Annotated in this window: 56 protein-coding genes (2 of these 56 only partly in view); 33 read left to right on the forward strand and 23 right to left on the reverse strand. The window is 58.6% G+C overall.

All coding sequences use genetic code 11. The features are described from left to right. Window positions 1-92, forward strand: the 3' portion of a protein-coding gene (locus BFV97_RS02645; RefSeq protein WP_069299048.1) for an Lrp/AsnC family transcriptional regulator. It extends 367 nt beyond the left edge of the window; the window shows 92 of its 459 coding nt (coding positions 368-459); its start codon lies beyond the left edge, outside the window; its stop codon occupies window positions 90-92. On the opposite strand, the gene BFV97_RS02650 is transcribed toward BFV97_RS02645, so the two are convergent. Next, window positions 89-418: an AzlD domain-containing protein gene (locus BFV97_RS02650; protein ID WP_069298749.1), complete on the reverse strand. Its 330-nt coding sequence runs from the start codon at window positions 416-418 to the stop codon at window positions 89-91. The two genes, BFV97_RS02645 and BFV97_RS02650, sit on opposite strands and share 4 nt — an antisense overlap. Then, window positions 415-1,131: an AzlC family ABC transporter permease gene (locus BFV97_RS02655; RefSeq protein ID WP_069298750.1), complete on the reverse strand. Its 717-nt coding sequence runs from the start codon at window positions 1,129-1,131 to the stop codon at window positions 415-417. Before BFV97_RS02655 ends, BFV97_RS02650 begins: the two co-directional genes overlap by 4 nt. 51 nt (window positions 1,132-1,182) lie before the next feature. Between BFV97_RS02655 and BFV97_RS02660 the strand changes: the two genes are divergently transcribed. The 4 genes from BFV97_RS02660 to BFV97_RS02675 are packed head-to-tail and all read left to right on the forward strand — an operon-like array spanning window position 1,183 to window position 4,406. Beyond that, the gene (locus BFV97_RS02660; RefSeq protein ID WP_069298751.1) at window positions 1,183-2,055 is read left to right on the forward strand and encodes a formate dehydrogenase accessory sulfurtransferase FdhD; all 873 of its coding nucleotides are present in this window, start codon (window positions 1,183-1,185) and stop codon (window positions 2,053-2,055) included. Continuing rightward, the gene (mobA, locus tag BFV97_RS02665) at window positions 2,048-2,659 is read left to right on the forward strand and encodes a molybdenum cofactor guanylyltransferase MobA (protein ID WP_069298752.1); all 612 of its coding nucleotides are present in this window, start codon (window positions 2,048-2,050) and stop codon (window positions 2,657-2,659) included. Before BFV97_RS02660 ends, mobA begins: the two co-directional genes overlap by 8 nt. Further along, window positions 2,656-3,147, forward strand: coding sequence for a molybdopterin-guanine dinucleotide biosynthesis protein B (gene mobB, locus BFV97_RS02670; protein WP_069298753.1), 492 nt, complete (start codon window positions 2,656-2,658; stop codon window positions 3,145-3,147). The genes mobA and mobB overlap by 4 nt, the downstream gene beginning before the upstream one ends. Further along, window positions 3,147-4,406 carry a molybdopterin-binding protein gene (locus BFV97_RS02675; RefSeq protein WP_069298754.1) on the forward strand — a complete coding sequence of 420 codons (1,260 nt, stop codon included), beginning with the start codon at window positions 3,147-3,149 and terminating at the stop codon, window positions 4,404-4,406. The genes mobB and BFV97_RS02675 overlap by 1 nt, the downstream gene beginning before the upstream one ends. Window positions 4,407-4,422: 16 nt before the next feature. Here BFV97_RS02675 and BFV97_RS02680 read toward each other — a convergent pair whose 3' ends face one another. Both BFV97_RS02680 and greA read right to left on the reverse strand, forming a co-directional pair. Beyond that, a complete protein-coding gene (locus BFV97_RS02680) occupies window positions 4,423-5,439 on the reverse strand; it encodes a hypothetical protein (RefSeq protein WP_069298755.1) in 1,017 nt (338 codons plus the stop codon). Between the two features lie 18 nt (window positions 5,440-5,457). Beyond that, complete coding sequence (gene greA / locus BFV97_RS02685) at window positions 5,458-5,928, reverse strand: transcription elongation factor GreA (protein ID WP_069298756.1); 471 nt, start codon at window positions 5,926-5,928, stop codon at window positions 5,458-5,460. A 241-nt stretch (window positions 5,929-6,169) separates the two neighbouring features. Between greA and BFV97_RS02690 the strand changes: the two genes are divergently transcribed. From BFV97_RS02690 to BFV97_RS02700, 3 genes are all read left to right on the forward strand, one after another. Beyond that, complete coding sequence (locus BFV97_RS02690) at window positions 6,170-7,825, forward strand: electron transfer flavoprotein-ubiquinone oxidoreductase (protein WP_069298757.1); 1,656 nt, start codon at window positions 6,170-6,172, stop codon at window positions 7,823-7,825. Between the two features lie 202 nt (window positions 7,826-8,027). Further along, window positions 8,028-9,722, forward strand: coding sequence for a tetratricopeptide repeat protein (locus tag BFV97_RS02695; protein WP_069298758.1), 1,695 nt, complete (start codon window positions 8,028-8,030; stop codon window positions 9,720-9,722). Beyond that, window positions 9,712-10,539 (forward strand): 4-(cytidine 5'-diphospho)-2-C-methyl-D-erythritol kinase, encoded by an 828-nt coding sequence (locus BFV97_RS02700; protein WP_069298759.1) that lies wholly within the window; start codon window positions 9,712-9,714, stop codon window positions 10,537-10,539. Before BFV97_RS02695 ends, BFV97_RS02700 begins: the two co-directional genes overlap by 11 nt. Here the strand turns inward: BFV97_RS02700 and BFV97_RS02705 are convergent. Further along, entirely contained in the window at window positions 10,515-11,453 is a 939-nt protein-coding gene (locus BFV97_RS02705; RefSeq protein WP_083225495.1) for a polyprenyl synthetase family protein, read from the reverse strand. The genes BFV97_RS02700 and BFV97_RS02705 overlap by 25 nt on opposite strands. A 117-nt stretch (window positions 11,454-11,570) precedes the next feature. On the opposite strand from BFV97_RS02705, the gene BFV97_RS02710 reads away from it, so the two are divergent. The 3 genes from BFV97_RS02710 to BFV97_RS02720 all read left to right on the forward strand — a co-directional run bounded on the left by BFV97_RS02710 (window position 11,571) and on the right by BFV97_RS02720 (window position 12,974). Further along, complete coding sequence (locus tag BFV97_RS02710; RefSeq protein WP_069298761.1) at window positions 11,571-11,792, forward strand: putative signal transducing protein; 222 nt, start codon at window positions 11,571-11,573, stop codon at window positions 11,790-11,792. Continuing rightward, entirely contained in the window at window positions 11,789-12,550 is a 762-nt protein-coding gene (locus BFV97_RS02715; protein ID WP_069298762.1) for a tRNA1(Val) (adenine(37)-N6)-methyltransferase, read from the forward strand. Before BFV97_RS02710 ends, BFV97_RS02715 begins: the two co-directional genes overlap by 4 nt. Before the next feature lie 259 nt (window positions 12,551-12,809). Further along, window positions 12,810-12,974 carry a YdcH family protein gene (locus BFV97_RS02720; RefSeq protein WP_069298763.1) on the forward strand — a complete coding sequence of 55 codons (165 nt, stop codon included), beginning with the start codon at window positions 12,810-12,812 and terminating at the stop codon, window positions 12,972-12,974. A gap of 60 nt (window positions 12,975-13,034) precedes the next feature. Here BFV97_RS02720 and phbB read toward each other — a convergent pair whose 3' ends face one another. The 3 genes from phbB to BFV97_RS02735 form a co-directional block, all read right to left on the reverse strand. Then, window positions 13,035-13,757 carry an acetoacetyl-CoA reductase gene (phbB, locus tag BFV97_RS02725; RefSeq protein ID WP_069298764.1) on the reverse strand — a complete coding sequence of 241 codons (723 nt, stop codon included), beginning with the start codon at window positions 13,755-13,757 and terminating at the stop codon, window positions 13,035-13,037. A 53-nt stretch (window positions 13,758-13,810) separates the two neighbouring features. Continuing rightward, window positions 13,811-14,986: an acetyl-CoA C-acetyltransferase gene (locus tag BFV97_RS02730; protein ID WP_069298765.1), complete on the reverse strand. Its 1,176-nt coding sequence runs from the start codon at window positions 14,984-14,986 to the stop codon at window positions 13,811-13,813. 242 nt (window positions 14,987-15,228) lie between these two features. Then, complete coding sequence (locus BFV97_RS02735; RefSeq protein ID WP_083225496.1) at window positions 15,229-15,984, reverse strand: EAL domain-containing protein; 756 nt, start codon at window positions 15,982-15,984, stop codon at window positions 15,229-15,231. A gap of 220 nt (window positions 15,985-16,204) precedes the next feature. Between BFV97_RS02735 and BFV97_RS02740 the strand changes: the two genes are divergently transcribed. The 3 genes from BFV97_RS02740 to BFV97_RS02750 all read left to right on the forward strand — a co-directional run bounded on the left by BFV97_RS02740 (window position 16,205) and on the right by BFV97_RS02750 (window position 18,595). After that, window positions 16,205-16,780, forward strand: a complete 576-nt coding sequence (locus tag BFV97_RS02740) for a DNA-3-methyladenine glycosylase I (RefSeq protein WP_069298766.1) — start codon at window positions 16,205-16,207, stop codon at window positions 16,778-16,780. Between the two features lie 136 nt (window positions 16,781-16,916). Further along, window positions 16,917-18,047: a sensor histidine kinase gene (locus BFV97_RS02745; RefSeq protein ID WP_069298767.1), complete on the forward strand. Its 1,131-nt coding sequence runs from the start codon at window positions 16,917-16,919 to the stop codon at window positions 18,045-18,047. 74 nt (window positions 18,048-18,121) lie between these two features. Beyond that, entirely contained in the window at window positions 18,122-18,595 is a 474-nt protein-coding gene (locus BFV97_RS02750) for a response regulator (RefSeq protein WP_245667533.1), read from the forward strand. 106 nt (window positions 18,596-18,701) lie between these two features. On the opposite strand, the gene BFV97_RS02755 is transcribed toward BFV97_RS02750, so the two are convergent. Continuing rightward, complete coding sequence (locus BFV97_RS02755) at window positions 18,702-19,283, reverse strand: TlpA family protein disulfide reductase (RefSeq protein ID WP_069298768.1); 582 nt, start codon at window positions 19,281-19,283, stop codon at window positions 18,702-18,704. Between the two features lie 42 nt (window positions 19,284-19,325). Here BFV97_RS02755 and argH point away from each other — a divergent pair, with 42 nt between their 5' ends. The 4 genes from argH (at window position 19,326) to BFV97_RS02775 (ending at window position 25,170) form a co-directional block, all read left to right on the forward strand. Further along, window positions 19,326-20,735 carry an argininosuccinate lyase gene (gene argH / locus BFV97_RS02760; protein WP_069298769.1) on the forward strand — a complete coding sequence of 470 codons (1,410 nt, stop codon included), beginning with the start codon at window positions 19,326-19,328 and terminating at the stop codon, window positions 20,733-20,735. 111 nt (window positions 20,736-20,846) lie between these two features. Further along, the gene (locus tag BFV97_RS02765) at window positions 20,847-21,167 is read left to right on the forward strand and encodes a DUF2834 domain-containing protein (protein WP_069298770.1); all 321 of its coding nucleotides are present in this window, start codon (window positions 20,847-20,849) and stop codon (window positions 21,165-21,167) included. Between the two features lie 83 nt (window positions 21,168-21,250). After that, on the forward strand, window positions 21,251-22,522 hold the full coding sequence (lysA, locus tag BFV97_RS02770) for a diaminopimelate decarboxylase (protein WP_069298771.1): 1,272 nt from the start codon (window positions 21,251-21,253) through the stop codon (window positions 22,520-22,522). Between the two features lie 41 nt (window positions 22,523-22,563). After that, a complete protein-coding gene (locus tag BFV97_RS02775; protein WP_083225469.1) occupies window positions 22,564-25,170 on the forward strand; it encodes a TIGR02302 family protein in 2,607 nt (868 codons plus the stop codon). A gap of 60 nt (window positions 25,171-25,230) precedes the next feature. On the opposite strand, the gene BFV97_RS02780 is transcribed toward BFV97_RS02775, so the two are convergent. Continuing rightward, window positions 25,231-27,057 (reverse strand): zinc-ribbon domain-containing protein, encoded by a 1,827-nt coding sequence (locus BFV97_RS02780; protein ID WP_083225497.1) that lies wholly within the window; start codon window positions 27,055-27,057, stop codon window positions 25,231-25,233. A 176-nt stretch (window positions 27,058-27,233) separates the two neighbouring features. Here BFV97_RS02780 and BFV97_RS02785 point away from each other — a divergent pair, with 176 nt between their 5' ends. From BFV97_RS02785 to BFV97_RS02795, 3 genes are read left to right on the forward strand one after another with little or no spacing between them, the layout of a single operon-like run. After that, window positions 27,234-27,911 carry a cell division ATP-binding protein FtsE gene (locus tag BFV97_RS02785; protein ID WP_069298773.1) on the forward strand — a complete coding sequence of 226 codons (678 nt, stop codon included), beginning with the start codon at window positions 27,234-27,236 and terminating at the stop codon, window positions 27,909-27,911. After that, on the forward strand, window positions 27,911-28,813 hold the full coding sequence (locus BFV97_RS02790) for a cell division protein FtsX (protein WP_108721614.1): 903 nt from the start codon (window positions 27,911-27,913) through the stop codon (window positions 28,811-28,813). Before BFV97_RS02785 ends, BFV97_RS02790 begins: the two co-directional genes overlap by 1 nt. Next, a complete protein-coding gene (locus BFV97_RS02795) occupies window positions 28,810-29,583 on the forward strand; it encodes a lysophospholipid acyltransferase family protein (RefSeq protein WP_069299051.1) in 774 nt (257 codons plus the stop codon). Before BFV97_RS02790 ends, BFV97_RS02795 begins: the two co-directional genes overlap by 4 nt. 123 nt (window positions 29,584-29,706) lie before the next feature. On the opposite strand, the gene gap is transcribed toward BFV97_RS02795, so the two are convergent. From gap to BFV97_RS02815, 4 genes are all read right to left on the reverse strand, one after another. Continuing rightward, on the reverse strand, window positions 29,707-30,705 hold the full coding sequence (gene gap / locus BFV97_RS02800; RefSeq protein ID WP_069298775.1) for a type I glyceraldehyde-3-phosphate dehydrogenase: 999 nt from the start codon (window positions 30,703-30,705) through the stop codon (window positions 29,707-29,709). 108 nt (window positions 30,706-30,813) lie between these two features. Then, a complete protein-coding gene (cbiB, locus tag BFV97_RS02805; protein ID WP_069298776.1) occupies window positions 30,814-31,761 on the reverse strand; it encodes an adenosylcobinamide-phosphate synthase CbiB in 948 nt (315 codons plus the stop codon). Between the two features lie 4 nt (window positions 31,762-31,765). Next, window positions 31,766-32,728, reverse strand: coding sequence for a threonine-phosphate decarboxylase (locus BFV97_RS02810; protein WP_069298777.1), 963 nt, complete (start codon window positions 32,726-32,728; stop codon window positions 31,766-31,768). Beyond that, window positions 32,725-33,099: a DUF1636 family protein gene (locus tag BFV97_RS02815; protein ID WP_069298778.1), complete on the reverse strand. Its 375-nt coding sequence runs from the start codon at window positions 33,097-33,099 to the stop codon at window positions 32,725-32,727. Before BFV97_RS02815 ends, BFV97_RS02810 begins: the two co-directional genes overlap by 4 nt. 138 nt (window positions 33,100-33,237) lie before the next feature. Between BFV97_RS02815 and BFV97_RS02820 the strand changes: the two genes are divergently transcribed. Then, complete coding sequence (locus tag BFV97_RS02820; protein WP_069298779.1) at window positions 33,238-33,612, forward strand: response regulator; 375 nt, start codon at window positions 33,238-33,240, stop codon at window positions 33,610-33,612. Between the two features lie 22 nt (window positions 33,613-33,634). Here the strand turns inward: BFV97_RS02820 and BFV97_RS02825 are convergent, their stop codons facing one another. Together BFV97_RS02825 and BFV97_RS02830 are read right to left on the reverse strand one after the other, a co-directional pair. Then, window positions 33,635-34,483: a trypsin-like serine peptidase gene (locus BFV97_RS02825; RefSeq protein WP_069298780.1), complete on the reverse strand. Its 849-nt coding sequence runs from the start codon at window positions 34,481-34,483 to the stop codon at window positions 33,635-33,637. 51 nt (window positions 34,484-34,534) lie between these two features. Next, window positions 34,535-35,512, reverse strand: a complete 978-nt coding sequence (locus BFV97_RS02830) for a glutathione S-transferase family protein (RefSeq protein ID WP_069298781.1) — start codon at window positions 35,510-35,512, stop codon at window positions 34,535-34,537. Window positions 35,513-35,679: 167 nt separating this feature from the next. Between BFV97_RS02830 and BFV97_RS02835 the strand changes: the two genes are divergently transcribed. From BFV97_RS02835 to cobM, 8 genes are all read left to right on the forward strand, one after another. Continuing rightward, on the forward strand, window positions 35,680-36,450 hold the full coding sequence (locus BFV97_RS02835) for an MBL fold metallo-hydrolase (protein WP_069298782.1): 771 nt from the start codon (window positions 35,680-35,682) through the stop codon (window positions 36,448-36,450). A gap of 286 nt (window positions 36,451-36,736) precedes the next feature. Continuing rightward, window positions 36,737-36,958 carry a DUF6732 family protein gene (locus BFV97_RS02840; protein WP_069298783.1) on the forward strand — a complete coding sequence of 74 codons (222 nt, stop codon included), beginning with the start codon at window positions 36,737-36,739 and terminating at the stop codon, window positions 36,956-36,958. Between the two features lie 4 nt (window positions 36,959-36,962). After that, a complete protein-coding gene (locus BFV97_RS02845) occupies window positions 36,963-38,240 on the forward strand; it encodes a sirohydrochlorin chelatase (RefSeq protein ID WP_069298784.1) in 1,278 nt (425 codons plus the stop codon). Further along, on the forward strand, window positions 38,237-38,902 hold the full coding sequence (locus BFV97_RS02850) for a precorrin-8X methylmutase (protein WP_069298785.1): 666 nt from the start codon (window positions 38,237-38,239) through the stop codon (window positions 38,900-38,902). Before BFV97_RS02845 ends, BFV97_RS02850 begins: the two co-directional genes overlap by 4 nt. Beyond that, a complete protein-coding gene (locus tag BFV97_RS02855; protein WP_069298786.1) occupies window positions 38,899-40,110 on the forward strand; it encodes a bifunctional cobalt-precorrin-7 (C(5))-methyltransferase/cobalt-precorrin-6B (C(15))-methyltransferase in 1,212 nt (403 codons plus the stop codon). Before BFV97_RS02850 ends, BFV97_RS02855 begins: the two co-directional genes overlap by 4 nt. Continuing rightward, window positions 40,107-40,808, forward strand: a complete 702-nt coding sequence (cobI, locus tag BFV97_RS02860) for a precorrin-2 C(20)-methyltransferase (protein WP_069299052.1) — start codon at window positions 40,107-40,109, stop codon at window positions 40,806-40,808. Before BFV97_RS02855 ends, cobI begins: the two co-directional genes overlap by 4 nt. 44 nt (window positions 40,809-40,852) lie before the next feature. Next, the gene (gene cobJ, locus BFV97_RS02865; protein ID WP_069298787.1) at window positions 40,853-42,655 is read left to right on the forward strand and encodes a precorrin-3B C(17)-methyltransferase; all 1,803 of its coding nucleotides are present in this window, start codon (window positions 40,853-40,855) and stop codon (window positions 42,653-42,655) included. Between the two features lie 22 nt (window positions 42,656-42,677). Beyond that, window positions 42,678-43,469: a precorrin-4 C(11)-methyltransferase gene (gene cobM, locus BFV97_RS02870; protein WP_069298788.1), complete on the forward strand. Its 792-nt coding sequence runs from the start codon at window positions 42,678-42,680 to the stop codon at window positions 43,467-43,469. 84 nt (window positions 43,470-43,553) lie between these two features. Here the strand turns inward: cobM and BFV97_RS02875 are convergent, their stop codons facing one another. Then, entirely contained in the window at window positions 43,554-45,413 is a 1,860-nt protein-coding gene (locus BFV97_RS02875; RefSeq protein ID WP_069298789.1) for a DEAD/DEAH box helicase, read from the reverse strand. A 210-nt stretch (window positions 45,414-45,623) separates the two neighbouring features. On the opposite strand from BFV97_RS02875, the gene BFV97_RS02880 reads away from it, so the two are divergent. Continuing rightward, a complete protein-coding gene (locus BFV97_RS02880; RefSeq protein WP_069298790.1) occupies window positions 45,624-45,977 on the forward strand; it encodes a hypothetical protein in 354 nt (117 codons plus the stop codon). Window positions 45,978-46,000: 23 nt separating this feature from the next. On the opposite strand, the gene BFV97_RS02885 is transcribed toward BFV97_RS02880, so the two are convergent. From BFV97_RS02885 to trpS, 3 genes are all read right to left on the reverse strand, one after another. Next, window positions 46,001-46,555: a GDYXXLXY domain-containing protein gene (locus BFV97_RS02885; RefSeq protein ID WP_069298791.1), complete on the reverse strand. Its 555-nt coding sequence runs from the start codon at window positions 46,553-46,555 to the stop codon at window positions 46,001-46,003. Next, window positions 46,552-47,835, reverse strand: coding sequence for a DUF2157 domain-containing protein (locus BFV97_RS02890; RefSeq protein ID WP_069298792.1), 1,284 nt, complete (start codon window positions 47,833-47,835; stop codon window positions 46,552-46,554). Before BFV97_RS02890 ends, BFV97_RS02885 begins: the two co-directional genes overlap by 4 nt. Window positions 47,836-47,906: 71 nt before the next feature. Continuing rightward, window positions 47,907-48,929, reverse strand: coding sequence for a tryptophan--tRNA ligase (gene trpS / locus BFV97_RS02895; RefSeq protein ID WP_069298793.1), 1,023 nt, complete (start codon window positions 48,927-48,929; stop codon window positions 47,907-47,909). 76 nt (window positions 48,930-49,005) lie between these two features. Between trpS and BFV97_RS02900 the strand changes: the two genes are divergently transcribed. Then, window positions 49,006-49,716: a rhomboid family intramembrane serine protease gene (locus tag BFV97_RS02900; protein WP_069298794.1), complete on the forward strand. Its 711-nt coding sequence runs from the start codon at window positions 49,006-49,008 to the stop codon at window positions 49,714-49,716. 28 nt (window positions 49,717-49,744) lie between these two features. Here the strand turns inward: BFV97_RS02900 and murJ are convergent, their stop codons facing one another. The 3 genes from murJ to BFV97_RS02915 are packed head-to-tail and all read right to left on the reverse strand — an operon-like array spanning window position 49,745 to window position 55,159. Beyond that, the gene (gene murJ, locus BFV97_RS02905) at window positions 49,745-51,301 is read right to left on the reverse strand and encodes a murein biosynthesis integral membrane protein MurJ (RefSeq protein WP_425412253.1); all 1,557 of its coding nucleotides are present in this window, start codon (window positions 51,299-51,301) and stop codon (window positions 49,745-49,747) included. Continuing rightward, entirely contained in the window at window positions 51,298-54,111 is a 2,814-nt protein-coding gene (locus BFV97_RS02910) for a [protein-PII] uridylyltransferase (protein ID WP_245667536.1), read from the reverse strand. The genes murJ and BFV97_RS02910 overlap by 4 nt, the downstream gene beginning before the upstream one ends. Next, window positions 54,095-55,159: an ABC transporter substrate-binding protein gene (locus tag BFV97_RS02915; RefSeq protein ID WP_245667538.1), complete on the reverse strand. Its 1,065-nt coding sequence runs from the start codon at window positions 55,157-55,159 to the stop codon at window positions 54,095-54,097. Before BFV97_RS02915 ends, BFV97_RS02910 begins: the two co-directional genes overlap by 17 nt. A 220-nt stretch (window positions 55,160-55,379) precedes the next feature. On the opposite strand from BFV97_RS02915, the gene rsmI reads away from it, so the two are divergent. Continuing rightward, window positions 55,380-55,490 carry the beginning of a 16S rRNA (cytidine(1402)-2'-O)-methyltransferase gene (rsmI, locus tag BFV97_RS02920; RefSeq protein ID WP_069298796.1) on the forward strand. The gene runs 747 nt beyond the window's last position, so 111 of the gene's 858 nt are visible here — the first part of the coding sequence; the start codon lies at window positions 55,380-55,382; the stop codon falls past the right edge of the window.

Consider the following 55,490-nt stretch of genomic DNA (forward strand, 5'->3'; position numbering starts at 1 on the left):
GTCAGCATCTGGCCCGCCTGCCCGGTGTGGCGCAGTTGCAGTCCAGCTTTGCCCTGCGCACAGTTTTCAAAACCACGGCCCTGCCGCTTTAACCCAGCAGATATTGAACGGCGTAAAGGGTGGTCAGTCCGCTGAAAATTGCCCAAAGCGCGGATTTGCGCCACATGCCCATGCCAAAGGCCACAAGAGCTGCCAGCAACCGTGCAGGATCAGGTTCCCCCCCCGTCGCAGACGGCCACAGGATCAGCGGTGCAATCAGGCCGGGCAAGATGGCAACGGCGGTATAGCGCAGGTGACGCAGCGCCCATTGCGGCAGTTCGCGATCCCCAAGCAAGCCGAGAAACGACCAGCGGATGAAGAACGTGCCAAAGGCCATGCCCGCGATCACGATCCAGATTTGTGTTTGATCAAGGGTCATCTCTTGCGCCGCTCCAGCCAGAGTTCCGCCTGTGCACCCACCAACATGGCAATAGCCGCTGCAATTAGCAGTCCAAGGGAAAAGGGTATCCAGCTTAGCGTCAGTGCCGCGACCACCGACGTCACGGCCGCCAGCACATGGGGCAGGGTGCGCAAGGCAGGGGCGATAATCGCGATGAAACAGATCGGCATGGCAAAATCGAGCGAGAATTCCGGCGGAATTGCCGCGCCAAAGGCCGCGCCCAGATAGGTGAATAAAATCCAGAAGGGGGTGATCGCCAGACCGCCGCCGATGAAATAAGCCGAGCGTTGTGCCACAGTCCACTGCATCTCAAGGGGCAGGCGGACGCTGGCCACCCCGAAGGTCTGATCCACGTTGAAATAGGCCAGCAACAGCTTTGTGCGCCCCCGCGCCTTGCCCAGATAGGGCACAAGGGCTGCGGAATACATTGCCATACGCAGGTTCACCGCCAGTGCGGTGGCCAGAATGATCAGGGTGGGTGCATGTTCTTCCAGCAGGATCAGCGCGGTGAACTGCGCAGCCCCGGCAATTACCAGAACGGTCATCGTCATGGTCTGGATCAGCGACAGGCCGAGTTCGGTTGCAGCCACGCCGAACATAAGCCCGAAGGGTGCGGCCACCAAAATAAACGGGGCGCAGTCGCGATAGCCTTCCCAGAAGGCGGTTTTGGTTGTGGTCTGTTCTGAAGTCATGATGTTACTGTGCAACGAGTATGTGAGTTTTTTCCAAGTGGCAAATGCTAGATGATTGAAAACAGTTCAAATTATGTGATCCCGCCCAACAGCACGGGTGATGGATTGACCCGTGTGGTCTCTGGCCGCGACCATAGGGGCGCGGTGCAGGAGATACCAGTGGTAGAAGAGCGCCCGTTGACGATTTTCCTGAATGGTCAGGAAATCGTAACGGCGATGACCATCGGGGACTATCCGGCCTATCTCGCGCTCGGGTTTCTGCGCAATCAGGGGATGCTTGCGGCCGGAGAGTCTGTGCTTGGCGTGGATTACGACGAAGAGCTGGAAACCGTGGTTGTGCGCACCGATGGCAGTACCATCTATGAGGAAAAGCTGAAGAAAAAGACTCGCACCAGCGGTTGCGCGGTGGGAACCGTCTTTGGCGATATGATGGAAGGGCTTGATCAGGTGGAACTGCCAAAGGCGGAGCTGCGGACAAGCTGGCTCTATACACTGGCGCGGCAGATCAACCAGACGCCGAGCCTCTACCTCGCGGCGGGGGCGATCCACGGGTCGGTGCTGTGTCAGGAAGACCGCCCGCTGGTCTATATGGAGGACGTGGGGCGGCACAATGCGGTGGATAAAATCGCCGGATGGATGTTGTCCGAACAGGTCGAAGGCGGCGACAAGATCATGTACACTACAGGGCGGTTGACCTCGGAAATGGTGATCAAATGTGCTTTGATGGGCATACCTGTTCTGGTGTCCCGCTCGGGTTTTACCGCTTGGGGTGTGGAAATTGCGCAGCAGGTTGGCTTGACGTTGATCGGACGGATGCGCGGCAAACGTTTCATGTGCCTGAGCGGGGCAGACCGGATGATCTGGGATGCCGATCCCGACCATGTGGCAGAAGACAAAGGCAAGCGGAGGTCTGGCCATGAATGATCCGGTCGGGGTGATATTGGCAGGTGGTCTGGCGACCCGTATGGGCGGCGGTGACAAGGGGCTGATTGCGCTGGATGGCGTGTCCCTGTTGGGCCGCGTGCGGGTGCGGCTGCAACGCCAGCTTGATACGGTGATTTTGAATGCGAACGGTGATCCCGAGCGTTTTGAAGGTTTGGGGCTTCCGGTGCAGCCGGACACGGTGGCAGGTTATGCCGGACCGTTGGCCGGTGTGCTGGCGGGGATGGATTGGGCGGCTGGACAGGGCGCCAGCCATATTGTGACTGTCGCGGCAGACACGCCGTTTTTCCCGCGCGATCTGGTTGTGCGTCTGCAAGGGGCGGGCAATGATCTGGCAATGGCGGTGACACCGGATCCCGAAAGGGGCTTGGCGCGGCATCCAACGTTCGGGCTTTGGCCTGTGGCGGCGCGGGAAGACCTGCGGGCTGCATTGAACGACGGGTTGCGCAAGGTGGTGCAATGGACCGCACCGCGCGGCTGTGCGCAGGTAGAGTTCGCCGCGACACCTTATGATCCGTTCTTCAACGTCAACACGCCCGAGGACCTGAAACGGGCCGAAGCCATGATCGCGGAGTTTGATCTGTGAAAGTCTTTGGAATTACCGGCTGGAAAAATACCGGCAAGACCAGCCTTGTGGAGCGGCTCGTCGCCAATTTCACCGCACGGGGGCTGGTGGTGTCCACGGTGAAGCATGCGCATCACAATTTTGACGTGGATCAGGAAGGGCGGGACAGTTACCGGCACCGCGAATCCGGGGCGCGGGAGGTTCTGTTGTGTTCGGGCACCCGCTGGGCCTTGATGCACGAATTGCGCGATACGCCAGAACCGCCGCTGCGTGAACTGCTGACCAAACTGTCGCCGGTGGATCTGGTGCTTGTGGAGGGGTTCAAGACCGAAGATCACGCCAAGCTGGAATGCCACCGGCAGGAGACCGGAAAGACGCTGCTGGCGCCGAATGATCCGACAATCGTGGCGGTGGCAAGTGATGCGGCACCGGATGTTTCCTGTCCGCTGCTTGATCTGGATGACACCGACAAAATTGCAGATTTCATACTTGGAAAGGTGGGTTTGTGATGCAGCCTCCGCCGCTGAAAGACGATTGTTTTGCCATGCCACCCGGTGTGGACTGGACGCCGGTGGACAGGGCGCTGGCGCAGTTGCGCGAGCGGCTTCACGCGGTAACGCCTGTGGAAACAGTGGCGCTGGCTGCGGCGGGCGGGCGTATTCTGGCAGAGGATGTCAACGCGCGTCGATCCAGCCCGCCCTATGCCAATTCAGCCGTGGATGGTTACGGGCTGGCCCATGCCGGTTTGCCCGAAGGCGAGATTTGCACACTGCCGCTGGTGCAGGGACGCGCTGCGGCGGGGGGGCCTTTTGACGGGGTTCTGCCTGCGGGACAGGCGCTGCGCATCCTGACGGGGGCGCGGTTGCCGGATGGTGTGGACACGGTGGTGCTGGAAGAGGATTGCAGCGTTGAATCCGATCGCATCGCCTTTCGCAGCGGTCTGCGCCGCGGCGCGAACACCCGCAAGGCCGGAGAGGACGTGACAGCCGGTGCGGATGTTCTGGCTGCCGGACGCCGTCTTTTGCCGCAGGAGCTTGCCCTGCTGGCATCGGTGGGCGTGGCAGAGGTGCCGGTGCGCCGCCGCCTTCGGGTTGCAGTTCTTTCAACGGGGGATGAGGTTCTGGACATTGCCGCCGGCCCTGCGCGGGACGCGCAGATTTATGACGCAAACCGTCCGATGCTGCTGCATCTGCTACAGTGTTGGGGCTGTGATCCGGTAGACCTTGGCCATGTGCGGGATGATCCTGAAACGGTCTGCGCGGCCTTTGATAAAGGCGCTGCACGTGCGGATGCGATCATTACCAGCGGCGGTGCATCGGCAGGGGATGAAGACCATGTCTCGGCGGTGTTAAAGGCAAAAGGCGGGTTGCAGAGCTGGCGTATCGCGATGAAGCCGGGCCGTCCGCTGGCACTGGCGCTTTGGGACGGGGTGCCTGTTTTTGGCCTGCCCGGAAATCCTGTGGCGGCACTGGTCTGCACTCTGATCTTTGCCCGTCCCGCGCTTGGGGTGCTGGCGGGGGCTGGATGGCTTGCGCCGCAGGGGTTTTTGGTTCCGGCTGCGTTTGCAAAATCCAAGAAGGCAGGGCGGCGCGAATATTTGCGGGCGCGAATGCGCGAGGGTCGCGCCGAGGTTTATCACTCCGAAGGGTCGGGGCGGATTTCAGGGCTAAGCTGGGCCGAGGGGCTGGTGGAACTGGGCGACGAGGCCCGCGACATTGTGCAGGGAGATCTCGTCACATTTTACCCGTTCGGGGCATTCGGTCTGTAAAGGACCGCCATGAAGTCTAGTCGAATGACCCTGCCACACGACCCAACAGCATGAACGCGCGGGCAGTGCGGGTCTGGGACATTTCCAGCAGTTCGTGATCTTCAGCGGTTTGTTCAAATTCGATCAGGATCTGGTCGAACTTGCGCAAAAAGTGATGGGCCGCATCCCGAAACACCGGATCGTTTTTCAACCGCGTTTTTGCAAGGGTCAGGGCGGAGCGATCCCGAATGCCGCCAAGGGCCGAAACGGTCAGACCACGCTGGCCGCTGGCAAACCGACGCCAGACAGCGGGCAGCGGTTTGTCGGGGATCAGGTCGTCCATATAAATGCCGTCTTGGGACAGCAGGGTCAGCACATCCTGCGAGGCTTGCAGCAGTTTGCCCAGTTCCCGTTCTTCAAAGGCACGGCGCAATACGCGAAAGCCTTCCTTGTCCTCGGCATTGTCCGGAAAGTTCAGCGCCTTGATGAATTCCGACACGGTGATCGGCATCCGCTCGGGGCCGGAGGGTGTTTGCAGCGGCAGGGAGGTCTGGCTGAAATCGTTATCCTCTTGCTGCTTTTCCGCCAGTGCCGCCGCATCGGTGCGCGGACCCGCCGGTTCTGGCGGATTGATCAGGGCGGTTGTCGTCAGATCGTTCAGCCGCTTGTCAGTCTGCTGTGTCAGGGCCGCAATTTCGTTCAACTGCTCCTGCATCTTGATGCTGCGGGTGTCGTCCTCGGCGGGGCGGTCTGCCAGCACGGTTCTGATCTGGTCCATCGAAGACCGCAGCACGTTGGTTTCCGCCCGCATGCCGCGCAAGGCGTTGGACACATAGGCCACGGTCCAGATCACGATCACCGGAAAAAACATCGCGATGAAAGCAATCATCAGCGTCAGGATATTGGTGGTGATTTGCGTCAGCGCACCGGGCACGCCGAATACGTACAGCGCACAGGCCAGCAGCCAGAACATGGTCAGGGCAAGCGCGATCCGTGTTTCCGCGCCGCTGTTTTCAGGCGAAGCAGGGGCGGTCTGGGTATTGGTGTTGGACATGGCGCTGGCCTTCGTGACCTAAATGAACTTCACGCTCACCACTTCGTAGTTTTTGGTACCACCCGGGGTGCGCACCTCAACACTGTCACCTTCCTCTTTACCGATCAAGGCCCGCGCAATCGGGGACTTTATGTTGAGCAGGTTATTGTCGATGTCGGCTTCGCTCTCGCCCACGATCTGGTAGGTTTTCTCCTGTTCGGTGTCTTCGTCGAACAGTTCAACCGTCGCGCCGAATTTAATAGTACCCGAGAGTTTGGACACGTCGATCACATCCGCAAGTCCGATCAGGCCTTCAAGTTCCTTGATCCGGCCCTCAATGTGGCTCTGCTGTTCACGGGCCGCGTGGTATTCCGCGTTCTCTGACAGATCGCCATGCTCGCGCGCCTCGGCAATAGCCTTGATGACGGCGGGGCGTTCCACAGACTTCAGCTGTTTCAGTTCCACTTGGGCGGCATTGTAACCGCGGGGTGTCATCGGGATTTTTTCCATTTGGCCTGTCCACTCAACTTTTCCGAAAACAGACCTTAGAATTGGAAGCCTTGCACTGCAAGGGGCCATTCGCGCGATAAGGCGGCTGTTTTTGGGGCAAAAGCAGGTGTTCGCCGGTCCGCTGCGACGTTTTATTGCTTTGAACGTGTAGTAAAGCTTTCAATATTGCTCATGCGCTGCAATGTCTTTAGAAGGGCGCAGATATTTTTTGCCCAAGGGCGCGAAAACGGGAGACCTAAATATGTCCGAGATTGAACGCGAGTCGATGCCATATGATGTCGTGATCGTCGGGGCGGGGCCGGCTGGCCTGTCCGCTGCGATCCGCATCAAACAACTGGATCCTGATCTGGACGTGGTTGTGCTGGAAAAGGGCTCTGAGGTAGGCGCACATATCCTGTCGGGCGCGGTTCTGGACCCTTGCGGGCTGGATGCGCTGATCCCTGACTGGAAGGAAAAGGGCGCACCGTTGAATGTGCCGGTCAAGAAAGACAACTTCCTTGTGCTGGGTGAGGCTGGAAGCATGCGGATTCCGAACTTCCCGATGCCGCCGCTGCTGAACAACCACGGCAACTATATTGTTTCTATGGGCAATGTTTGTCGCTGGATGGCAGAACAGGCCGAAGAACTGGGCGTCGAGGTGTTTCCCGGCATGGCCTGTTCGCAGGTGGTTTACGGCGATAACGGCGAGGTCAAAGGTGTGGTCGCCGGTGAATTCGGTCTGAACCCGGATGGCACCCAAGGCCCGAGCTACGAACCCGGCATGGAACTGCACGGCAAGTACGTGCTGTTCTCTGAAGGGGTGCGTGGTTCCCTGTCCAAAGAGCTGATCGCGAAATACGATCTGGCCAAAGATTCAGAGCCGCAGAAATACGGTCTCGGCATGAAGGAAATCTGGGAGATTGATCCTGCGAAACACTCTGAAGGCACTGTAACCCATACAATGGGCTGGCCGCTCGGTGGTAATGCAGGTGGCGGGTCTTTCCTGTATCATGCAGAGAACAACCAGATATTTATCGGTTTCGTGGTTCACCTGAACTACAAGAACCCGCATCTGTTCCCCTACATGGAGTTCCAGCGCTTTAAACAGCACCCTGAAATCAAGGCGTTGCTGGAAGGTGGCAAACGTGTGGCCTATGGCGCGCGGGCGATCACCGAAGGCGGTTGGCAATCCCTGCCCAAGCTGGTCTTCCCGGGCGGCGCGCTGCTCGGCTGTTCTGCAGGTATGGTGAACGTGCCGCGCATCAAAGGCAACCACAACGCGATGCTGTCGGGTAAAGCCGCCGCCGAAGCTGCGGTTGCTGCGATCAAAGCAGGCCGCGCGAGTGATGAACTGAGCGAATATGAAAACGATGTGCGCACAGGTCCGATTGCGACAGACCTTAAGAAAGTGCGCAACGTCAAGCCGATGTGGTCCAAATACGGTCTGGTCGCTTCACTGGCGCTGGGCGGGATTGACATGTGGGCCGCAAGCCTGATGAACATCAACCCGTTTGGCACATGGAAGCACGGTAAATCTGATGCCGAAGCGACCGAGAAAGCCGACAAGCACAAGCCGATCGACTATCCCAAACCGGACGGCAAGATCAGTTTTGACCGGCTGACCAACCTCAGCTTCTCGGCCACCAACCACGCCGAAGAGCAGCCCTGTCATCTAAAGCTGCTGGACCCGAGCATTCCGATCGACGTGAACCTGCCGCTTTATGCGGAACCGGCGCAGCGCTACTGCCCTGCCGGTGTGTATGAGGTCCTGCGCGATGATGACGGCTCTAATCCGCGCTTTCAAATCAATGCGCAGAACTGCGTGCATTGTAAGACATGCGATATCAAGGACCCGAGCCAGAATATCAAATGGGTCACACCCCAAGGGGGCGAAGGGCCGAATTACCCGAATATGTAACACTGAAAACCCCGGCCAATGCGCCGGGGTTTATGGTTTCAGGCTTCGGGATGTGCATTTTCGCGGGGAAACCGGCTGAAATCCGCGAAGAAGTGATGACAATCCACCGGAGTTTCATTGTCAAGCCGCGGCTCTGGGGCTAGGTTTTGGGAAACAGGCAGAGGTTGGATCAGACGTGGCAGGGAAAAGCAGAAGTATCGCGATGGCAATCGGCTTTGTGGTGGCGCTCGGGGCGTCAGCGTTAACGCCGGATAAACCGCAGGCCCAAGGGCTGGCAGGGGCCTATCTCGCTGGCAATCAGGCGAATCGGGATAACAACTACGAACAGGCCGCGCGATTTTATTCCAAGGCTCTGGCCCGTGATCCCAGCAACCCTTACCTGCTGCAAAACGCGCTTTTGTCCTATGTGGCAAAGGGCGACGTAGACCGTTCCGTCGCAATCGCACGCAAGATCCAGTCCGGCCAATTCGCCAGCCAGCTTGCCGATCTGGTGGTTCTGGCACAGTCGGTCCGCGAAGGGGATTTTTCCGAAGCCGAAGCAATTCTGGATGACAGTGCCGAGATTTTCAGCCCGTTGCTGACAGGGTTGCTTTCGGGTTGGGTCGCGCTTGGCGATGGACAGATGAAGGTCGCGGTAAAGCGGTTTGACGCTATGCGAAACCCGCCCGCGATGCGGTTGTTCGGCCAGTACCACAAGGCGCTGGCGCTGGCAGCAGTGGGGGATTTCGCGACAGCGGATAAAATCCTGACGGGCGACAAGGACGGCAACCTGCGTTTGAACCGCGGCAGTCTGATCGCCCATGCGCAGATCATGACTCAACTTGACCGCAAGGACGAAGCGCTGGCCCTGCTGGACGGGGCGCTGCGCGGCACGTCGGATCAGGGGGTTTCGGACCTGCGGGACCGGATCGCAGAAAAGGGCATTGTCGATTACACCTTCATTACCGAAGCGTCCCAAGGGGCGGCAGAGGTGTTTCTGACACTGGCCAGTGTGCTGGAACGGGAACAGGACGAACGCTATGCGCTGGTCTATGCCCGTTTGGCGGAATATCTGCGGCCGGGCTACACCGAGGCGATCCTGCTGACGGCGGAAATCCTGCAGGATCAGGACCAGTTCGATCTGGCGTCCAAGACCTATGCCCGCGTGTCGCAGGACGATCCCATGTTCCTCAACGCAGAGCTGGGCCGTGCAGATGCGCTGGTGGATGCCGGTAAAGCAGACGCCGCGATTGAAGTGTTGCGGAACATGACGCGGAGCTTTGGTGATGTGCCGCGGGTGCATATTTCGCTGGGGGATGTGCTGCGCGGTCAGGAAGACTATGCTGCGGCGGCCAAAGCCTATGATACCGCCGTCGACATGATTCCCGATCCGGCACCAAACCACTGGTTCCTGTTCTACGCCCGTGGCATTTCCTATGAGCGGGAAGGCCAATGGGAGCAAGCCGAGGCCGATTTCCGCCGCGCATTGGAGCTCAGCCCCGATCAGCCGCTGGTGCTGAACTATCTGGGTTATTCGCTGGTGGAGGCGAACCTGAAGCTGGACGAAGCGCAGGATATGATTGAACGTGCGGTCAAGGCGCGCCCGGATGACGGTTACATAACGGACAGTCTGGGCTGGGTGTTGTATCGCATCGGCAAATACGAAGAAGCCGTTGGCCCGATGGAACGGGCGGTGGAGCTGGTATCCAACGATCCGATCATTAACGACCATCTCGGGGACGTGTACTGGAAGGTGAACCGCAAGCGCGAAGCGGAATTCCAGTGGCGCCGTGCGCTTTCTCTCAAGCCGGAAGAAAAAGACGCGCCGCGCATTCGCCGCAAGCTGGAAATCGGGCTTGATGCGGTTTTGGAAGAAGAAAACACCGTGGCAAAGACAGCTTCCGGCGATGGAAATTAGGCGGGTTGCGCGGGCAAAGATCAATCTCTGCCTGCATGTGACCGGACAGCGGCAAGACGGGTATCATCTGCTCGACAGTGTGGTTGCGTTCGCGGATTACGGCGATGTGTTGACGTTTGCGCCGGCGGACCATGTTTCGCTCAGCATCAGCGGTCCCTTTGCAGACGGGTTGCGCGGTGCCGATGACAATCTGATCCTGAAGGCAGCACGCTGTTTTGACCGCAGATCAGGGCAGGGGGCGTCCATCCACCTTGAGAAGAACCTGCCTGTAGCCTCTGGTATCGGCGGCGGCTCTGCGGATGCGGCTGCGGCGCTTTCGGGGCTGGCAGAGCTGTGGAACCTGCCGCTGCCCGCCCTTGACAAGCAACTGTCTCTTGGCGCGGATGTGCCCATCTGTGTCACTGGCCAGCCGTTGCATATGCGTGGCATCGGGGACCAGATAGAACCACTGGAACTGGATCAGGAACATGCGATGGTGCTGGTGAACCCGAATGTGTCAGTGTCAACGCCCGTCGTGTTCAAGGGGCTGGCAGGCAAGAACAATTCTGCCATTTCCGGCAGGCCGGATACGGGTTGGATCAACTGGTTGAGAAAGCAGCGCAATGATCTGGAAGCCCCAGCCATCGCCCACACGCCTTTGATTGCGGACGTGTTGGACGCGCTGACGCGCAGCAAACCTGAACTAAGCCGGATGTCCGGTTCGGGGGCCACCTGCTTTGGTCTTTATCAAAATCCGGAGGCCGCGCAGGACGCAGCAGCAAAGCTAACGTCGCAGCACCCGGACTGGTGGGTTCAAACCACGCGGCTGACCACGTAATCTGACAGGTCCATCAACAGGTTCCGCAGGTCACTCTCGGGCAAAGCCTCCAGCGCGGTGCGGGCCTGTTTTGCCCAATACAGCGCATCCTGACGGGTCTCTTCCATCGTGTTGTGCTTTTCCAGAAGCGCCATCGCCTGTTCCAGATCACCGTCCCGCTGGTCGCCCTTTTCGATGGTCCGTTTCCAGAAATCCCGCTCTTGCGCATCGGCCTTGGCGACCGCTTTGATCACCGGAAGGGTCAGTTTCCGCTCTCGGAAATCATCGCCGGTGTTCTTGCCCAGACTGGCCGCCGCCCCGCCGTAATCCAGCAGGTCATCCACAATCTGAAAGCTGATCCCAAGCGCATCGCCATAATCATATAGCGCCTGCGTCACGGTTTCATCCGCCTGTGCAATCACGCCGCCCACCTGTGTTGCAGCAGAAAACAGCGCGGCGGTTTTACCACGAACCACCTGTAGATAGACGGATTCATCTGTCGCCAGATTGCTTGCCGCGGTCAGTTGCAGAACCTCGCCCTCGGCAATGGTGGCAGAAGCGTTGGCCAGAATGTCCAGAACCCGCAGGTTGCCGGTTTCAACCATCAACTGGAACGAACGGGAAAACAGGTAATCCCCCACAAGAACCGAAGATTTATTGTCCCATAACAGGTTTGCGGTCGGACGCCCGCGCCGTTTGGCGCTTTCGTCTACGACATCGTCATGCAGCAGGGTCGCCGTGTGAATGAACTCCACCGTTGCGGCCAGATGCACGTGATAGGGGCCGTCATAACCGCACAGCAGCGCCGCCGCGAGTGTGAGCATCGGGCGCAAACGCTTGCCGCCGGCCTCGACCAGATGGGCGGTCACTTCGGGGATGCGCGGCGCATGCTTGGAGGCCATGCGGGTGCGGATCTGGTCATTCACCAGCGCCATATCGTCGGCCAGCACAGCCGCAAGTTGCTCATGTGGTTTAAGGGGGCTTACGTTGTTCACCGTTTATTCATTCCCTTTGGCTCGACATCCCATAGCGAAAGGCCGTATGCCATTGCCATGAAAGAATTGTTGCGCACGAACGACCCGACCATTGTGGCCTTTACCCACGCATTGTTGCGTGCCGAGGATATAGAGTGCTTTGATCTCGACGTCCATATGAGCATATTAGAAGGCTCCATCGGCGTGATGCCAAGGCGTGTTATGGTCGCGGATGAAGACTATTTCCGGGCGCGTGCCATCCTGACGGATAATGAAATCGAACTGCCGGACCGGATATGACCGATGCCGCGCCTGATGTGACTGTTGACGGCTTTCTGGGCGGGAGGTTGCAGATCCGCCAGCCGCGAAACGGATACCGCGCAGCGACCGATCCGGTGTTTCTGGCAGCCTGGGTTCCTGCCAAAAGCGGGGAAAGTGTGTTGGAGCTTGGCTGTGGTGTTGGCGTGGCGAGCCTGTGTCTCGGGGCGCGGGTTGCGGGGCTGACGCAAACCGGATTGGAGCTGCAAGCGGCCTATGCCGCACTGGCCCGCCAAAACGCCGAAAGCAACGGGATTCCACTAGAGGTTGTGCAGGGGGATCTGACGAATATGCCTGCTGATCTGAAAGGCAAGAGCTTTGATCATGTGCTGGCCAATCCGCCGTTTTTTCCCGAAGGCCGTGTCAGTAAACCCCAAAATGATGGTAAATCGCTGGCCTTTGTGACCGGAGACAGCACAGGTGTCTGGATTGATGCAGGGTTGCGGCGGCTGCGTGCGGGGGGCGTATTTACCATGATCCACCTGAGCGAACATCTCGGAGAAATCCTGGCCGGTTTTACTGGACGGGCCGGAAATATAGAGATTCTGCCCATTTCCGCCCGGCAGGATAAACCGGCAAAACGGGTACTTGTGCGCGCAACCAAGTCCGCACGCGGACCGTTGCGGCTGTTGTCACCCTTTGTGGTGCATTCCGGTGCCGCCCACGTACAGGGCCAACCGGATTATAGCGCCGAAGCGGAGGGGCTCCTGCGTCACGGTCAAGGGCTCGACAGGGCGTGATTCGCGGGGGAAGGGACGGGTTTGCATCGAATGGCTGAAACCCGCCGACTTGGATCACAGCGAGGACTCCGGGCCTGCTAAGGGGGATTTCAGAGGCTATCTCAGCCGAAACATTGATCTTTTCGCCTCAACTATAGGTGGTTGCATCAGCGGTTCCGATAGCGGGGATTTGCTATATTCAAATCCTACGAAACAATTTGATGACAGACGGCAGAACTTGTGCTGCTATGGGGGTGCTAAACCAAAACGGAGGTGTACCATGAGCATGAGTTCCCATATTTCCGAACTCAAACGAAAGCACGAAGAACTCTCCCAAAGAGTCGAAACGTTTCAACGGCGACCCGGAATGGATGATCTGGAGATCGCGAGCCTCAAAAAAGAAAAGCTCCGTCTAAAAGAAGAAATTAACCGCCTGTCAAACTAGGCGAAAGAAAGGGCCGCTTGATCAAGCGGCCCTTTTTTTGTGCGTCCATTAAAACGGGCGTCAGGTCATATACTGGCCGCCATTGGCGGTAAGTGTGGAACCAGTCACAAAACCCGCATCGTCAGAGGCAAGGAAGGCTACGCAACGGGCGATGTCCTCAGGCTCTCCAAGGCGCCCTACGGGGATAGTGGCAATGATACTGTCACGTACTTTTTCCGGCACAGCCATCACCATATCTGTGGCCACATAGCCCGGACAGATCACGTTAACCGTAATCCCCGCCCGTGCACCTTCCTGTGCCAGTGCCTTGGTAAAACCGATGTCTCCGGCCTTGGCAGCGGAATAGTTGGCTTGGGCAAACTGGCCTTTTTGCCCGTTGATGGAAGAAATATTAATGATGCGGCCGAATTTGCGTTCACGCATGCCGTTCCACAGCGGATGGGTCATATTAAAGACGCCGGACAGGTTGGTGTCCATCACCTCGGACCACTGTTCGCGGGTCATTTTATGGAAAGGCGCATCCCGCGTGATGCCGGCGTTGTTCACCAGAACCTCGATTGGTCCCAGATCGGCCTCCACTTTGGCAATGCCTTCGACGCATTCGTCATAATCCGCGACAGACCATTTATAGGCCGGAATGCCGGTTTCCTCAGTGAAAGCGGCCGCAGCCTCTTCATTTCCTGCAAAACTCGCCGCGACGGAATAACCTTCCGCTTTGAGATGTTTCGCAATCGCCGCGCCAATCCCGCGCGACCCCCCAGTGACCAGTGCAACTCTTGCCATTAATTCATTCTCCCTGAATGTATTAGGCCCCGCAACAGTGCGGGGCCGTTAAATTATGAACGTTCCACACACATGGCGACGCCCATACCACCACCGATGCAAAGGGTCGCCAGTCCCCGCTTCGCATCGCGTCGTTTCATTTCAAACAGCAGCGTGTTCAACACACGGCATCCCGATGCGCCAATCGGGTGGCCGATCGCGATTGCGCCGCCGTTCACATTAACGATTGCCGGATCCCAGCCCATGTCCTTGTTCACGGCACAAGCCTGCGCGGCAAAGGCTTCGTTGGCTTCCACCAGATCCAGATCGGAAACGCTCCAACCGGCCTTGTCCAACGCCTTGCGAGAGGCATAGACCGGACCCACACCCATGATCGCCGGATCAAGACCGGCGGTTGCATAAGAGACGATTCGCGCCAGGGGCTCGATCCCGCGCCGTTCAGCCTCATCCGCGGACATCAGCAGCGTGGCCGCTGCGCCGTCATTCAAACCGGAGGCATTGGCAGCCGTGACTGTGCCGTCGCGGTCAAATGCGGGGCGCAGTTTTTGCATTGCGTCCATTGTCGCGCCGTGACGAATGTATTCATCGGAATCGACAGTGGTTTCCCCCTTGCGGGTTTTCACCACGAAAGGGGTGATTTCGTCTTCGAATTTGCCCGCTTTCTGGGCGGCCTCGGCCTTGTTCTGAGAGGCGACTGCAAATTCATCCTGCATATCGCGGCTGATTTGCCATTGGTTTGCAACGTTTTCAGCCGTGTTTCCCATATGATAGCCGTTAAAGGCATCCCAAAGACCGTCTTTGATCATGGAGTCGATAAATTTCATATCGCCCATTTTTTGACCGGCCCGCAGGTTCGCAACATGGGGTGACAGAGACATGCTTTCCTGTCCGCCGGCAACCACGATGCCCGCATCGCCAAGTTGGATATGTTGCGCGGCGAGGGCGACAGCGCGCAGGCCGGAACCGCAGACCTGATTAATGCCCCAAGCTGCAGATTCCTGTGGCAGACCGGCATTGATATGGGCCTGACGTGCCGGATTTTGGCCCTGACCCGCTGTCAGAACCTGCCCGAGAATGGTTTCGGATACATCAGCCGCATCAACGCCGGCGCGATCGAGCACGGCTTTGATAACCGTCGCGCCAAGATCATGGGCAGGGGTATTGGCAAAACTTCCCAGAAAGGAGCCGACTGCTGTGCGGGCGGCGGATGCAATTACAACATTGGTCATTGGTTTTCCTCTTATAAAACGCTCGGCCACAGGTCGCGCAGCCGGTTTCATCGGTGGTGATACAGGCTTTTGCCCCTGATGTGTTAATCAATTGGTAGGAACCGCTGATCGTTCACGCAAGAGGAAACATGTCGCATCACGACTGCGGGGCTGCGGCATGGTTTTCTGGGAATCGCAAAACGCAACGGGGGTTTCACCACGCGTTACGTTTCAGTGTCGAAATCTTAGGCAGGGTAGTCCGCTTAGATATAGCCCTCAAGCGGGGTTTCGTCCTCTTTCCAGACAGGCACGGTTTCGGGGCGACCCAGAAGATAGCCCTGCAAACAATCAATCCCGGCTTCTTGCAGATACGCGAGTTCTTCTTTTTTCTCTACGCATTCAGCGACTGTAAACATGTCAAACTGATGAGCGATTGCAATTAGAGCCGCCGTCAGCACCTGATTGTCGACATCCTTGTGAATGTCGCGAATGAACTGCCCGTCGATTTTCACAATATCAAACTGGAAATCGCGGAAGAAACGAAAGGCGGTGTATCCGGCGCCGAAATCATCAAGCGCGAAGGAAATACCCCGCCGGTGCAGATCCCCCATGAATACATTCACAATGTCAGGCATTAACATTGCAGAGCTTTCCGTTACTTCCAAAATCAGACGTTCTGCAATGGTCTTATCCATGGCGAGCCCCCGATTCAGGGTTTCCATCCAGTGGGGATAACCGATGGACCGGGCCGACATGTTTATCGCCAGTCGCAGGGTCGGTTCCTCTGCAAGGGCGACGAGTCCAAGTTCGAGAGACAGACAGTCAAGAATGCGTCCGATTTCCATGGTTTCCACGGCACCGATAAAATTTTGCGCAGGAATGATCCGCCGTTTTGCATCCAGAACACGGATCAAACCTTCGTAATATGCAGGGCGTGTGGGATTTTTACTGTGCACAATCGGCTGGTAGGCCAGCATAACGTTCCTGCTTTTTATAGCTTCCCGCACCATTTCGATCATGGCACCGAGTTCGGTCCGGGCGTCACCTGCCCCGCCATGGCAGTGGGGTTCGTTCAAATCCGGCCCGTATATATGTGTCACGCGGCAATCCTCCGATTTCAGTAAATCTTGAACCCAGTATTGACGGTAAAATTCTAAGATGAAGTTAAGGTTCCCATTTTGTTCTAAATTGTGTTAACTTTTCGCTAAATGCGCAAGCGTTTGGGAGGTAAGGGAAAATATGACTGAAACCCGATGTGACTGGTGTGGATCTTTACCAATTTACATAAATTATCACGATGAAGAATGGGGCGTTCCTGAATATGACAGCCGTGCGCTTTGGGAAAAACTGGTGCTCGACGGGTTTCAGGCAGGGCTAAGTTGGTTAACGATTCTCAAAAAGCGGGATGCGTTCCGCGCAGCCTTTGCCAATTTTGATCCCGAAAAGGTCGCCCGTTTCGATGAAGCCGATATACAGCGTCTTCTCGGGGATGCGGGGATTGTCCGGCATCGGGGTAAGATCGAGGCTGCAATAACCGGTGCGCAGGCCTGGCTGAAACTGCAAGATGGGCCGGGTTTTGCCCCAATGATGTGGGGCTATGTGGACGGTCAACCGTTGGTGAACAGGTTCCAAACGATGGCGGAGGTTCCAGCGTCCTCGGACCTTTCCCTAAAAATTTCAAAAGATTTGAAGAAACTTGGTTTCAAATTCTGCGGCCCCACAATTGTTTATGCCTGGATGGAGGCAACGGGCCTGATCAACGACCATCTTGTAACCTGCCACCGTCATGAGGCAGTTAAAACGCTGGCGCGTTAAGCAAAGAGAGAAATTCGTCAAATTTTAACCAACAGCTATTTTCCGGCATTTTGGAAACCTTTTTTTAAGGGGTGATCTGACATTCTTTAGGCAAGCGGCCCGATCCTTGGCAGGGCCAGACAAATTGCAGGTAAGAATGGCGGAACACTACTTAAAAACCGAACTTGACCACCAGATGAGCACGAATCCCGAAATGTGGAGCTTTGTGCAGCAGGCGTCACTGGATGGGGTGTGGTATTGGGATCTGGAACGGCCGGATCAGGAATGGATGAGTCCCGAATTCTGGCGTCTTTTCGGGATCGATCCCGAAACCAAGACCCATGATCCGGCGGAGTGGCAGGATATTATCAATCCCGACGACCTGAAGATCGCTTTGGTTAATTTCGAACTCCATTGCGCAGATCCGGCCCATCCCTACGATCAATTGGTGCGCTACAAACATACGGACGGCTCAACCATCTGGGTGCGATGTCGGGGGCGGGCAATTCGCGACGATGCAGGCAAGGCCATTCGCATGTTTGGCGTTCATAATGAAATCACGGCGGTGCGGCGCCGTCACGAAACCGGACGGGAATTGGACGCGGCGAACAGCGAATTGCGGGATTTCGCCTATGCGGTCAGTCATGATCTGAAATCACCGGTGAATACTGTTGGAATGCTGCTTGACGAATTGCAGGAGAGCGAGAGTGAACGCCTGTCCCAAGACGGGCTGCACCTGTTGTCTTTGGCTGGCGAATCAATCGGGCGGATGCAAATCCTGATTGACGAGCTGCTCCGGTATACCAGCATTATCGGTGAAGTTGTTGAGTTTGTGCCGGTCTCCCTTACCGAACTTGCCAAGGGGATTTTACGCGAACTGGAGGCAGAGCTTGGTGTAGCCAACGTCGTCGTCGATCTGCAACCGCTGCCGCAGGTTATTGCCCATAAGGAACAGATGCGGTTGCTGCTTTCCAACTTACTGACAAATGCGATCAAATTTTCGCGCCCGGATTGTGAAAACCGGATCAGTATCACTGGCGAGATTGCGGGTGATAATCGGGTCGTAATCAGCATTGCGGATCAAGGAGTCGGCATCGGTCCGGAAGATTTTGAGAAGATATTTACTATTTTTACCCGCTTGCACCGCCCGGAACAAATTGCTGGCACCGGCTTGGGTCTCGCTCTGTGCCGGCGCATCGTGATGAACCACGGTGGAAGCATCACGCTTACATCGGATCCCGGGGTTGGCTCCTGCTTTACGGTTGGGCTGCCGCAATCCCAGACATGACGTTAAAGCCGAAGGGTATTGCCAAAGGCGGCTGCGCTTGTCGGATGCGGGAATGCAGATTTGAGGAGAGAATAATGACTTATGAGATGCACAGGTTCATACCGGATGACGACAAGCCGGCGATCAGGAACCTTTTGGTGGTCGATGATAACAAGGTGGATCAGTTGATCTATCGCAGGATCATCAAAAGATCAGGACTGGTGGGGCAGGTGCTGCAGTTCCTGTCCGCCGAGGAAGCACTGGTGTATCTGCGGCGCAGCGACCGGACTTTGGTTGATGCCATTTTGCTCGATATTAATATGCCACGCATGGATGGGTTTGAATTTCTTGCCGCAGCAACGGAAGAGTTGGGCGACAGCTTTACGCGCATGTTGATTGTCATGCTCACAACGTCACTGGACCCCAGCGATGAGGAGCGGGCCTCGCAATTTTCTGTGGTGAAGGAATACCTTAACAAACCGCTGTTGCAGAAACATCTTCTTTTGATTGCAGAATACCTGGCCCGAAACTCCCCCATTGCCGCACCCGTGGCGTCCCCGCAATGCTGAAGACCATTATGCTTGCCACGGGCCGCACACGCTTGCCGGTTGGGGCGGCGGCATGGCTACCGGTTCCGCCACGGCCGCGCCCTACTTTGGTTAAAGCGGTTTCTGATTATGCCCCGTTTGCTGCGATCAGAGCTTTGATAATTTCCTGCGCTTCTGTGCTGAACCAGTCCGCATCCCCGCGCAGGCGGGCGATTTCCTCCCCTGCGGGGTTAAGGATCATCGTCATTGGTAGCCCGAATACTGTCATCTCACGGGCCAGCCTTTGTTTGGGGTCGCGGTAGATGGCGATGTTGGTCACGCCTGCCTCTTCAAAGAAGCTGTGGATGGCGGGCAGGGGATTATGGCCGGTGGCAATGGTGACAACTTCGAAATCATCCCCGCCAAAAGCTTCCTGCAAGGCGTCAAGGGTTGGCATTTCATGCCGGCAGGGGGCACACCATGTGGCCCAGAAATTCACCAGAAGGTATTTGCCTTCAAAATCCTTGAAGGTGACAGCTTCGCCTTCCTCATTTTGAAAAGGAGTATCAACACGTTTCACCGGAGCCTCCGAGAAGGCAAGTTTCTTCATGTCACCGCCGCGCATTTCGCTCAGGGCTGCGATATCAGGGCGGTCGGCCAAGACAGGATTTGCGATTGTCGCCCCGGCGGCGTATAGCACTGCGGCAGCGAGAGCTTTTTTCAGGGTCATGTCAGGCCTCTTCCTATCGTGTTAACTTCGGGCGCATTCATCATGTCAGACAAAAAATCATCCTCCACGAAAACTTCCAATGCCATGTGGGGCGGGCGTTTTGCCAGTGGTCCCGATGCCATCATGGAAGCGATAAACGCTTCCATCGGTTTTGACAAACGGATGGCGCGGCAGGACATTGAAGGATCCCGCGCCCATGCGGCAATGCTCGCCCGACAGGGCATCATCACTGATAGTGATGCGAGTGCGATCAGGGAAGGCCTGCTCACGGTCTTGTCAGAAATTGAAGGCGGAACCTTTGAGTATTCCGCAGCCCTTGAGGATATTCACATGAACGTGGAATCCCGCCTGAAGGAGATCATCGGTGAACCGGCCGGACGCCTGCACACGGGGCGCAGCCGGAACGATCAGGTGGCGACGGATTTTAAACTCTGGGTGCGGGACCAGTTTGATGCGGCGATCTCGGGACTGGATGCGCTGATCGCGGCGCTTCTGGATCAGGCAGAGGCCGGCGCGGACATGGTGATGCCCGGCTTTACCCATTTGCAGGTGGCCCAGCCCGTCACTTGGGGGCATCACATGATGGCCTATGTGGAAATGTTTGCGCGGGACAAAAGCCGCATGATCGACGCGCGGGCGCGGATGAATGAATCGCCGCTGGGCGCGGCGGCGCTGGCGGGCACGTCCTTTCCGATTGACCGCCATGCCACGGCGCAGGCGCTTGGCTTTGACCGTCCCAGCGCGAACAGTCTGGATGCGGTCAGCGATCGGGATTTCGCGCTGGAGTTTCTGTCTTCCGCGTCGATCTGTGCCACGCATCTTAGTCGCTTTGCCGAAGAACTGGTGATCTGGTCCTCTGCACAATTCCGTTTTGTCGTACTGTCGGACCGGTTTTCGACAGGTTCCAGCATTATGCCACAGAAGAAAAACCCAGACGCGGCGGAACTGATCCGCGCCAAGGTCGGGCGGATCAATGGCAGCCTGATCGGTCTGCTGACCGTGATGAAGGGGCTGCCGCTGGCCTATTCCAAGGACATGCAGGAAGATAAGGAACAGGTGTTTGATGCGGCAGACAGCCTGATGCTGGCGCTGGCGGCGATGTCGGGGATGGTGGCGGATATGCGTCCCAATGCAGACAGTCTTGAGGTTGCCGCGGCCAGCGGGTTTTCCACCGCGACCGATCTGGCGGACTGGCTGGTGCGTGCGCTTGGCATGCCGTTCCGTGATGCCCATCATGTTACGGGCGCCTTGGTTAAAATGGCCGAAGATCGCGGTTGCGACCTGCCGGACCTGTCGCTGGAAGACATGCAATCGGTGCACGACAAGATTACACAGGATGTGTTCGGCGTGCTCGGCGTGCAGAATTCTGTGGCAAGTCGTGTCAGTTTCGGCGGCACAGCACCGGAGCAGGTGCGAAAGCAGATCGCAGCCTGGCGCGAAAGGATCAAATGATGCGGGTTTTAATCCTCTGCCTGATCGCTGGACTTGGCCTGACGGCCTGCGGAATTAAGGATGATCCGGTGCCCATCAGCGCAACGGAATCTTAGCCTGAAGGGGTTATACATGTCGGGCTTGCGAATGGTCTATCTGGCTCTGGCTGTGGCGGGCACCATCCTGCCAATGCGGTATTTCCTGCAGTGGTTCGGGGAAAACGGGTTTGACATCATGGGAATGGTGGACGCCTGGCATGTGAACGCTGCGGCCTCCGGGCTGGTTTGGGATTTGACGGTATCGGCGGCGGCACTGGTGGTCTGGATGTGTGCCGAGGTCTACCAGCGCAAGGATTACTGGGTGCTCGCGGTTTGTTTGCCCGCTACCTTTGGCATTGGTGTCAGCTGCGGCCTGCCGCTCTACCTGTTTTTGCGGGCGCGTTCTGTGACCTGACCTTTCAGGCCGCGCTTAAAACAAGGGTGGTTTGACCTGCCGTTTCGGTTTAAGCGGGGCGGGCTTGAAGTAAGGACTGCACCATGGACCATTTTTTGTATCGCAACGGGGTTTTGCACGCGGAAGACGTGCCGCTGACAGAAATCGCGGCTTCTGTCGGGACGCCGTTTTATGTCTATTCCAGCGCGACGCTGGCACGGCATTACACGGTGTTTGACGAAGCGCTCGCCGGGATGCCACATCTGGTGTGTTACGCGATGAAGGCGAATTCCAATCTGGCGGTTCTCAAGCTGCTGGGCGATATGGGCGCTGGTATGGATGTGGTGTCGGTGGGGGAATACCTGCGGGCCAAAGCTGTTGGCATCCCGGGAGAGCGGATTGTCTTTTCCGGTGTTGGCAAGACACGGTTTGAGATGGAAACCGTGCTGGCTGGCGGCATTCGCCAGTTCAATGTGGAAAGCGAACCGGAACTGCATCTATTGTCCAAAGTGGCCACTGAAATGGGCGTTGAGGTTCCAATCACCGTACGGGTGAACCCGGATGTGGATGCGAAAACCCACCCGAAAATTGCAACAGGCATGTCCGACAATAAATTCGGCATTCCAATCGCCCGCGCCCGCGACGTTTATAAACTGGCTGCTAGTTTGCCCGGTGTAAAAGTTGTCGGGATTGACGTGCACATCGGCAGCCAGCTTGTGGATCTTGCGCCTTATCGCGATGCGTTCCAGAAGGTTGCGCAGCTGACAGAGGTGCTGCGCGCCGACGGGCACGAAATATCCCGTCTCGATCTGGGCGGCGGTCTGGGGATACCTTATGAGCGTTCCAATGCCGCGCCGCCTTTGCCGATGGAATACGGCGATGTTGTGCGTGAAACGGTCGGACATCTGGGCTGTGAGATTGAGATCGAACCGGGCCGTCTGATCGCCGGAAACGCGGGCCTGATGGTGTCCTCTGTGATCTTCCGCAAAAACGGCGAAGGTCGTGATTTTCTGATCGTCGATGCAGCCATGAACGATCTGATCCGCCCGGCTATGTATGACGCCTATCACGATATTGTTCCGGTGCTGGAGCCGGCCGCGGGTGTTGCGCAAGCGCCGGTGGATATTGTCGGGCCGATTTGCGAATCGGGGGATACATTTACCAAACAGCGCATGATGCCCCATCTGGATGACGGCGATATGATCGCTTTCCGGTCTGCCGGTGCCTATGGTGCGGTAATGTCGTCAGAATATAATTCCCGCCCCATGATCCCCGAAGTTCTGGTGAATGGCGATCAATATGCTGTCATCCGCCCCCGTCCAACGTTTGACGAAATGTTAAATCGGGATAAGCTACCGGAGTGGATGCAGGACTGATCCTGCACACCTCTACCGCGAAAGGCGGGTGAAGGGTCCGGATGGCTGATTACGAGATCAACGTTGACAAGCTGGCACGCAGGGCGATGCGCACCCTGACGTGGCGGTTGCGCCTGACCCGTGCCGCGATTCTGCTCGAGCGTGGCATGGCCAGCTTTTGGCCTCTGATAACGCTCACTCTTTTTGTGGTCGCGCTGGGTCGTCTGGGATTGCTGTTGCCCTTTGGCAAAGCTGCGCTGACAGGTGGGCTGGCGGTGGCGGCTGTGCTCTGGCTGTGGTTTCTATGGCGCGGGGTCCGTTCGTTTCACTGGCCGACAGTGGCGGATGCCAAGGCGCGGATCGACGCGAAAATGCCGGGCCGCCCCTTGCAATCTCTGGATGATTCCATGGCGGTGGGGGCAGATGACCCTGCAGCGCGATACCTTTGGGCCAGACATTTGCAGCGCATGGCGGATCAGGCCCGCGGCGCACAGGCCGCGCAGCCCCACATTCGGCTGGCCCGCCGCGATCCTTGGGCCTTGCGCCTGATCGCGGTGTTTGTCTTTGCGGCGGCGGCCCTGTTCGGCCGGACAGATCCGGTGCAGTCGCTGGTACAAAGTCTGACGGACGAAACAGCGCTTGTGGCCACCGGTCCCAGTTGGGAAGGCTGGGCAGAGCCGCCCGCCTATACCGGAAAACCGGCGGTCTATCTGAACGATATTGCCAGTGGCGAGACCTTGGACCTGCCAGAAGGCACCCGCATAACCTTGCGGATTTATGGTGAAACCGAAGGCGCGACATTGGAGGAATCCTTCAGTGCGACGGGCGATGCTGCCTTGAGCACGGGCGAGGCCGGATTTGCCGAGAGCACAATTGACGTGACGCAGTCGGGGCGGCTTAGGCTGGTGCCACCGCAGGGACCGGATGCGGAATTCAACATTGCGATGATCGCGGACGAAGATCCGCAGGTTGTGCTGACAGACGAGATCAGCCGCACCGTACAGGGGGCGCTGAAACTGCCGTTCGAGGCGCGGGATGACTACGGTATTGAAGGTGGCACTGTCACCATCGAACTGGCACTTGAAGCGGTGGACCGGCGTCACGGTCTGGTGTCTGACCCCGAGCCGCGCGAGATGCTGACGTTGCAACTGCCGCTGCCTTTCACCCGAAAAACCGCAGCCTTTGAAGAAACGCTGGTCGAGGATCTGGCGGAACACCCTTGGGCTGGTTTGCCGGTTCGTATTGTGCTGACAGTGGAGGATGCGCTGGGTCAGACGGGCAGCGTCACCCCCGAAATCGGCCCCATGCCGGGCAAGCGGTTCTTTGACACGATGGCCGCTGCCGTGGCCGAACAACGGCGTGATTTACTGTGGAACAGGGATAACAAACAGCGGATTGTGCAGGTATTGAAGGCGATCACCTACCGCCCCGAAGTCGCGTTTGAGCGGCGCGGCGAGAAAGCCTATCTGATGATCCGCACCGCCATGCGCCGGATGGAATATGCCGGCGACGACCGGCTGAGCGATACGGTGCGGGACGAGGTTGCCGCCATGCTTTGGAAGGCGGCTCTCTTGATCGAGGACGGTGATCTCGCCGATGCTCGGGAGCGGTTGAAGCGGGCGCAGGAGCGTCTGTCCGAAGCGATGAAAAACGGGGCAACGCAGGATGAAATCCAGCAATTGATGGATGAATTGCGTCAGGCCACCAATGACTACATGCGGCAGTTGGCCGAAGAACAGCGCAAGGACGGCCAGCAGAACCAGCAGGCTGAGAACGGACAGACCCGTGAAATGTCGCAGGATCAATTGCAACAATTGCTGGACCGTATTCAGGATCTGATGGAACAGGGCCGCATGGCCGAGGCGCAGGAGCTGATGGAACAGCTTCAGCAGATGATGGAAAACATGCGCGTGACCGAGGGCCAGAACGGCGGGCAGGGTGGACAGAACCAGCAGGCGATGGAAGGGCTTGGCGATACGCTGCGCGAACAGCAGGATCTGGCCGATGACACCTACCGCGAGTTGCAGGAAGAATACGACCGCAACCGGCGTGAATTGCAAGAATCTCAGGACCCTTCGCTGTCGGACGGAAACCAGCAAGGCCAGCAGCAGGGGCAGCAGGACGGTCAGGAAAACGGCCAGCAGCGTGGGCAAGAACAGGGTCAGGGTACCGGACCGGGGCGGCTTGCAGAACGTCAGCAGGCGCTTCGGGATATGCTGGAGCAGCAACGCCGCGAGATGAACCGGAACGGGGTCAATGGTGGCGAAGAGTTTGAGCGGAGCCTTGAAGAAGCGGAGCGCCAGATGGGGGAGGCCGAGAGCAATCTCGAAGACGGCAATTCCGCCGGTGCGCTCGGCAATCAGGCCAACGCGCTGGAAGCTCTGCGCGAAGGGATGCGCCAGCTCGGAGAGGCGGAGCGGCAGGCGCAATCCGGTCAGGCCGGTCAGCAGGGCAGCCAGCCCGGACAGGGTGATCAGGACGCGCGCGATCCCTTGGGGCGTCCGTTGTCGGAAACCGGACGGGTCGGCAGCAACGAAAAGCTGGTGCCAAGCGAAGAACAGTACCGCAGATCGCGGGAGGTTATGGATGAAATCCGCAAACGGTCCGGTGAACGCAACCGCCCCGCATTGGAACTGGATTATCTGAAGCGGCTGTTAGACCGCTTCTAGAACCGCGTTCCGTTAACCCGATATTCAGATACGGGATGTATTATAGGGGCGACCGGCGCTTTAACCGCCGATCTTCCGTTCAATCAACAGACGCAGGCTGTCGATGGCCGATGCGTATGGATCAAGCACCACAGCCGCTGACGGCATGCCAGCGACGATCAGCGGGTGGAGCAGATACAGTGCAATAAGGATCGCAAAGACAAAGACCGTCCAGACAAAAGCGCGCCTGAAACCGCCGGATTTCCGCGCAAGCTCTTCCTCATGGGCGTCGCGTATTTCTCGGTCGCGGCGGCGGGGTTCCCCGCCATCACTGCGCAATGACGCGTCGAGTTCGTCTACATCGGGCAGAAGGGACTTGCGGCCCGACTGACCACCCGCCAGTTCGTCTGCCGGTGCCGCTTCGCCCTCTTCCAGAGGGGACAGGGACGACGGATCAGACCCTTCGTCCAGCCCGAAACCCTGTTTTACCCGTGCACGGCCTCGGCCGTTTCTGGCTTTGGGGCGGGACAGCCCCATAATGGCAGCGGCGGCAACGGCCCCTTTCGGGCTGTCCTCATCCTCGGGGCTGTCGATGCCGTCATCGTCGTCCCGTGATGGTGCAACAACAGCTTTATCGGCGCGATAGGCGTGTCGGGCGCGGTCCTCTTTTATCTCTTTGAAATCCTCGTCTTCGATGTCGGCAAGAGAGAGGTCTTCGGTGACGGCATCTTCTGTATCCAGAGAATCGTCATCGGCGTAAGGATTTCGTAACTCTTCGTCGGTATCTTCGGGCAGAGGGTCGTCGGATGGCAGGATCGGGGTGTACTGTTCCTCGTCTCCTTCCGCTTCTGCTTCCGGTTCCTGATCCGTCTCGGCTGCGCGGCTTGCGCCGATGGTTTCAAGCTGGCTGCGAATGGCCTCCAGATCAGCGAGCGGATCAAATTCCGGATCGGCGCCCTCATCCTCCGGTTTGGCATCCGCGCGCTCTTCTGGTTCCGGTGCAGAAGGATCGGGCTGCAATGTATCCTTATTGGTGTCGTCGGTGTCATTGCCGTCGTCATCCGCATGGGCATCAAGGAATTCGGTCAGTCCGGCAAAGCCGAGTTCATCATCGTCACCGGATTCCTCTCCGGCTGGTGCGTCTTCAGGTTCTTTCTTGGGGTCGTCCTGTATTTCGTAATCTGTGGATTGCTGTTCTTGCGAACTGTCTTTTGACGCGCTTTGCGGGTCGACAACATCTCCCTCGCCCCGTGGTGCTTCCTCTGTGAAATCGGCTGCGTCCTGATCGCCGGAGCCAGAGCCGCCTGCAAGGGAATTGTCCTGTTGCTGCTCCTCTTGGGCCAGTGCGCGGTCTACGGCGATTTTGCGGTCTTCGCCGTCACCGTCAATTGCATCCGCAGCGGCTGCGTCCAGTTTGTCCCGTGCTGCCGAAGCGGAAGAAAACGCTGCCTCAGACCTTAGAACGTTAAGAACATCCTCTGCGACTGGGGCTGTTCGCAGATGGGGTGAGGGCGCATCGTCATCATCGTAATCGTCGTCGCTATAATCATCGTCGCTGGCGGAGAAATGCGGCGCGGCAGGTTGATTTTCCCTTTCGACGGGGGCTTCTGCCGTGTTGTCATCCGCGTCAACGTTGCCCGAAACGGCCTGATCATGGGAGTCTGTCGGGGCAGCGGTCTGCGCCCGTTTCGATCTGAAATTCAGCTCGGGAAGGTCATCCAGATTGTCGAAGACCCCTTTGTCTTCAAGCTCGTCGTCGCTGTGTGATGCGCGATCCGGCAACATTTCGATATAGTCTTGAAACCAGATATTGTCACAATTGGCGCATTGCACCTCGCGCCCGGACTCCGGGATCGCTGCTTCATCTACCTCGTACTGCGCGACGCATCTTGGGCATACTATACGCATGGCACCCTCGCTTATTTTTTCTGCCAACCGCCAGCCCGCGAATCAGCTTTTTTACTAGTTTTAGCGGTGGAACCCTTTCATTCCAAGTATCTGTTCAAATTTGTAAACATTGCATGTATGGGCGGTATGAGCGAAAACCGACAAAACGGACTGTCGAACAGTATACGAGGCACAGAGTGATAGAGCTGAAAAACGCGGGTTTTAACTATGGTGGGCGTGATATTCTCAGCGATATGACCCTGCGGTTGTCCCCCGGATCGTTCCATTTCCTGACCGGGCCGTCGGGTTCGGGCAAAACGACCTTGCTGAATTTGTGCTATCAGGCGCTGATGCCGACCACCGGAATGGTGCGCATTTTTGAACAGGATGTGCGGGCCATGACGCGGGATGATGTGGCCCGCGTGCGGCGGCGGATCGGTGTCGTGCACCAGAACTGCCAGTTTCTGGATCATATCAGTGTGCGCGATAATCTGACATTGCCGCTGTCGGTTTCGGGCCGCGAATCCGAAGTGGATCAAGGCAATGTGGACGACCTGTTGGGCTGGGTCGGGCTAAGCGAGCGGGGCGATGCGCTGCCGCCAGAACTGTCCGGTGGAGAGCGTCAGAGGGCGGCGCTGGCCCGCGCGATTATCATGTCGCCGGACCTGATCCTTGCGGATGAGCCGACGGGAAATGTGGATTGGGAAATGGCGCAACGATTGATTGCGCTGCTGGTAGAATTGAACCGGATGGGTAAAACGATCCTGATCGCGACCCATGATCTCAACCTGATCCGCAACACGAAATCCGAAGTTTCGGCGCGGGTTTTGCGGATCAGTAACACCAAGTTGCAACTGGCCGGAGCGGATTTGTGATGGAGCGTTTGCGCAGTATTTTTGAGGTTTTCAGCGGTGATACCAATGCGGACCGCGTTGTGCCGCCCAGTGGTTTCACCTCGCGGCTGACATCTTTTACCGCCGGAGCTATGGCCTTTCTGACGGTGTTTGCACTAGCGCTGTCGCTGGCGACGGGTCGGCTGGCGGATCGTTGGGATGCAGAACTGGCGCGGACCTCGACCATCCGCATTGCCGCCCCCGAAGGGCAACTGGCCGCACAATCCGAAGCAGTGCTGGAGGTTCTGCGCACCACGCCGGGAATTGCCAGCGCGCGGGTGATGTCGGATGCGGAACAACGTAAATTGCTGGAGCCCTGGTTCGGTCCGGACCTGCCGCTCGATACATTGCCGGTGCCCCGACTGATCGAGGTTCTGGAAGAGGGCAAAGGGCCGGATATGGTCGGACTGAAACTGCGGCTGAGCGCGGAAGCCCCCGGCGCGGTTCTGGATGACCACACCCGCTGGCGCAAGCCGCTGGTGAATGCGGCGACGCGGTTGCGTCTGCTCGGGCTGGTGTCGATCCTGCTGATTGCAGGCTCTATGGGGGCGATGATTACGCTGGCGGCCCAATCCGCGCTGGCTGCGAACGGACAGGTAATCGGCGTGCTGCGGCTGATCGGTGCGCGGGATGTCTACATCGCCCGCGCCTTTGTGCGCCGCTTCACACTGCGGGCGCTGATCGGGGCTGCGATTGGCACCGGACTGGCGATGATAGGTGTTGCATTTATGCCCGCTCCGGCAGAGGAAGGCGCCTTCCTGACGGGGCTTGGCTTTGTCGGTTGGCATTGGGTCCTGCCGGTTTTCGTGCCGGTGATCGCCGCAATCGTTGCATTCTGGGCGACCCGTCTGGCGGCGTTCCGTGCCCTATCGAGGTTAAGCTGATGTATGCAATCCAATGGCTCCGCTCCCTGTTGTTTATCGGGCAAATGTATCTGGCCATGTTCGTCATGGCGCTGTTTTTCATTCCAATGACGATGATCAAACGGGAAAATTCCTACTGGGCGGTGCGCAGCTATTGTCGCTGGGTGCGCTGGACGGCAAGCTGGATGGTCGGGCTGAAATCCGAAGTGCGCGGTGAGGTGCCGACGGACGAGGTGCTGATCGCCTCCAAACACCAAAGCTTTTTTGACATTATCCTGATCGTTTCGGCGGTTCCGCGGCCCAAGTTCATCATGAAGGCGGTGCTGAAATGGGCGCCGATTCTGGGCTGGTTCGCGCTAAAGATCGGCTGCGTTCCGGTGGAGCGGGGCAAGCGCGGCGCGGCGATCAAGCAGATGGTGGCAGATGTGAAATCCGGTGCGCAATTGCCCGGCCAGTTGATTATTTTCCCCCAAGGCACCCGCGTGGCGGCCGGGGCGCATCTGCCTTACAAAGTGGGCGCGGCGGTGTTGCACCAGCAGACAGGACAACCTGTGGTGCCGGCGGCGACAAATGTGGGCGTGTTCTGGCCGCGTCACGGCATCTATCGCAAGCCGGGATTGGCGGTGGTGGAGTTTCTGCCGCGCCTTGACGCGGAAGATTTGGACGGCATGGAGACAGGCACGATCACCAAGGTTCTGGAGGAAGCGATCGAGCCTGCGTCAAACCGTTTGATGGCAGAGGCCGGTTTTGTGGTGGATGCGACAAAGCATCAGTCCGTGCCCAAAGCTTAACAGAACCTTTCCGATCACCCTGCAAATATGAAGCGTCATATAAGACGCTTCATAAATGAAGCTTCATGGCAGCAGTGTCTTAATGACTCGGCGCTGAAAGTCACAAGATGCCAAGGCTTTAACTTACAGGAATTTTCCCATCGCGACGGCTGTATCGGCCATGCGGTTTGAAAAGCCCCATTCGTTGTCATACCAGCTCAGCACGCGACCCATGCGGCCCTGAACCTGTGTTTCGCTGGTCGCCACCACAGAAGAGCGCGGGTCGTGATTGAAATCTATCGACACCAGCGGCAGGGTCTCCATGCCGAGCACGCCCTTCATCGAACCCTCCGCAGCCTCTTGGAGCGCCGCGTTAATGGACTCCACCGTGATAGCCTTGGTGGTGTTGAACTTGAAATCAACGCAGGACACATTCGGTGTCGGCACGCGGATCGCAACACCGTCGAGTTTACCTTCGAGTTCGGGCAATACCAGACCCAGCGCTTTGGCCGCACCTGTTGATGTCGGCACCATAGACAGGGCAGCCGCACGGCCCCGTTCCCAATTGCCAGCACCACGATCCAGCGTTGGCTGGCTGCCGGTATAGGCGTGAACGGTTGTGACCAGCCCGTCTTCGATCCCGAATGTATCGTGCAGGACCTTCGCCAGCGGCGCGAGGCAGTTGGTGGTGCAAGACCCGTTGGACACAATCACATCATCGGCGGTCAATGTGTCGTGGTTAACGCCGTAAACGATTGTTTTATCGGCGTTCTTGCCCGGCGCAGAGACCAGGACGCGTTTAGCACCGGCTTGCAGATATTTCGCGGCCTTATCCTTGTCTTTGAACAGGCCGGTACATTCCAGCGCAATATCCACATGCCCCCAGTCCAGTTCCGCCGGATCACGCTCGGCGCTGACAGGGATCGGACCATAGCCTACATCAATGCTGTTTTCAGTGTGGCTGACCTCGCCCGGAAAGACTTTGTGCACGCTGTCGTATTTGAACAGATAGGCCGAATTATCCACCGGCGTCAGGTCATTTATCGCGACCACTTCAATGTCTGTGCGCCCGCTTTCAACGATGGCCCGCAGGATGTTGCGCCCGATCCGACCAAAGCCGTTAATCCCCACTTTTACAGTCATAGTGCTTCTCCGATCCCAAAAGTTGCGCCCGTCGCGGACGATTTCGCAGTTTCGTTAGCGATAACGTAAGCAGACGGAAGGTTCAACCTCATTTGGGGCGGCAGGCGTTTACATCAACCAGAAAATCAGGGCGAGCAGGGCGAAAAAGCCTGTCATGGCGTACCAGCTGCGGTTCAGGGCGCGCACTGAATCCAGAATATCGGTGCTGCTGAGATCCCGTTTACCCTGTTCGTTCACAAACAGGTCATTGGTCATTTCCCCGCCATAGCTGCGCGGTCCGGCCAGCGACACATCCAGCACGCCGGCCATAGCTGCTTCGGGCCAACCCGCATTCGGAGAGCGGTGCATGTCGGCATCTTCAAACACCACATCAAGGGCGGTGCGGTCGAAATGGGCGAAACAGATCAGCACGGCAGTGATCCGTGCGGGCAGCCAGTTCAGGATGTCATCCAGTTTGGCGGCAGCATATCCGAACTCGGCATATTCCTCATTTTTGTAGCCGATCATACTGTCGGCGGTGTTCACGATTTTGTAGATCAGAATACCGGGCAGTCCGAGGATCAGGAACCAGAACACCGGCGCGACCACACCGTCCGAAAAGTTTTCGGCAGCGCTTTCGATGGCGGCGCGGGACACTTCGGTCTCCTTCATCGCGCCAGTATCCCGCCCGACGATCATCGACACCGCGTTGCGCCCCTGCGGCAGACCGTTTTGCAGGGCGGTCGCCACGTCGCGCACATGGTCGATCAGGCTTCTGTGGGCGATCAGAACTGCGGCGATGATGACCTCGATCACGTTTATTGCGATGCCAAGGTATTCGACATTGTTCAGCAGCTCGAATACCAACCCGATCAGTCCGGCCACCAGCACAAGGACAGCCACGGCGAAGAACCCCTTCACCCGCCGTGCAGAGCCACGGTTCAAAAGCTCGTCCAGACTGTTGACCAGCCGCCCCATCAGTGTGGCGGGGTGGGGGTAACGGTCCCAGATCTTCTCCGGCTCGCCAAGGGCAAAATCCAGCAGCAGCGCCAGCAGAACCATCAGAAAGATACTCATTCGTTTACTCCAGAACCTTTTCAAGGTGTTCCCAGTCACGGTCCGGACCGGGCAGGCCCAACCGGATCAGTGTCTTTGAATAGGGAAAAATACGCGACAGGATGCGACCCTCTGCCAGTTTCTCAAACATCGTCTTGGCATCTGAAACATCGTACAGCCGGAACAGGCTGGTGCCGCGCGGATTGTCAAATCCGGCACGTGTGGCGATGTTGTCGAGCCGCGCGGCGTCCTGTTCCAGACGGCCGCGGGTGGTTGTGGCCCATGCGGAATCGGACAGGGCGGTCAGGCCGATATGCTGTGCGGGACCGGAAATCGCCCAAGGCCCCAGCATTTGTTCCAGAGTGGCAATGGTCTCGGGCCGCGCCATCGCAAAGCCAAGCCGCACACCTGCCAGCCCCCAGAATTTGCCCAGCCCTTTCAGCACCACAAACCCCGGACGGGCTGCCAGTTCCATATGGCTGCTGTCGGGGCTGACATCGCAAAAACTCTCGTCGATGACGGACAGGGTATTATGGTGTTTTAACAGTGTGTCGCGGTCCCAGTGCCGCCCGTCGGGGTTGTTGGGATGCACATAGACGTTGGCCCCTGCGGGATCGTCGGAAACCTCCCAGCCAAAGGCGGTAAAGCTGGCGGCGTGTTCGTTATAGGTGGGGCGGGCGATGCCCACACGGCCCGCCGGTGCCAGCCGGGGCAGGGCGGCGATCAGCGCTGACACGCCCGAGGCCGCCGCAATGCCCGCACCCTCTGGCACGGACCAGAATTGCCGCGCCGCGTCAAGCAGGTCGGATTGGTCCTGACTGTCGGGCAGGGCCTGCCAGAAACGGGCCGGAATTTCCGGCAGCGGATAGGGCAGCGGGTTGATGCCGGTGGACAGGTCAACCCAGTCGCTGCGCACACCGCCAAAGCGGGCGATGGCGGCGTCCAGCCCGCCGCCGTGGTCCCGTGTCTGCGCCGCCAAGGTGGTCATTCGCTCTCGGGCAGGGTCGGAATACGCGACACAAAATGGCCTTTGACGGCTTTGGGCCATTCGCGGAAGGGCACCTGACCCTTTTCGCTGGCGGCATGTTTTTGGGCATACTCTACGATGCCCTCGGCCGCTGCTGCGCCCGGTTCAAAGCGCCCCAGAACATAGGTCAGCTTGCCCTCGGCCTGAATCGCGATGTTGCAACCGTGGTTGCAGCCCATCAAACAGGCGTGGCGGCGGATTTTCACATCACTTGCCCCTTGTGCGGCGGCTTCCACTGCTTCGGCCAGCAGTTCCCCGTCGGTTTGGGATTGGGTTTCAGCGCTCCAACCTTCTCTTTTACAGGTTTCGCATACAGTAATTGTCGTAGTCATGGCAGTCTTTCAGCAGGTTTCCGCTCGTTTCATCATCAAATCTGCGAAAACACAATTCCTATTGGCTGGAACCAAAAAAATTAAAACTTTATTAATAAATTGGGCAGACCCTAAAGATTATGTCAATTTGGGTGGATTATGAAGATTCTTGTTGTGGAAGCCGTGGCGGAACTTGGCCGTCTTTGGTGCCGCCATTTGGAGCGGCAAGGCGGACACACGCGCCTTTGTCTGGACGAGCAGAGCGCGATTGACGCCCTGCGGTTTGCAACATTTGACGTGTTGGTGCTGGATGTGGGTATGGAAGACACCAGTGTTCTGGCCATCAGCGATCTGGCCACCTATCGTAATCCCAATGTTGCGATCATTGTTGTCACCGCCAAAAGTTTCTTTTCCGATGGCATGATTTTTGATCTGATTCCCAATGCACGCGGGTATCTGCATACGCCTGTTCTGCCCGATGATCTGGCAGCGTTGGTGGATCATTACGGACGGGCCGCCGGGGGGTCGGCGTAGTCCGAAGCTTTGGTTTCTGGCGTCAGTTACCGCTTTTGACAAATTTTGCACTTGTGCTTTTGCGATCAAAACCAACGGAAATACGGGTGATCCCTGTGGGCGCATTCGCGCGTGTCGTGGTAGAAGTGGCCGTGTTTGAATAGCGGGGCAGCACGCGCAAGGTGCGTTTCAGATGGGCGATATTTGCGGGCAGGTCCATGCCGAAGGCCACAACATCCCCGTCTGCATTGCGTCCCGACGAAACCAGCGAGACGATCCGCGCGCGGTTGCCTTCCTTCACAAAGACCGGCGCACCGGAAGAACCGAAGGTCACATCGCAGTTAAAGGCAATCAGCCCTGCACCACGGCCCAGAACATCGCATTGTTTCTGCCAAGACATCACGTCATCCCGTCCTTTGCCATAGGACACAACGCTGACGGAATTGCCCGGCGCGATTCCCGAATGGATGGCGAAAGGTGCGGCTGTGAAGGTGGAAATCGGCTCGGCCAGTTTCAGCAGGGCCACGTCATGGCGGATGTTGGATGTAATCGGGCCGAGCGCGGCTTTGTAATTGGCATGGGCGACCACCTGTTGCACAGCGCGGGTTTCTATCGCCTGTCCGTCCTGATAACCCGCCGCAAAAGAAAAGCTGCCCGCATCCCGCAACAAGCTGGTTTCGCTGTCAAAAACGCAATGGGCCGCGGTAAGCACCAGATCGCTGGCGATCAGGACGCCGGTGCAATAGCCCTTGCCGCCGATGTCGATACGCCCCACCGCCTCCCAGCCGAGGATGTCAGTGCGATCGGTCAGGGGGGTTAGCCCGCTCGCCCCGAGGCTGGCTGGGGCGAGAAAGAAAATGCAGCTTAGCGCGAGTCTTCTGAGGAATGTCATGGCCGGTCTCCGGTTGTACAAGAGACAGGGTGGCATCCATTCGGGGCGAAATTATGTTCCCCGTTTGTGCGCTTTGTGCCAGTCCGGGGCGGGGTTGATCGGGATGATCCGATAGGGATTCACATTGTCATGACTGTAGTGGTAATGCCGCACGATGTGTCCAAAATGCACCGTCTGTGCAACGTCCGGCCATTGGTACAGCTCTCGTGCATAGGCCCAGAGGTTCGGGAAGTCGATGATCCGGTTCCGGTTGCATTTGAAATGGGTGTGATAGACCGCATCAAACCGCACCAGCGTGGTAAACAGGCGCCAATCGGCCTCTGTCACGCGATCCCCCGTCAGGTAGCGATGGGTCGAAAGATGATCTTCCAGCCAATCTAGCGTTTCAAACAGCGGGTAAACCGCCCCGTCATAGGCGCTCTGGCTGGTGGCGAAACCGGCTTTGTAGACACCGTTGTTCACAGTCGTGTAAATCCGCGCGTTGATCTCGTCGATGGTGTCTTGCAGTTCGGAGGGGCAAAAGTCCTGAGTGTTGCCGGTGATCCCGTCAAAGGCCGTGTTGAACATGCGAATGATCTCGGCGCTTTCGTTGGACACGATACGATCCTGCTGCTTGTCCCACAACACCGGAACGGTCACGCGGGTGGTCGCATCCGGATCGGCCTTCTGGTAAATCTGATACAGATACGCGCTGTCAAACAGGCTGTCGCCCTGTGCCGGACCGTCATCGGTTTGAAAGGTCCAACCTTTGTCGAGCATTTCGGGATGAACCACATCCACCGAAATATGGTCTTCCAATCCTTTGAGCGTGCGAAAAATCAAGGTGCGATGGGCCCAGGGACAGGCGAGCGACACGTAAAGGTGATACCGGCCGCTTTGCGCAGGAAACCCCCCTTCGCCGCTGGGTCCGGCACTGCCATCAGCGGTTATCCAGTTGCGGAATCCGGAATCCTTGCGGACAAATTTGCCATCCTTGTCGCCACTTACCAGCTTTTCCGTCTTCCACGTTCCGTTAACCAGTTGTCCCATTAACCTGCGCTCCTGTGTTCTGATGCCTCAACATAGGGCATGCGTGGGGAAAGTCTTTGATAGACAGCCGATTTCACTGTTGCGTTACGTGCAACAGAAAGAATTTGAGAGCTTTGCCAACCAAGCTACCATTGCGGGTATTACAAACAGGGAGCCAGAGTGAAAAAATGACCCATTCCAGAAGAAGTTTTCTTAAGACCGGCGTCGCGGCAACGGGTGTTGTCTTTCTACCCTACGTGGTCGGGGCCGCAGCCCATGCCGGTAACGAATTTGCCACACAGTCCGGCACGCTGTCGGTGAACGCAGTGGCCCATGCCTCTATGGTGCTGTTGACGCCAGTGGGTACGATCCACGTCGATCCCGTGGGCGAAGTGGCGCAATACGCCGATTTCCCCGCGCCGGACCTGATCCTGATCACCCACCACCACGGCGACCATTTTAACGTGGATACGCTGAACGGGTTGGTGGCGGATGGCACGAAGCTGGTCACAAACCCTGAGGTTTACAACCAGTTGCCCGAAGCCTTGAAAGCCAAGGCCAGCCAGATCGCAAACGGTGAATCGGCCGAGTTTAACGGCATGTCGATTGATGCAATTCCGGCCCATAATCTGACCGAGGAGCGGATGAACTTTCACCCCAAAGGGCGCGACAACGGCTATGTGCTCGGGATTGACGGGCTGCGGGTTTATATCTCTGGTGATACCGAAGACATCCCCGAGATGCGCGCGCTTGAGAATATTGACGTGGCCTTTGTCTGTATGAACCTGCCCTTCACAATGGACGTAGAGGCCGCGGCCTCGGCGGTGGCAGAGTTCAAGCCGAAATACGTCTATCCCTATCATTACCGTGGACGGGACGGGGGCACACAAGACCCCGAAGCCTTTGCCAAGCTGCTGAACGATGCAATCACGGTGAAGATGGGCGGCTGGTACGGCTAAGTCGAATGAACAGTTCTGAAAACCCCGTTGTGCCTTGGTGCAGAACGGGGTTTTTTGCAGGTGGATCGGTGAGGCACGACCCGCATGGTGGCGTTTCCGGTCCCTGTTCTGCCGCGAATCCCGTTGCACGGAGGGGGCGGGCTGCTTATACCTTGGCTAACGATGCCCCACAGGGGCCGGAAAGGTGTTTCGTCGGGGGCTGACCCAAATAGGGGGCCAAAGACGAGATCGTTAGAACGCTACATCCTGTGGCGGCCTTTCCGTTGCATAAAAGGAAGGGACCGCAATGCGATTTTCGGTATTTTTGACAGCAATTCTGGCCGCAACAGGGGCGAATGCCCATGTAGGGCATGTGGGCGAAGTGGCTTCCCATGATCATTGGGTTGCAGCCGGTGCGATCGGGGCGGCTGTTGCCATTGCGGGCTGGAACATCCTGAAAGGTCGCAAAAAGAACAAAGCTGCCGAAGCGGAAAAAGCGGAGTCCGACGAAGCTCCGCAAGAAGCCTGATCTTATGACGCAAAAAATCGGTGTAATGATTTGCGGTCATGGCTCTCGCAGCCAGTCCGCAGTGGATGAGTTTTCGGTGCTGGCAGAAAAACTGCCCGCGCTTCTGCCTGACTGGCAGGTGGAATACGGCTATCTGGAGTTTGCAAATCCGGTGATCCGCGTCGGGCTGGACAAGCTGCGGGATGCGGGGTGTGATCGTATTCTGGCGGTGCCCGGCATGTTGTTTGCGGCCATGCATTCTAAGAACGATATTCCCACGGTGCTGAACACCTATGCTGTCAAAAACGGGATAGACGTGTCTTACGGGCGCGAGCTTGGGGTTGATCCCAAGATGATCGCCGCCGCGGGTGCGCGGATACAGGAAGCTGTGGATGCCGCCAATGCGGAACACGGCGAACTGCCGCTGGAAGATACGGCGCTGGTGGTGATCGGGCGCGGCGCCTCTGATCCTGATGCCAATTCCAACGTGTCCAAAATCGCGCGGATGCTTTGGGAGGGCATGGGCTTTGGCTGGTGCGAAGTGGGCTATTCCGGCGTGACCTTCCCGCTGGTGGAACCCTGTCTCGATCATGTCAGCCGTCTTGGTTACAAACGGGTTATCGTCTTTCCCTACTTCCTGTTCACCGGCATCCTGATTGACCGGATTTACGGGTTCACGGACAAATGTGCTGCGAAATATCCCGATATTCAGTTCGTCAAAGCGGGGTATCTGAACGATCACCCGCTGGTTCTGGAGACCTTTGCGGACCGTGTGAAAGAACAGCTTGGCAGCACACCGGTGCCGAATTGTGGCATATGCCAGTACCGCACGCAGGTTCTGGCAATGGATGGCGGCGATACACGGGTTATCCCCGTCGAAGCCCGCCGCGCCGCCATGGGCGAGGATCATCCCGCCCTGTCAGAAGTGCCGCCGCCCACCTGTGTTCTGTGTAAATACCGCGCCCAGATCATCGGGTTTGAGGCTGAAGTCGGTGCAATTCAGGAAAGCCATCACCATCACGTCGAAGGGCAGGGTGCGCAGGCGCCGGGGTCCAATGTGTCGGATTGCGGATTGTGTGGCGACTGGTGCACGGGGGAGTGTCGTCTCGATCTGGACCACCACCACCACCATCACGACCACAGTCATTCTCATGATCACGACCATGACCATCATCACGATCACGGGCATCACCACCACGGTCATGATCACGGACATAGCCACGACCATCATCACGATCACGTCCATCCGGTCTACCCTCATGCCAAACACCCGCTTGGCCCCGAAAGCGCACGCCGGAAATGAGAAACGGAGCCAAGCCACCGCGCCCTCTCCCGTATGAGAGGGAGCCGGCCGAGATTTACGCCCAGTCCTTTGCCACCGTGCGGGCCGAGGCCAGTCTGGACCGCTTTCCCGAAGAGATGCGCCCGATGGTGATCCGCTTGATCCACTCTTGCGGGATGGTGGAAATTGCGGATCGTCTGGCCTATTCCCCGAAGGCGTTTGCGGCAGCGCGCGATGCGCTGCGTGCCGGTGCGCCGGTGCTGTGCGATTGTGAAATGGTCGGCGCGGGGATTATCCGGCGCTATCTGCCGGCGGATAATGACGTGATTGTCACACTTAACGATCCGACTGTGCCTGATTTGGCACAGCGCATCGGCAACACGCGGTCCGCGGCTGCGGTGGAGCTGTGGAGCGACCATATCGAAGGCGCTGTCGTGGCAATTGGCAATGCGCCGACGGCGCTGTTTCATCTGCTGGAACTGCTGGATCAGGGCTGGCCGAAACCGGCCTGTATCCTTGGCTTCCCGGTGGGATTTGTCGGCGCCGCCGAGAGCAAGGCCGAACTGGCCGCCCGACCGCGGAATTGCGATTTTGTGGCGCTGCGTGGACGCAAAGGTGGCTCTGCAATGGCGTCTTCTGCGGTGAATGCGCTGGCCGCCGGATTGGTAGAGGAAAAACAATGACCCCTTGGTTGCATATTGTCGGCATTGGTGAGGACGGGCTGGACGGGCTGGTGCCCACCGCCCGCGCTGTGGTGGAAGCGGCTGAAGTCATTATTGGCGGCGACCGACACCATTCCCTGTCGGACAACATCCGTGCGGAACGGGTGGCTTGGCCTTCGCCCTTTGACGCGCTGATCGACACGCTGCAGGGCTATAAGGGTAAACGGGTTGTGGTTCTCGCCACGGGCGACCCGCTTTGGTATTCGGTTGGTGCCCGGATCGGACGGTCCATTCCGCCGGCCGAGATCACCTATCACCCGCAGCTTAGTGCCTTTCAACTGGCCGCCGCGCGCATGGGGTGGTCCATGCCGGATGTGGAAACCCTGACAGTTCACGGGCGCCCTGTAGAGCAGATGATCGCCTTCATCCAGCCGGACCAGCGGTTGCTGATCCTCACCACGGGTGCGGAAACTCCGGCACAGATCGCGAAATTCCTGAGTGAGCGGGGCTATGGCAAATCGCAGATGACCGTTCTGGCGGCGATGGGTGGCAAGGAGGAACAGCGTTTTGAGGGGCTGGCCGAAAGCTGGGACCATATTGTACCTGCCTTCAACACGCTGGCGGTAGACTGTGTGGCTGCGGAAGACGCGGCGCTGATCCCCCGCGTGCCCGGACTGGCAGATGAGCTGTTCCAGCATGACGGCACCATGACCAAACAGGAAGTCCGCGCCGTGACGCTGGCCAAGCTGATGCCAATGCGCGGGGCGCTGTTGTGGGATGTAGGCTGTGGTTGCGGGTCTGTTGCAGTGGAATGGATGCGGGCGGCACGGTTCAGCCATGCCATCGGTATCGAGCCCCGTGCGGACCGCCGCCTGTTTGCGGCGCAAAACGCCGCCGCGCTGGGCGCGCCCCGTCTGGAACTGGTTGACGGCACGGTTCCCGCAGCGCTGGACGGTTTGAAAGCCCCTGATGCAATCTTTATCGGCGGTGGCCTGTCCCGTGAAACATTCGAGACCTGCTGGCAAGCCCTGCGTCCGCTTGGGCGGCTGGTTTGCAATGCAGTCACGCTGGAGAGCGAGGCGCTGTTGCTGTCTTTGCACAAGGAATACGGCGGGCAGCTTGTCAAACTGAACGTGAACCGCGCCGAACCCATCGGCGGGCCGGACACCGGCCTGACCGGATGGCGCCCGCTGATGCCGGTGACACAGTGGAGCCTGATCAAGCGATGAACGGCAAACTCTACGGTGTGGGGCTTGGTCCGGGCGATCCCGAACTGATGACCCTGAAGGCTGCGCGGCTGATCGGCGCGGCGGATGTTGTGGCCTACCCGAGCCTTGAAGGCGGGGCGAGCTTTGCCCGTGCCATTGCCGCCGGTGTGATCCGCGACGGGGTAGAGGAAATCGCCATCTCCATCCCCATGTCGGTGAAGCGGGAACCGGCGCAAGCGGCCTATGATGCCGGTGCAGCGGATCTGGCGGCCTGTCTGCGGGCGGGGAAAACTGTTGTGGTTCTGTGCGAAGGGGACCCGTTCTTTTACGGGTCTTTCATGTATCTGTTTTCCCGCCTTTCGGATGAATTCGAGGTCGAAGTCGTGCCCGGTGTCACCAGCGTGACGGCCTGCGCCGCTGCCCTGCGTTCGCCCCTGTCGGCGCGAAACGAGGTGCTGACGATTATTCCCGGCCCGATGGAAGAAACCGCGATGGAGCAGCGGATTGCGGCGGCCCAAGCGGTTGCGGTGATGAAGGTGGGGCGGCATCTGCCGAAGATCCGCCGCGTGTTGGACCGGCTCGGGCTGATGGAACATGCGGGCTATGTGGAACGGGCGACCCTGCCGGAACAAAAGGCGATGCCTTTGGCAAAGGCTCCGGAAACGGCGCCTTACTTCTCGATGATATTGGTGACCAAGGGCGAGGATCCTTGGTTGTGACGATGATGGCGGGCCGCGGTCTGCCCAGTGATAAGGTTTGATGGATGGTTAATCCGGTAGTTGTTTGTTTGTCCCGCTCGGGCGAGTCCACGGCCCGACGTGTGGCGGAAATTCTGGGTGCTGCGGTACACGGGCGCGAAGGGCGCGTGGATCAGGCGGATGCCTATTTCGCCAATGCGCTGGAACATGTGCGCGTGCTGTTTGCCAGTGGAACGCCGGTTGTGGGGGTCTGCGCCGCCGGTATTCTGGTGCGTGCCGTCGCGCCGCTGGTCAGTGACAAGAAAACCGAACCGCCTTTGCTGGCTGTGCCGGATGACGGATCGACCGTGATCCCGCTGCTGGGCGGGCATCGCGGCGCGAACCGGCTGGCCCGTCAGATTGCCGAAGGTCTGTCCGCCCATGCCGCTGTGACAACGGCTGGCGATGTAGCGATGGGGGTGGCGCTGGACGAGCCGCCGCTGGGCTGGCGTCTGGCCAACCCGCAGGATGCCAAGGGCGCGATGGCGCTGATGTTGTCAGGCGGTGGTGTGCGTGTTGAGGGCGAGAATATCTGGGATGTCGACACGGTTGAAACCGGCGCTGTCACGCTGACCACCACAGAGGCGCCGATGGCAGGGGACGGCACGCGGCTGGTCTATCATCCGCAGCGGTTTGCGCTGGGGCTTGGCTGTGCGCGGGGCTGTGACGTAGAGGAAATGTGGGATCTGGTGCAAAAAACGCTGGCGGAGAATAACATCGCGGCGGGGGCCATCGCCTGTGTCGGCTCGCTTGATCTGAAGGGGGATGAACCTGCGATGATCGAAACAGCCGCCCGTCTGGGTGTGCCCTTCCGCGTATTTACGGCCGCCGAACTGGAGACACAGACGCCCCGTCTGGCCAATCCGTCTGCGGTGGTGTTTGACGAGGTCGGCTGTCACGGTGTGTCCGAGGGTGCCGCGCTGGCGCTTGGCGGGGACGCGGCTGTACTGGCGGTTGAGAAACAAAAGACCGCAAATGCCACCTGTGCGCTGGTACGCTCCGAAGCGCCGATTACAGAATTTGCAGGCCGTTCCCGCGGCAAGCTGTCGATTATCGGTATCGGTCCGGGGCAACATAGCTGGCGCACGCCGGAGGCCAGTGCGTTGGTTGCAGAGGCCGAGGAACTGGTGGGCTATGGGCTTTACATCGACCTGCTCGGCGCTTTGGCCCATGGCAAGGAGCGGTCCGATTTTCCGCTTGGGGGCGAAGAAGACCGCTGCCGCTATGCGCTGGAACAGGCCGGTAAGGGTAAGAACGTTGCGCTGATCTGTTCCGGTGATGCGGGAATTTATGCGATGGGTGCGCTGGTGTTTGAACTGCTGGACCGCGGACCAGACGAAATGGGCGTTTCCGATGCGGCCCATCGGGTCGAGGTCGTCTCCACCCCCGGTGTCAGCGCTTTGCAAGGGGCTGCAGCCCGCGCCGGTGCGCCTTTGGGCCATGACTTCTGCGCGATTTCCCTGTCTGATCTGCTGACCCCGCGCGAGGATATCGTGAAGCGGTTGAAGGCGGCGGCGGAAGGGGACTTCGTGATCGCCTTTTACAACCCCGTTTCGATGCGTCGCCGCACCCTGCTGGCCGAGGCGCGGGATATTCTGTTGCAACACCGCCCAGCGGATACGCCTGTGATGCTGGCTTCCAGCCTTGGCCGTCCCGAAGAACACGTCCGCTATCGCAAGCTGTCCGAATTGGAAGTGGACGAGGTGGATATGCTGACGGTGGTTCTGGTCGGGTCGAGCCATTCCAGACTGGCGCAACTGGGCGAGGGACCGCGCATGTATACACCGCGCGGTTACGCCCGCAAGATTGACGGAGATCTGGCGTCCTGAACGGCGCAGAGAGGATAACACGATGACAGTTTATTTTATTGGGGCCGGACCGGGTGATCCCGATCTGATCACGGTCAAAGCCAAGGCACGGATCGAGTCCTGTCCCGTTTGCCTTTATGCCGGTTCGCTGGTGCCAGAGGCCGTGGTGGCCTGTGCGCCCGATGGGGCAAAGGTAATGGATACAGCCGTGATGACGCTGGACGATACCCACGCCGAGATAAAAGCCGCCCATGAGCGGGGCGAGGATGTGGCGCGGGTCCATTCCGGTGATCCCTCCCTGTACGGCGCCATTGCCGAACAGATCCGCCGGTTGCGGGCGGATAACATTCCCTTTGAAATCATTCCCGGTGTGCCAGCATACGCGGCGATGGCAGCGACTATCGGGCAGGAACTGACCATTCCGGAAATTGCGCAATCCATCGTGCTGACCCGCATGTCCATGCAATCCACATCCATGCCAGCGGGCGAGACGCTGGAGAACTTCGGGCGCACAGGGGCAACGCTGGCGATCCATTTGGCGGTGCGCAACATGCGCGAGATCGAACGGCAGCTGGTGCCCCATTACGGCGCGGATTGTCCCGTGGTGGTCGGCTATCGTGTGGGCTGGCCCGATCAGGAAATCATTCGCGGCACCTTGTCAGACATCCGCATGAAAGTGCGTAAAGCCAAGATTACCCGCACTGCACTGATCATGGTGGGCCCCGCACTGGCAGAGAGCCACGATTTTGTTGATTCCGCGCTGTATGATCCATCAAAACCCCATGTTTTGCGTCCGGTTACAGGCGTTGATCTGGTGGAGCCGAACAACACCTGACCGCAGTATTCGCGCGAAAACGTTAACAGCCGGTGTCTTTGGGGACACCGGCTGTTTTTTTATCTGGCAGATTTTAATAAATCGTCAGTTCGACGGGTACTTCGAGGCCGCGCGCCGCGCCTTGTTCTTCTTGCTGTTGGCCTTTCCGACTGCGGGCGCAAGGTTCTTGCCGCCCTTCTTTTTCAGCGGCGTCACCACGCCTTCGGGACGGCTGTCCTCGGGGCGGGCGCGTTTTTTGAACTTCGGCTTGCCCTTGTCTTTGGTACTCGGCGCTTTGGGCTTTTTGCGGCGCGGAGCGGGATCGTCGTTCCAGTCAACTGGGGTTGTGGACGCCTTGGGTTTGAATTTCGGCTTTGGTCCACGCTGGGCCGCACTCGGGGCGTCGATCCGGGTGATCGGAGAGTTCCGGTCGTATTCCATTTTCGGACCGACCGATTTCAAGAAACCTTCAACGCTGCCTTTACGGATTTCCACCAGCGTTTCACTGTGCTGGACGCGGATCGCACCGATGTCGTCCTTGGTAATTCCGCCAACCTTGCACAATTTCGGCAGGAAGCGGCGCACTTCCACGCCGGCATTCTGGCCTCCGGCGACGGAGAACCAGACAGACGGACCGAAGGCGGCTTTGGCATCGCGGGGATCAAACGGCTGGGGTTCGCCCAGTTCCTCCGGCGCGGTCTGGCGCGAGCGGTAGAGCCGCAGATAGGCCGCAGCAACCTGTTCGGCGCTGTGCAGTTCCAGCAGGTTCGCGACCGCATCGGCCTCGTTTTCAGCGACGGGTGTGTGCCATGCTTCATGGGCCAGCATACGGGCTTCATCCTGCGCCATCACCGCTTCGGCAGAGGGGGCGGGGCCTTGCTCCGCAGTCAGTTTTGCCGTGCTCAGCAGGCGGGAAGCCTTGCGCAGCGCTTTGGGGTTGGCGATCAGGATCGAAACACCCTTACGCCCCGCACGCCCCGTCCGACCGGAGCGGTGCAGCAGGGTTTCGCTGTTGGATGGCAGGTCCGCATGGATCACCAGATCAAGGTTTGGCAGGTCGATGCCGCGCGCAGCCACATCGGTCGCAACACAAACGCGGGCACGTCCGTCGCGCATGGCTTGCAGGGCATGGGTACGTTCGTTCTGGGACAGCTCGCCCGACAGGGAGACCACGGAAAAGCCGCGGTTCGACAGGCGGGTGGTCAGACGGTTTACGGTGGCGCGGGTGTTGCAGAACACCAGCGCTCCGGGCGATTCATAATAGCGCAGCACGTTGATGATGGCTTTTTCATCGTCGCGGTTTGCCACGCTCATCAAATGGTATTCGATGTCAGAGTGTTGCTGGCGTTCACCGATGGTGGACACGCGCACCGCATCGTTCTGATAGGTTTTCGCCAGTTTCGCGATGCTGCCGGACACAGTGGCAGAGAACAAAAGCGTGCGGCGGGATTTGGGGGAGGCTTCGAGAATGAATTCCAGATCCTCGCGGAAGCCCAGATCAAGCATTTCGTCGGCTTCGTCCAGCACAACGGCCCGCAGGCCGGACAGGTCGATAGAGCCGCGCATGATGTGATCGCGCAGACGTCCGGGAGTGGCTACAACAACATGGGCGCCACGACCAAGCGCACGGCGTTCGTCGCGCATGTCCATGCCCCCCACACAAGAGGTCACGATTGCATTGGCCTTACCATACAGCCACGTCAGCTCGCGCATCACCTGCATGGCGAGTTCGCGTGTCGGGGCAATCACCAGCGCCAGCGGTTTGCCTGCAGGACCGAAGCTTTCGTCGTCTTCCAGCAGGGTCGGGCCAAGCGCGAGGCCAAAGCCGACCGTCTTGCCAGAGCCTGTCTGGGCCGAGACCAGAAGGTCGGAATTACCCAGTTCGGGATCGGTCACAGCGGTCTGGACGGGGGTGAGTGTTTCATAACCGCGCTCGGATAGCGCGTCGGAGAGAGCTTGTTTCATAGGTCAGTTCTTTTCGGGATAGGCCCCGAAGAGCGGTCACGCGCGGCAGGGAGGTTCGTGCCGCAGCTACGCGGTCAGGGCTTGTGTGTAAAGGTCGATTTCCGCAAGGCTGCGTTGCAAATTAGGACAGTTTCGCGTTATCGTTCCAATAAATTCATTGAAAATACATATTTATAGGCCAAACTGGATAGATAAAAGAGGGGATTCTTCATGGACGTTCATATGTCACCCGAGGTTCTGGAAGGGCTGCGCCGCGCCCGTACACAAGAGCTTAAGCGCAGTTCCCGCCTGCGTGTCGTTGTCGGAGACGAGATTTACCCCGTATTGCGCAGTTGGGAGGGTGGATTTTCCCTGTCAGCGGATGCGCCCCATCTGCGTGGCACGGTGGAATTTTGCAACGGCTCCCGCCTGTTACATGAATGCCTGATCGTGTGTTCGGCTCAGGAAGGGTCGGAAATGGTCTATGAATACAAGCGGCTGTCCCGCGTGACAGAGGGACGTGTTCTGGATTTTGAACAAGCGGACAACACGCCTGTTGCGTATCTCGGTGCGCCGGAAACCTGAGGGTTCAAACCCTTGATAAAGTTTTAGTAGAGCGGCGCGTCGTAGATTTTCTGCCCCTCGATGGTCAGCCCTTTGATCAAGGCGCTGCCGTCGTCTGCTACGGACAGTATAACCCCCAACTTTTGCTCGCGGCGTAAGGATTCGAGCTCCAACGCGCGGTCCTTGGGCGCGAAAAACCGATCAAAAGGAAATGCGATTCGCAGGGTGTTGTCGCTGGCCGATGACTGGAATTGCGCCCGCCCTGCCAGAACCGGACCGTTGAAATCCTCTGGATAGGTGTCATGCAGGCTTTGCACCTGCGCAAAAGGCCCTGTGGTATCAAGGGCGGCATAAACCGGATCGTTCCACGTGAAACGTCCGTGCAGGGTCACGCTGTCCCGCGGAATCTGGCTGATGTTAAGGTTCAGGGCGGTGTAATGGCCGCGGAACAGGTCTCGCGGGTCGATAAATCCGGTTTCAAGCAGAACCTCCCGACCTGACTGCAGGGCGGTCGCCCGGTCGGTAATGATTTTCGCCAGAACGCCGGTTTGCAACAGCGCGGCCAGAATGGTGCCGATGATCAAGAAACGGCGGCTCATGGCTGGCCGCCCTTGTTGCGGGTCAGGCGCGGGATGATGAACACGCCCGCCAGCAGGATCACCCCGACACCCAGATAGAATACGCTGGTGCCAAGCAATGTGCCGACGGTTTCGAAATAGGTGTACAACAGCGCCACTGCGAACAGCAGAAATCCAAGTGTCGTCAGCGGCCGCTCCCCGATCCGCCAACCCATGCGGATCACCCAGATCGCTCCGCCGACCATGAGGATTTGGACAGCTATGGCAATGTCAGGTGCGAACAGCAATATAGCAAAGGTCACGACGCCGAACAGGACGGTTACGACCAGATCGTAGGTGTTGGGATGGCGCGAACGCACGGCGGTTCTCGCGAAAGCCGCGCCCAGCATAAGGCTGGCAAGGGCGGGCAGCAGAGTGGCAGCGTTCAGCGGCCCATAGGCTATATGAATCCGGTCAACGCGAGCAATGACATGCCATGAGAAGATCATTACCGCCATAAAGAGGATGATATAGACCATCAAAGGCCGCTCAAACCCGAGCAGCAGGCGGCGGGTCCGGTCCAGCCAAAGCGCCCCAGACAAGCAGGCCAAAGACAGCCCCAGCCCAATGGCCAGCATCCCGAGCCGGCCTTCTTCGGCCAGTGTCAGCGCCGTCATTGCGAACCAGATGCACGCGGACAGAACGATCAGATGGGCCGCAAACCGGCTGCGCGCGGCATAGGCTATGGCGGCGGCGGCCAGCAGATAAAACGGATAGTCGGGATGCAGCGGTTGCGCTCCAGCAAAGGCATTGGGGTATAGCAGCATCCAGACCATCAGCAGGGCAAGGGACAGCACCAACGCGGGCACGGATAAGGTCAGTGCCGCGGCCAGAAGGGTGCCCATCGCCCAGAGCCACGTTGCATCCTTCGGACTGCCCTGAATGTGGTAAATCTGGCTGATCAACATGATGCCGGCGCCAAACATGGCGCAGGCGCCAAGGGTGCAGGTCTGGGCGGTCTTGTGATAACCCCGCACGGACAGAAACAGCGATCCGCCCCAGAACCCCCACATGGCCGCAAGGATCAGGCCGACCCGTGTCAGCCGTGACATGCCCTCCCAGTTGGCCGCGACAAAAGTCATCGCTGCAAAGCCGAGACAGACCACCGCCAGCAGCACCAGAACCTGCCGGAAGCTGGCCCCGCCCGCGCGGTTCTGCACATCCGCATCAAGCAGCGCCGCCGTTGTGCCGTCCAGCAATCCGCGACTTTGCCAATCGTCGATCGCCTCTGACAGCACGGATTTGCGGTTCCACATGGCCATAAAAAAGATGCCCCTTCATTCAGGGGCATCTTATGACGCAGGCTCTGCGCGTCAACCGAAAGCGGGGTGGGCTAGCGGGAGCGGACCATGCCCACGATGTCATAGGTTTTGTCGAGGATCGGTTCGGCAATCGCAGAGGCGCGGTCGGCACCGTTGCCAAGAATCCGGTCGATTTCGGCAGGATCGGCCATTAGCCGGTTCATCTCCTGCGTGATCGGTGCCAGATGGTCCACGGCAAGATCGGCAAGTGCGGGTTTGAACTGGCCAAACTGCTGTCCGGCAAACTCGGTAATGACGCTCTCGGCGGTCCGGCCGGACAGGGCGGCGTAGATATTCACCAAATTGCGCGCCTCTGGGCGGCCTTCCAGTTCTTTCAGGGTCTCGGGCAGCGGTTCAGGATCGGTTTTGGCCTTGCGAATTTTCTTGGCGATTGTGTCGGCATCATCGCGCAGGGTGATACGGCTTTGATCCGACGGGTCGGATTTCGACATCTTCTTGGTGCCATCGCGCAAGGACATCACGCGGGTGGCTTCGCCGTCGATCAGGGGATCGGGAGAGGGAAAGAAATCCGTGTCAAAGTCGTGGTTGAACTTGGCCGCAATATCGCGGGCCAGTTCCAGATGCTGTTTCTGGTCTTCGCCCACAGGCACATGAGTGGCCTGATAGATCAGAATATCCGCAGCCATCAGCGCAGGATAGGCCAGCAACCCGAGCGAGGATTTCTCGGCGTTTTTGCCCGCCTTGTCCTTGAACTGGGTCATGCGGTTCATCCAGCCGATGCGCGCCACACAGTTGAAAATCCACGCCAGCTGGGCATGGGCGGGCACTTGGGACTGGTTGAACAGGATGGATTTTGCCGGATCAAGCCCGCAAGCGATATAGGCCGCTGTTACCTCGCGGGTGTTGTGACGCAGGTCAGCCGGATTTTGCCAGACGGTGATCGCGTGCAGATCGACCACGCAATAAAGGGTTTCAATGTCGGAACCTTGCATTTCGACAAACCGCTTGAGTGCGCCGAGATAGTTGCCAAGCGTCAGATTTCCCGATGGCTGGATGCCGGAAAAGACGCGCGGTGTGTGTATTGTCTCGCCCATTGCGAAAACTCCGTCTGGTGTTGATGGAGGGGTTATCGCTATATGGGCGGGTATCGTCAAGCGATGGAGCCTTTAGATGTATGACGCCGAGGGGCACAGCGCCCCGATCAATCCCCTGCCGCCCGTTGTGACCCTGCTGGTTATTGTGATCGCTGCGGTCGAAGCGATTTTCCAACTGGGCGAGGCGGGCATCATTGGCGGTGCCACCGGACCAGCCTGGCGGATCATGATCGCGGACCAGTTCGGGTTTTCCAATGCGGCGGTCTATCTGATGTGGGATACAGGACAGTATCCGCCCGAACTGCTGTTGCGGTTTGTCAGCTATATGTTTGTGCATGCGAATTTTGTCGCCGCTTTGTTCAGCGTGGTGTTCATCCTTGCACTTGGGAAGTTCGTTGCAGAGCGCGTGCACTGGCTGGCGTTTCTGGCGATTTTTTTCGGCAGCGGCGTGCTTGCAGCACTGGCGCAGGCGATAGTGATGGGGCCGACTATGGCGATGCTCGGGGCGGGGGCGGCGTCTTACGGGTTGATCGGCGCGCTGAGCTGGATTTTGTTCACCGAACAGCGGGCAGCGGGGCAGAACGGGTTGCGGGCGTTCCGCCTGATCGCCGCGCTTGGCGTGTTACTGGCGGTGTTTTCGATCCTGTTTGGCGGGCACGACTGGTTCGAACGGGTCGCAGGCTTTTTCGTCGGCTTTGCCCTCTGCGCTGCACTGCGTCCGGTTGCCGGTGCAGGGCTGACCTATTGGCGGGACCGGATGCGGCGCGGTCGGGATTTGGATATTTGACCCAAAAAGAGCCGGTGCCGGTTCCGGTTTACCGCCGCACCACGTTGCGCAGCCCTTGTTTGGTAAAGGCACCGAGCATCAGGCAGGCGGCGAAATAGACACTGGTGCCACCGACAACCAGCAGGGCAAGCGCGAGGTAGCGCAGCCCTTCTGTGACCAGCCAGTCCGACAGCAGCCATTCCAGCCCGTAGGTGAACAGCCCCATAATCACACAAGCCACCAGCATACGGGGCAGGGCCCGCAGCAGACGGTCGTCAAAGGCTGCGGCCAGTCCCATGCGGCGGGTGCCGAAGTAGAGCATCACCGCCAGCGCTACAGAGGACAGCGTGGTGCCGATGGCAGCGGCCAGATAGCCGAACTGGACCGAGAGCCCGATCGCCAGCGCTGCGTTCAGTACCATAGAGACCAGCGCGAAATAGAACGGGGTTTTGGTGTTTTCACGGGCGAAATAGAGCGGCTGGAAGACTTTTTGCAGCACAAAGGCGGGCAGGCCAATGGCATAGATCGACAGGGCTGCCGCGGTGTTTCTGGCATCTTCTGCGGTGAAGGCGCCCCGCTCAAACAGCACCGAGACCACGGCTTGAGGCACTACCAGCAGGCCTACGGCGGCGGGCAGGGTCAGGGCCAGCGCAAATTCGGTTGCGCGGTTGAAGGCGTGGCGGCCGCCGGCTTCGTCTGCGGATTGTAACTTGCGTGACAGATCGGGCAGCAGTACCACGCCGATAGCAATGCCAACCACGCCGAGCGGAAGCTGATAGAGACGGTCGGCCACAGCCAGCCATTGGATCGCGCCGTCAAAATAGCTGGCGACCTGACGGCCCACCAGCAGGTTGACCTGCACAACCCCACCGGCAAGTGCTGCGGGCGCTGCGATCATGGCGAGCCGGCGAATTTCAGGGGTAAATCGGGGCAATTGCGGCAACAAGCGAATGCCCGCACGGGAGGCGGCAATCCACACCAGAGCCAGTTGGCCCACGCCAGCCACAGGCACACCCCAAGCAAGCGCAAGGGCAACATTTCCGCCAAGCGCCCAAGTCGCGACCATTGCACTGATCAGGATGATGTTCAGCACCACAGGCGCGGCAGCGGCGGCGGCAAAGCGGCCCATGGAGTTCAAGACGCCCGATAGCAGTGCTGCGAGTGAGATAAACAGGATATACGGAAAGCAGATACGCGCAAAATCGGTTGCCAGATCAAAGCGCTCGTCGCCCGCAAAGCCGCTGGCCATAGCCAGTACAAACCACGGCATGAACAGTTGCGCGATCAGGGTGAGGCCGATCAGAACGCTGGCAAGACCTGCCATTGCGTTCTGGGCAAACTGGCGCGCGTCTTCCCCGGATTCCAGCTTTTTGGAAAACATCGGCACAAAGGCCATGTTAAACGCGCCCTCGGCAAAGAAGCGGCGGAACATATTGGGCAGGGCGAAGGCTACTTGGAACGCCTCGGCCACCGGACCTGCGCCAAAGAAGGCAGCGATCAGGATGTCACGGATGAAGCCCATAATACGGCTGGCAAGGGTCCAGCTGCTGACGGTGAAGAAACCGGCCAGCAGACGGATGCTCCGCGGCTTGGTGGTCACTGTCACGTGAGCGCTCCGGCGGCGCTTATTTCAATTGCGGCGCGCAGGGCGTCTTCGATCTTTTTGCGCTTGGCGGCACTGTGCAATTTCAATCCGAACATGTCTTTCACATAAAATACATCGACTGCCTGTTCCCCATAAGTGGCGATCACGGCGCTGGCAATGTAGATATTGTTGTCAGACAGGGTGCGGGTCAGATCATACAGCAGTCCGGGTCTGTCGCGGGTGTCCACCTCGATGATGGTGTAAAGGTCCGAGCCTTTGTTGTCGAAAGAGATCACCGTCGGCACCACAAAATCCCGCTCGCGCTTTTTGATTTTGTCGTGGGACTTCAGCGCATCCTTGGCGATCACATCCCCGTTGAGGGTTTTGTTGATCATGCTGCGCAGGCGTGTCAGGCGGGATTTCTCATAGGGTTGGCCTTTGGCGTCCTGTATCCAGAAGACCGCTGTGGCATAGCCGTCAGAGGAGGTATAGGTCCGCGCATCCACCACATTGGCACCGACCAGCGCCAGCGCCCCGGCCAGCCGCGAGAAGATACCGGGATGGTCCTGCAGCACAAAACAGGCGCGGGTGGCGTCGTGGTCTTTATCGGCCTTGATGTCGGTCTGGATCTCGGTGGTGGACGCTTTTAGCATCAGCTTGGCAAAAATCTTGTGCGTCTCTGCATCCAGCCCCTGCCAGTAGGCCGGATAGTGGCGTTCAATTTCGGCATCGAGCGCCTTGCGGCTCATCTTGGGGAGGGCAGCGCGCAGGGCTTCTTTTGCCTCGCTTGAAGATTGCAGTTCGAGAACCTTGTCGAACCCTTCCTGGAGCGCAAGCTTGGTGTAGCGGTGCAGGTCGCGGATCAACTGGGCCTTCCAGTTGTTCCATGTGCCCGGACCAACGCCGCGGATGTCACAGACCGTCAGAACCGTCAGCAGGTTCAACCGCGCCGTGGTTTTCACTTCCTTGGCAAAGTCCCGCACGGTTTTCGGATCGGAGAGATCCCGTTTCTGCGCCACGTCAGACAGCAACAGGTGGTGGCGCACCAGCCAGACCACAGTGTCGGTTTCCCCTTCGGACAGGCCAAGCTGCGGGCAGATGGTTCGCGCCAGCCGCGCCCCTGCGATAGAGTGATCCTCGGGCAGTCCCTTGCCGATGTCATGGAGCAACAGCGCCACGTAGAGCACCTTGCGATCAACCCCGTCTTGCAAAATGCTCGACGCGACAGGAAGGCTCTCTTTCAGTTCACCTTTTTCGATTTTAGCCAAATGGGAGATACACTGAATTGTATGCTCGTCCACCGTATAGTGATGGTACATATTGAACTGCATCAGGCAGACAATTCGCTGGAATTCGGGGATGAAGGCGCCAAGAACACCCAGTTCGTTCATCCGCCGCAAGGCCCGCTCCGGATTGCCGTAGTCCAGCAAGAGCGACAGGAACAGCTTTTGCGCTTCGGGGTTGGTGCGCAGCTTGTTGGTGATCAGCTCCAGATTGGCGACGATCAGGCGCATGGCATCGGGGTGGATCAGAATATCCGTATCAAGACCGTGTTCGAATATCCGCAGGAAATTGATCGGATCTGCCAGAAACGCCTCTTCATCCGCAATCGACAGCCTGCCGTGAACGATCTCATAGCCTTCCGGTGCCTCAAGGGAATCGCTGCGCCACGGCATCGCCCGAAGCAGACGCGCCCCGAAAGAAGGCTGTTGTTTCACGTGTTGTGCTTCCAGCGCGGTCAGGAAAATGCGCGTCAGATCGCCCACATGGGTGGCGTGGGTGAAATACTCCTGCATGAAGGCTTCGACTCCGCGCAGACCCTCTGTGTCCTGATAGCCTAGCGCGGCAGCGATGGCGACCTGATTGTCAAAGGTCAGCAGTTCCGCAGCGCGTCCGACCACCAGATGCAAATGGCAGCGTACGGTCCACAGAAAATTCTCGGCCTGATCGAAACTGGCGTATTCGGTGGTGGTGAAATAGCCCGCATAGATCATTTCGGAAGGCAGCTTTGCCCCGCTGAGGTATTTGGTGATCCAGTAGAGGGTTTGAAGATCCCGCAGCCCGCCTTTGCCCTCTTTGACGTTGGGTTCCAGCAAAAACCGTGTCGCGCCCTGTTTCTTGTGACGCGCTTCCCGCTCTTCCAGTTTCAGGGCGACAAATTCCGGTCCGGTGGTTTTGAACAACTGCTTCCAAAGCTGGGCGTCCAGCGTTTCGGCCAGTTCCGCATCGCCGTACAGGAAACGGGATTCCAGCAGGGCCGTGCGGATCGTCAGGTCACTGCCTGCAAGACGGATACATTCTTCGACCGTGCGGGTCGCGTGGCCGATCTTCATCTTCAGATCCCACAGGATGTAAAGCGTGCTCTCCACAACGCTCTCGCCCCAAGCGGTCAGCTTGTAGGGCGTCAGGAACAGCAGGTCCACGTCAGAAAAGGGGGCCATCTCGCCGCGTCCGTAGCCGCCCACGGCGACGATGGAAATCCGCTCGGATCGGGTGGGATTGGGAAGCGGGTGCAGATGGGTTTGCACCATTTCAACCGCGGTGTTGATCAGTTGGTCGGTGACAAAGGTATAAGAGCGGATCGTGCGGCTGGTTTTGAACGGTGTCTTCAGATAGGCCGCTTTGATTTGCGCGCGCGCCTGGGTGTTGACCCGGTCGAGAATTGTGCTGATCGCAGAGCGTTTGGCATAATTATCCGCACAGGTGGTCAGCGCCTCTGCGATTTCAGCGCGGATGGCGGGACCGTCAAAAAGCAGTCCCGGCGCGCAGATCAGCGCACCGGGACCAGCTGTATTGGCTTGACTGTCAGAAATATCAGAAGCCTGCGCCACCAAAGCTCCTTGGGGCCGGATCAACAACGACTACATTGCCTTCCTGAAATGTCGCAATCGCCAGCGCACGCTGGTTGGTTCCATCCGGACGCAGACGGAAAATGCCGTTGGCGCCCTGAAAACCGGAATTGCGGGTCAGTTTCTTACGGGTCAGCGCGTCGGACGATCCGGTTTGCAGCAGGGTGCCGACTGCGCGCATGGCGTCATAGGCTTTGCCCGCCAGAAGATGCGGGTTGCTGCCATTGGCTGCCGCATAGCGCTGGTTGAAAGAATTGGTGGCACCAGTGTCATTCAACGTGAACAAAGCGCCCTGAAGCCCCGAGCTGCTGCGCACAGCCGGCGCGGTCTGGTCCCAGCGGGTCAGGCCGATAAACTGCGTGTTCGCAGATGTTACACCTTTTTCCGGCAGCATTTGTGCGAATACAGGCAAGGCCCCCGCCGCATCCGCATCAAGCACCAGGGCCGTGGCGCCGGTCCGTTCGATCAGGGATTTGGTTGCGGAAACCGCTGCAATCGCGCTCTCACTGGTCAGTTCGTATTTCGCGAGACCAACAAAATTCGCACCGTTGTTTCTGGCCGCAGACTGGACTGCGGCGGCGGCAACGTCACCGGCTGCATCGGCCCGCACCAAAGCGGCAATGCTGCGCTGGCCTTTGCGTGCTGCATAGCCAACCACGCGGTCGGCGGTGTTCGCGAAAGTGTCACCAAGGATAAAGACGTTGCCACCGGCAATGTCAGGGTTGTTGGAAAAGCTCAGCACGTTGATGCCTTGGGCGGCCACGGCTGTACCGGCCGCATTTGCTGCCTGTGCAAACAAAGGGCCGACAAGGATTTTCGCGCCTTCGCTGGCAGCGCGCTGGGCGGCGGCAGCGGCTTGGTTTGAATCGCCGGCCGTGGGGTAAACCCGCAGGTCGATCTGGACATCACCCATTTCGGCCACAGCCAGTTTAGCTGCGGCAACAAGGCTGCTCGCCAGCGCTTCCTGCTGCTGGTTGCCCGATCCCGAAGGGACAAGAACGCCGACAACGACAGGTTTGCCGGTGTTCACGCGGGGTCCTTGCGAACCGCCTCCGACCTCGGTACACCCCCACAGCACAGCGGCGGCTGCTACAAGGCCGGCCGTCTTAAGGCCGAATTTCCTGATCTTATGAAACACAACAGTCCCCCTTCGTGACATAACTGTTCTAAGCAGCGTAATATACGGGAAAAACTAAGTGCTGGGCGGTGGGAAAGCAACGCCTGTTCAACAAAGAAGTGGAATTAGGCAGATGCATGCTGGAAAAATTGCGGCAGGTCTTCATCTTGTGGCAACCCCGATTGGTGCCGCGCGGGACATCACGCTGCGGGCGCTTGATATTCTGACCCATGCGGATGTGCTG

Origin of the sequence: Neptunicoccus sediminis, from assembly GCF_001719615.1 — a bacterium.
GTDB lineage: Bacteria > Pseudomonadota > Alphaproteobacteria > Rhodobacterales > Rhodobacteraceae > Amylibacter > Amylibacter sediminis.

Excerpts from the sequence above, each read along its gene's own strand:
- BFV97_RS02650 (WP_069298749.1), bottom strand. The coding sequence starts at position 418 with ATGACCCTTGATCAAACACAAATCTGGATCGTGATCGCGGGCATGGCC.
- BFV97_RS02655 (WP_069298750.1), bottom strand. The coding sequence starts at position 1,131 with ATGACTTCAGAACAGACCACAACCAAAACCGCCTTCTGGGAAGGCTAT.
- BFV97_RS02660 (WP_069298751.1), top strand. The coding sequence starts at position 1,183 with ATGATTGAAAACAGTTCAAATTATGTGATCCCGCCCAACAGCACGGGT.
- mobA (WP_069298752.1), top strand. The coding sequence starts at position 2,048 with ATGAATGATCCGGTCGGGGTGATATTGGCAGGTGGTCTGGCGACCCGT.
- BFV97_RS02675 (WP_069298754.1), top strand. The coding sequence starts at position 3,147 with ATGCAGCCTCCGCCGCTGAAAGACGATTGTTTTGCCATGCCACCCGGT.
- BFV97_RS02680 (WP_069298755.1), bottom strand. The coding sequence starts at position 5,439 with ATGTCCAACACCAATACCCAGACCGCCCCTGCTTCGCCTGAAAACAGC.
- greA (WP_069298756.1), bottom strand. The coding sequence starts at position 5,928 with ATGGAAAAAATCCCGATGACACCCCGCGGTTACAATGCCGCCCAAGTG.
- BFV97_RS02690 (WP_069298757.1), top strand. The coding sequence starts at position 6,170 with ATGTCCGAGATTGAACGCGAGTCGATGCCATATGATGTCGTGATCGTC.
- BFV97_RS02695 (WP_069298758.1), top strand. The coding sequence starts at position 8,028 with ATGGCAATCGGCTTTGTGGTGGCGCTCGGGGCGTCAGCGTTAACGCCG.
- BFV97_RS02700 (WP_069298759.1), top strand. The coding sequence starts at position 9,712 with ATGGAAATTAGGCGGGTTGCGCGGGCAAAGATCAATCTCTGCCTGCAT.
- BFV97_RS02705 (WP_083225495.1), bottom strand. The coding sequence starts at position 11,453 with ATGGCGCTGGTGAATGACCAGATCCGCACCCGCATGGCCTCCAAGCAT.
- BFV97_RS02710 (WP_069298761.1), top strand. The coding sequence starts at position 11,571 with ATGAAAGAATTGTTGCGCACGAACGACCCGACCATTGTGGCCTTTACC.
- BFV97_RS02715 (WP_069298762.1), top strand. The coding sequence starts at position 11,789 with ATGACCGATGCCGCGCCTGATGTGACTGTTGACGGCTTTCTGGGCGGG.
- BFV97_RS02720 (WP_069298763.1), top strand. The coding sequence starts at position 12,810 with ATGAGCATGAGTTCCCATATTTCCGAACTCAAACGAAAGCACGAAGAA.
- phbB (WP_069298764.1), bottom strand. The coding sequence starts at position 13,757 with ATGGCAAGAGTTGCACTGGTCACTGGGGGGTCGCGCGGGATTGGCGCG.
- BFV97_RS02730 (WP_069298765.1), bottom strand. The coding sequence starts at position 14,986 with ATGACCAATGTTGTAATTGCATCCGCCGCCCGCACAGCAGTCGGCTCC.
- BFV97_RS02735 (WP_083225496.1), bottom strand. The coding sequence starts at position 15,984 with ATGATCGAAATGGTGCGGGAAGCTATAAAAAGCAGGAACGTTATGCTG.
- BFV97_RS02740 (WP_069298766.1), top strand. The coding sequence starts at position 16,205 with ATGACTGAAACCCGATGTGACTGGTGTGGATCTTTACCAATTTACATA.
- BFV97_RS02745 (WP_069298767.1), top strand. The coding sequence starts at position 16,917 with ATGGCGGAACACTACTTAAAAACCGAACTTGACCACCAGATGAGCACG.
- BFV97_RS02750 (WP_245667533.1), top strand. The coding sequence starts at position 18,122 with ATGACTTATGAGATGCACAGGTTCATACCGGATGACGACAAGCCGGCG.
- BFV97_RS02755 (WP_069298768.1), bottom strand. The coding sequence starts at position 19,283 with ATGACCCTGAAAAAAGCTCTCGCTGCCGCAGTGCTATACGCCGCCGGG.
- argH (WP_069298769.1), top strand. The coding sequence starts at position 19,326 with ATGTCAGACAAAAAATCATCCTCCACGAAAACTTCCAATGCCATGTGG.
- BFV97_RS02765 (WP_069298770.1), top strand. The coding sequence starts at position 20,847 with ATGTCGGGCTTGCGAATGGTCTATCTGGCTCTGGCTGTGGCGGGCACC.
- lysA (WP_069298771.1), top strand. The coding sequence starts at position 21,251 with ATGGACCATTTTTTGTATCGCAACGGGGTTTTGCACGCGGAAGACGTG.
- BFV97_RS02775 (WP_083225469.1), top strand. The coding sequence starts at position 22,564 with ATGGCTGATTACGAGATCAACGTTGACAAGCTGGCACGCAGGGCGATG.
- BFV97_RS02780 (WP_083225497.1), bottom strand. The coding sequence starts at position 27,057 with ATGCGTATAGTATGCCCAAGATGCGTCGCGCAGTACGAGGTAGATGAA.
- BFV97_RS02790 (WP_108721614.1), top strand. The coding sequence starts at position 27,911 with ATGGAGCGTTTGCGCAGTATTTTTGAGGTTTTCAGCGGTGATACCAAT.
- gap (WP_069298775.1), bottom strand. The coding sequence starts at position 30,705 with ATGACTGTAAAAGTGGGGATTAACGGCTTTGGTCGGATCGGGCGCAAC.
- cbiB (WP_069298776.1), bottom strand. The coding sequence starts at position 31,761 with ATGAGTATCTTTCTGATGGTTCTGCTGGCGCTGCTGCTGGATTTTGCC.
- BFV97_RS02810 (WP_069298777.1), bottom strand. The coding sequence starts at position 32,728 with ATGACCACCTTGGCGGCGCAGACACGGGACCACGGCGGCGGGCTGGAC.
- BFV97_RS02815 (WP_069298778.1), bottom strand. The coding sequence starts at position 33,099 with ATGACTACGACAATTACTGTATGCGAAACCTGTAAAAGAGAAGGTTGG.
- BFV97_RS02820 (WP_069298779.1), top strand. The coding sequence starts at position 33,238 with ATGAAGATTCTTGTTGTGGAAGCCGTGGCGGAACTTGGCCGTCTTTGG.
- BFV97_RS02825 (WP_069298780.1), bottom strand. The coding sequence starts at position 34,483 with ATGACATTCCTCAGAAGACTCGCGCTAAGCTGCATTTTCTTTCTCGCC.
- BFV97_RS02830 (WP_069298781.1), bottom strand. The coding sequence starts at position 35,512 with ATGGGACAACTGGTTAACGGAACGTGGAAGACGGAAAAGCTGGTAAGT.
- BFV97_RS02835 (WP_069298782.1), top strand. The coding sequence starts at position 35,680 with ATGACCCATTCCAGAAGAAGTTTTCTTAAGACCGGCGTCGCGGCAACG.
- BFV97_RS02840 (WP_069298783.1), top strand. The coding sequence starts at position 36,737 with ATGCGATTTTCGGTATTTTTGACAGCAATTCTGGCCGCAACAGGGGCG.
- BFV97_RS02845 (WP_069298784.1), top strand. The coding sequence starts at position 36,963 with ATGACGCAAAAAATCGGTGTAATGATTTGCGGTCATGGCTCTCGCAGC.
- BFV97_RS02850 (WP_069298785.1), top strand. The coding sequence starts at position 38,237 with ATGAGAAACGGAGCCAAGCCACCGCGCCCTCTCCCGTATGAGAGGGAG.
- BFV97_RS02855 (WP_069298786.1), top strand. The coding sequence starts at position 38,899 with ATGACCCCTTGGTTGCATATTGTCGGCATTGGTGAGGACGGGCTGGAC.
- cobI (WP_069299052.1), top strand. The coding sequence starts at position 40,107 with ATGAACGGCAAACTCTACGGTGTGGGGCTTGGTCCGGGCGATCCCGAA.
- cobJ (WP_069298787.1), top strand. The coding sequence starts at position 40,853 with ATGGTTAATCCGGTAGTTGTTTGTTTGTCCCGCTCGGGCGAGTCCACG.
- cobM (WP_069298788.1), top strand. The coding sequence starts at position 42,678 with ATGACAGTTTATTTTATTGGGGCCGGACCGGGTGATCCCGATCTGATC.
- BFV97_RS02875 (WP_069298789.1), bottom strand. The coding sequence starts at position 45,413 with ATGAAACAAGCTCTCTCCGACGCGCTATCCGAGCGCGGTTATGAAACA.
- BFV97_RS02880 (WP_069298790.1), top strand. The coding sequence starts at position 45,624 with ATGGACGTTCATATGTCACCCGAGGTTCTGGAAGGGCTGCGCCGCGCC.
- BFV97_RS02885 (WP_069298791.1), bottom strand. The coding sequence starts at position 46,555 with ATGAGCCGCCGTTTCTTGATCATCGGCACCATTCTGGCCGCGCTGTTG.
- BFV97_RS02890 (WP_069298792.1), bottom strand. The coding sequence starts at position 47,835 with ATGGCCATGTGGAACCGCAAATCCGTGCTGTCAGAGGCGATCGACGAT.
- trpS (WP_069298793.1), bottom strand. The coding sequence starts at position 48,929 with ATGGGCGAGACAATACACACACCGCGCGTCTTTTCCGGCATCCAGCCA.
- BFV97_RS02900 (WP_069298794.1), top strand. The coding sequence starts at position 49,006 with ATGTATGACGCCGAGGGGCACAGCGCCCCGATCAATCCCCTGCCGCCC.